This window comes from Acetilactobacillus jinshanensis (assembly GCF_004359375.1).
Taxonomy (GTDB): domain Bacteria; phylum Bacillota; class Bacilli; order Lactobacillales; family Lactobacillaceae; genus Acetilactobacillus; species Acetilactobacillus jinshanensis.
The window spans coordinates 1,499,460-1,557,130 of sequence record NZ_CP034726.1 but is presented as its reverse complement, the minus strand read 5'-3'; the positions used below and the strand labels follow the sequence as shown (position 1 = coordinate 1,557,130).

The window sequence follows — 57,671 nt, the reverse complement described above, 5'->3', positions numbered from 1 at the left end:
TTAAAGATGATCGAGATCCGAAATTAGATTTTGATTATAAATTAAATCTTTAACGCCCGTGTGAACGATTGGAATGTTATTGAATTGAGTCAATTCGCACAGGCTTCACTCTAGACTGTGTGGATTAATTTCATCGCGAAGTTAATGAACCGAAAATTAAACCTCATGGTCTAAAGATCATGAGGCTTTTTTGATACTTTAATAATGCAGAGACACAGAGGGGATATTAATATGAAAAAGAGTTCAAAACGATTTTTCCATATGCCAACCCTAGGCACTCAGATCTTAATTGGTCTGTTTCTAGGGATTGGGATTGGATTTCTGTTGTATCATAACCAGATGGCGATTATGGCGATGCAGAATATTGGGACGATCTTCATTAATCTAATTCAAATGATCGTCTTACCGATCATCGTTTCTTGTTTGACCGTCGGGATTGCCAGTATTGGTAGTATGAAACGGTTAGGACGAATCGGTCTAAAGACCATCATTTATTTTGAAGTCATGACGACCGTTGCCTTAGCCGTTGGTCTATTTGTTGGTAACATTTTCCATCCAGGAACTTTAATCAACATTCATTCCTTACACAGCTTTAACATTTCACAATACGTTTCCGTTGCCCACACCGCTTCTAAAGGTGGCTTCTGGGGATTCGTAATTAACATGATTCCAACTAACATCTTCAAGTCGTTAGCTCAAGGTAACATGTTAGCCGTAATCGTATTCAGTGTATTCTTCGGTTTAGGTGTTACCGCCGTTGGTAAACAAGGTCACATCTTAGTTACGTTCATGAGTTCCGTTGCCAAGGTAATGTTCAAGATCGTTGACTGGATTATGCACATTGCTCCACTAGGTGTTTTTGCCTTAATGGGTGCAACCGTTGCTCAGATGGGACTCAAGTCATTATTACCACTTGGGTACTTCGTTGCTTTAGCCTATGGTGCCATGATCTTCTTCGTTTTAGTTTGCCTAGGTTTAGTTGCTAGAATCTTCAAGTTCAGAATTATGAAGCTGTTAAGAGTAATTAAGGAAGAAGTTGTCTTAGCATTTACCACCGCTAGTTCCGAAGTTGCTTTACCAAAGAACATGCAGCGAATGGTTAAGTTAGGTGTTAAGAAAGCCATCGCTAACTTCGTCATTCCAGTTGGCTATACCTTTAACTTAGATGGTTCTGCTATCTACCAGTCATTGGGTGTTCTGTTCTTAGCACAGGCTTATCACTTGGACCTATCCATTGGTAAGCAGATCGTGATCATGCTGGTATTAATGGTTACTAGTAAAGGTATGGCCGGTGTACCAAGTGCTTCATTCGTTGTTTTACTAACTACCGCTTCAACCATCGGCATTCCGATGTCAGGTTTAGCTTTGATTGCCGGGATTGACCGATTAGTTGATATGGGTCGTACCGCAGTCAACGTGGTTGGTAATTCATTAGCTACCGCCGTTATCGGTAAATCTGAACATGCTTTCGACATGAATCAGGCTCACAGTTATTACCGTGAAGTCGTGGAGGATCCGAAGAAAGCTGAAAAGATTTAATTAAGATTTGAATATAACAAAAGAAAAAGCCGTATCGATTAAATTCGATGCGGCTTTTTAAATATTCCAAGTTACTTTGGGCGGAGTTAAATGAAATAGAAACAAATGAATAGTGTTATATGAATAAGTTCATTTTTAATATTAGCACCCAATCTCGATATTTCAAGTTAATTCGCAAAATAAAAAGGATTTACCATAATTTTTTTGATTATGATAAACCCATAAAGTTAACTTATTATCGAAATAGTTAGTATTGATGTTCGATTTCATAAACTAATTCCGGATCGTCACCAGTTCGCTGATTCCGGTTTAAACCGTTCATCATCTTTATTTCATGATTGGATAACTGGAAATCGTAAAGATCAGCGTTTTCTTTGATCCGTGAAGGTGTTTTGGACTTTGGAATAATGGCGACACCGCGCTGTAAGTGCCAACGTAAAACGATCTGGGCAGTTGATTTGCCATGTGCTTTAGCAATCTTACCGATGGTTGGGTCGTTTAAAACGGCACCACGGCCCATTGGGCTCCAAGCCGGGGTTACGATGTGGGATTGACGATCAAAATCGACCATCGGTTGCTGACTTAAGTAGGGATGGTTTTCAATTTGGTTAACGACCGGCATTTCCTTGGCTTGGGTGTGTAAATATTCTAAATGAGTGCGATGATAATTACTGACCCCAATGGACTTAACTTTGCCGTCAGCCTTAGCCTTTTCTAAAGCTCGCCAGGTGTTAAAGAATTCGGAATGAATTGGCCAGTGGATTAAGACTAGGTTTAAGTAGTCCGTCTGGAGATTAGCTAATGATTCGTCAACGGCTTTTAACGTGGACTGATAGCCCTGTTTTGGTTCCGGGATCTTAGTGGTTAAAAAGTATTGATCACGAGGAACGTTGAGCTTTTGAAGGGCGTTACCTAATTGTTTTTCGTTGTGGTAAAACTGAGCGGTATCAAAAAGACGGTAGCCGCTTTCCCATGCGGTTTTGATGGCACGGTCCATAACGTCTTGTGATACTAACTTATAGGTACCGAAGCCTTCCATGGGCATCTTTTGACCATCAGCTAACGTTACGGTGTCGCGAATGGATTGAATTTTCATGTTTATATCCTCCCTATATTCTTATTATCGAACAATTGATACATTTGAAATTATAATAGATATGCGCAGATTTTTTAAAAGAAGTGTTTATAGCAATGGCCAATTCGCATTTAAATCCCAATCAGGGCTTAACAATTGAACAGGTGATGGACCGAATCAATCATCATCAGGTGAACTATCATCCTAAATCATTGACCCGCAGCGTGGGTGCAATCGTCTGGGGTAATACCTTTACGCTTTTCAATATCGTCAATCTAGCGTTAGGTGCATTGGTCTTTTACACCGGAAGTTATAAGAACCTGTTGTTTCTGATCATTGCAATCGCGAACACCATTATTGGAACCTTTCAGGAAATCCGTTCAAAACACCGAATTGACCAGATGGCGTTGCTTTCACAGGGCCGAATCATGGTATGCCGAAATTCAAAGATTGAACGCTTATTGCCGTCCCAGATCGTAAAGGATGACGTAATCATCTTGCGATTAGGTGATCAGGTCCCAGTCGACGGTAAGATTATTCAGACCCGAGCCTTAGAAGTTAACGAATCCCAGATTACCGGGGAACCGGACACCATTAATAAAGAAGACGGTGATCCGATTGTTTCAGGGAGCGTCGTCATCAGTGGCAGTGCCAGGATGGTTGCCACTAAAGTTGGCAGTAAAGCCTTTGTTAATCAGTTGTCGAATCAAGCTCGGACCAGTCATGAAAAAAGTAGTAAACTGCTTAACATCATTAAGACGATCATTCGAATTTTAACCTATGTGATCGTGCCGTTAGGCATTGCGCTATTTTCATCGAAGATTATTCAGGGTCTTTCAACTAATAAAGCGATTTTAGGAACGGTCGCCGCGATGATTGGGATGATTCCTGAAGGGTTAGTCCTTTTGTCTTCAGTCACCTTAGCCGTATCCGCCATGAAATTAGCTCGGCACCACGTCCTGGTGCGGAGTTTACCGGCCATTGAAACTTTAGCTCGAGCCGATGTTCTGTGCCTTGATAAGACCGGGACCATTACGACCGGTCGGTTAAAGATGCGTCATGTTATACCGTTAGGTAACTACCGAGTTGATGAGATTAAAAAAGCTCTGGGCACCATGATCCACGCCATTGATGATACCGACTCCACGGCGGAGGCCTTAAAACTGCAGTTAAACAGTACCCATGAGATAGCTCAAAAGGTTGTACCGTTTTCGTCAATTCGGAAGTGGAGCGGAGCCGAATTTAAATCCGGTAATTATATCCTGGGCGCTCCGCAATGGATTAGTCAATTATCACCAGAATTGAAAACTAAGATTGAGCACTATGCGCACCAGGGTTATCGAGTTGTTGGCTTTGCTAAAACCACACGACCAATTACAAAAGCTGTTGGCCATGCTCATATGATCGCCTTGATTTTAATTACGGATATTATTCGACCCAACGCCAGACGGATATTTAAGTACTTCGTTAAGCAGGGCGTTCGTCTGAACGTTATTTCAGGGGATGATCCGGTCACGGCATCGAGCGTTGCTTATCAAGCTGGAATTCCCAATTCTGATAAGTTGATTGACATGTCAACGGTTCGTCCCGATCAAGATTACCGTTGGATTGTGAAACATTACCGAGTCTTCGGTCGCGTTAAGCCGGAACAGAAGCAACGGCTAATTAAAGCTTTGCAGGAAGACGGTCATACGGTCGGGATGACCGGTGACGGAGTCAATGATATTTTGGCTTTAAAACAGGCTGACTGTGGAATTGCGATGGCAACCGGCAGTGAAAGTACCAAGAGTATTGCGAACTTCGTTTTGATGCACTCGGACTTTGCAGCCATGGCCAATGTCTTAGGTGAAGGGCGACGAGTTACTAATAACGTGGCTAACGTGGCTTCACTTTATCTAATTAAAACTATGTATTCACTGGCGTTGACGTGTCTATTCATCTTTGCGTCCCGTGACTATCCATTTCAGCCGATTCAATTGACGCCGATCAGTACCTTTATGATTGGGATTCCGACCTTCTTCCTGGCGTTGGAGCCAAATTACGACCGAATTTCCCATCAATTTACCGAAAAGATCGTTAAGGTCGCGGTACCTGCCGCTATCACCATCATTGCGTATATCTTACTTGATGAAATGATCAGTAAGATTTTGACCCTGCCTTATTTTGAAGCATCGTCAATCAACGTCATCTTGACTGGGACGATCTGCTGGTTAGCCCTGATTAAGGTGTCCAAGCCACTAAGCCGATTTAAATTGATGATCATTATTGCGACCGCCATCTTCTTTACCCTAACGTTCCTGGTCTGGGGCCACCTGTTTAACCTTTATGAAATTTACGAGTTCCACGAGCCGTTACTGGTTATCGGAATGGCAATTACTACTTATCCCGCTTTAATTTTGGTACAATCAGTCGTGAAAATGATTTATCGAATCTTCTGGCACTCTTCAAGGAGGAGATAACATGGATCTAACGCCACTCAACAAGACTTACAAAAGAATTTTGGTCGGTGTGGATGATTCTGATGACGCACAGTTAGCTTTCCATTACGCAATTAATTATGCCAAAGAAAATAACGTAACGTTAATTATTGCGTCAATCTGGGAATCCCAGGATTTAAATTCTTATCAAGCCTTAAACCATAATTTTGTTAACGGTAGTAAGGAAGACGTTCTTAACCGCCTTAAGATTTATAAGAAATATGCTGAAAAACAGGGTGTTAAAAACGTTATTACCGTTACGGGTGAAGGTCATCCTGGTAAGCAGATCGTTAAAAAAATTATTCCAGAAACCAAAGCTGATTTATTAATTATCGGTTCATTATCCTACAAAGGTTTCCGTAAACACTTAGGGACCCAAGCCGGTTACATGTCAAAGTTTGCTCCGATTTCTGTAATGGTCGTTCGTTAATAACAAATGATAGTTAAAATAAAATGACGCGATGATACAAAATCGCGTCTTTTTTCGTATTTAAGATAGGAGTTAATTAATCATGAAACCTGATTTTAATGCAATGAAGAAATTTGCAAGACAACGAATGTCACAAGATCGAAGTGGGCACAGCTTTGACCATGTTCAGCGAGTTGTTAACACGACGTGTAAACTTCTGCAGCAAACTCCACAAGCCGATCCGTTAATTACAAAGTCGGCTGCATATTTACACGATACGATCGATGATAAGTTAGTGAATGATCCGGCAAAAGCTCAACAAGATCTGATAAATAAACTGAAGCAATGGTATTATTCAACAGGCCAGATTAATAAGATCATGCTGATTATCACCCATATGTCATTCAGCGACAATCTTCAGCATCATTATCATTTGCCAGTTGAGGGTCAATTGGTTCAGGATGCCGACCGTTTAGACGCCATTGGGGCGATCGGGATCGCTAGGGCGTTCTGTTTTGGTGGTCACGTTGGTGAAAAGATGTATGATCCAAAACTGAAACCCCGGATTCATATGACGAAAGCTAAAGAACGTAATTATACTCAGGGGACCACCATTAATCACTTCTATGAGAAATTACTCAAAATAAAAGACGACCTTAATACTGCTGCAGCAAAGCAGTTGGCTCAAGGTCGTCAAGAAGTTATGATTCGATTTTTACGTGAGTTTAAAAACGAGTGGAACGGAAAAGAATAAGTTAAGGTTTCGATGTTCGAGCGATTGGTGCAAACTTGGCGTGCGTCATCTTAGCAACGTCTTCAGCGTTGACTTCAACGGAACGACCGATTTCACCGGATGAAACTAAGATCTCACCCTGCTTTTTAGCGATATCACTAAAGAAGATCGGGTAGTGATCCCGTTCGTAGATTCCGATGGGAGTGTTGGCACCGTGCTGATAACCACTGGTCTTACGAAGCTTTTTTAATGGGATCATTTCGACTTTCTTGTTACCAGACGCCTTAGCAAGGGCCTTTTCGTTTAGGTACATATCTAACGGGACGACACCGACTAATGGGCCGGTCTTTTTACCGCTTAGGACTAAAGTCTTGTAGACGCGATGTTCATCAAGTCCGGTACCCTTTAGGACCATCTGCTGAACGTCGTTAATCTGTTTAGTTGGGATGACGAACGGCTTGTAGGGGATTTTGTGCGCACCTAACATTTTTTCGACTAGCGTCTTTTTGATGCGATTTTTCTTTTTTGACATTATTGATCACCTTCGATGGATAAATCTCTTTAATTTTATTTTAACATTGATTTTTTATTAAAAAGACTAGACTATTAAAGGTTTGTCCCCCATAATGGGATACGACAATTAAAAGTCGTTACTTCCGACTAATTATCGGGTAATGATTATATTTTTATGTATAGTAATGTATAATACTAGATAGTGGTAATCGTATAGTTATCACGTCAATATTGTATATTAATCCCATTAAAAGGAGTGAACTCAATGGCTGTCAATTACGATTCTAAGCAATACTTAAAGGACAACGAAAAGTACTGGCAAGCTGCTAACTACTTATCCGTTGGTCAACTTTATCTTCGTAATAACCCATTATTAAAGCACCCATTGACCGCTAAAGATGTTAAAGTCCATCCGTTAGGTCACTGGGGTACGATTGTATCTCAAAACTTTATTTACGCGAACTTAAACCGTGTAATCAAGAAGTACAATCTAAACATGTTCTACATCGAAGGTTCAGGTCATGGTGGTCAAGTAATGATCTCCAACTCCTACCTTGATGGCAGTTATTCTGAAATTTATCCAAGCGTATCTGATGATGAAAAAGGTATGGCTAAATTATTCAAGCAATTCTCATTCCCAGGTGGAGTTGCTTCACATGCCGCACCAGAAACACCAGGTTCCATCCATGAAGGTGGAGAATTAGGTTATTCTCTATCCCATGGTGTTGGTGCTATCTTTGATAACCCTGACGTAATCGCCGCTGTTGAAATCGGTGATGGTGAATCTGAAACTGGTCCTTTATGTGCATCATGGTTCTCTGACAAGTTCATTAACCCTGTCACTGATGGTGCCGTATTACCAATCATCAACTTAAACGGATTCAAGATTTCTAACCCAACTATCTTAGCTCGTATGGACGATAAGAGCTTAGCTGAATATTACCATGGCATGGGCTGGGACCCTCACTTCGTTGAAGTTAAAGGTTGGGATCCTAGAGACCACAAGAATGATCCTGATGACCCTAAGAACGTCGATGACGTTTTCGAACAGATGGAAAAGGTCATGGATCACTGTATCGTAGAAATCAAGAACATTCAGAAGTACGCACGTACTAAAGAAACTGCCGACACCGCTAAATTACCTCGTTGGCCAATGATCGTTGTACGTACTCCTAAAGGTTGGACTGGTCCGAAGAAGAACTTCCAAGGTCTTCCGGTCGAAGATTCTTCTCGTGCCCACCAAGTTCCGTTACCGATTTCTGCCGTTGACATGTCTCATGTTGACGTATTAGAAAAATGGTTAAAGTCCTACCATCCAGAAGAATTATTCAACAAGGATGGTTCTGTTAAGGACTCAATCCGTAACATGGCACCTAAAGGTAAGCAACGTATGGCCATGAACCCTATCACCAATGGTGGTATCAATCCAAAGCCATTACGCTTACCTGACTACCGTAAGTTCGCATTACACTTCAAGACACCTGGTTCCATTAAAGGCCAAGACATGGCTAACTGGTCCAAGTGGATCGCTGAAGTAATGAAGTTGAACCCACATAACTTCCGTGGTTGGGGTCCTGATGAATCAGAATCCAACCGTCTGTTCGACGTATTAAAGACGACTAACCGTCAGTTCATGGAACAGATTGATAAGCCTAACGATGCTGATATCGCTCACTCTGGTCGTTTAATTGATTCTCAATTATCCGAACATCAGTGTGAAGGCTGGTTAGAAGGTTACTCCTTAACTGGTCGTCATGGCTTCTTCAACACTTACGAAGCATTCGGCCGTGTTGTTGATTCCATGCTTACTCAGCATTACAAGTGGTTAGAAAAGTCCACGACTGGTAAAGCCGCTGCTTGGCGTCGTCCAATTCCATCTATCAACATCGTTGATACTTCTACCGCATTCCAGCAGAACCATAATGGATTCACTCACCAAGATCCAGGTCTTTTGAACCACTTAGCTGAAAAGAAGTTAGACTACATTAACGAATACTTACCATCCGATACCAATACCTTATTGGCAGTTGGTAACAAAGCATTCCAGCAGTATAACACCATTAACTTATTAGTTACTTCTAAGCAGCCTCGTCCTCAATGGTTCAGCATTGACGAAGCTACTAAGTTAGTTGACAATGGTTTAGGTGTTGTTGACTGGGCTTCTACTGATGGTAATAACGAACCTGATGTTGTTATGGCCGCATCTGGTTGTGAACCTACTCGTGAAACCTTTGCCGCTATCGACATCTTACACAAGAACTTCCCTAGCTTGAAGATTCGTTGTGTCAATGTCGTTGACTTGATCAAGTTATTCAACCCTAAGTACACCAAGAAGGGTATCAGTGACAAAGAATTCGACAGCATCTTCACTAAGAACAAGCCAGTCGTATTCGCATTCCATGGTTATGAATCCTTATTAAAGGACATCTTCTTTGACCGTCACAACAAGAACTTACATGCTCATGGTTACCGTGAAAACGGTGATATTACTACACCATTCGACATGCCTGTCTTGAACAAGATGGATCGTTTCGACTTAGCTAAAGAAGTTGTTCAGGATGTACCATCCTTAGCTGGTAAGTCTGCTGACTTCCAGAGTAAGATGGACAGCATCTTAAATAAGCATTACTACTACATTCGTGACCACGGTACTGATTTACCAGAAGTTGTTAACTGGAAATGGACTCCAGTCAACAATGACAAGTAATCATTAACTGATTTCGAATTTAATCTAAAATTAAAAGGCGCTACATCATTTGATGTAACGCCTTTTCTTTTTGTCTAAATTAATTAAATTTTAAAGTCGTTAGGTAAGGGTGTCGTGACGTGGACAACGTTCATATAGAACGGTTGGATTAGTTTGAGCTGCCACGAATGCAAAAGCATCGGGTCGTATAATTGAGTTTCTGGATTATACAGTGGATCACCGATGATTGGGTGACCAAGAGATGCCATATGAACTCTGATCTGATGGGTCCGTCCGGTCATTAGATTGATTTTGACTAATGAACGATTGCCCTTAGTTTTAATAACGTGATACTTAGTAATGGCTCGTTTAGCGTGAAGGCCGTTGATCTTCCGTTTCCGTTGGTCTTTAGGATCGTAACCAATCGGCTGATTAATAATGCCTGAAGGCTTTTTAAAAATGCCTTGGCACCAAGCTAGATAGGTTCGTTTGATCCGTTTCTCACTGATTAATCTGACTAGAATTGGTACGACTGCCGGATTTTTAGCGATGATTAACGCCCCGGAAGTCTGCTGATCAAGTCGGTGAACGATGTAGGGCTGCTCATGCTTAGGTTGTAAATAAGCGGCGACATGGTTAAGGGTGGTGCCGATCTCACCAGGTTGATTGGGATGCGTTTTATCACCACGTTGTTTATTAACGACTAATAGGTCACGATCTTCGTAGGCGATCTTTACGTTGGCCGCACTATCAGGATCGACGTTTGGAAATGGTTCTCGGAAATCACTAGGTAAAAAAGTGAGATCGACATGGTCACCGGCATTAATCTGGTAGTTCATCGGCAGGTATTTATGATTAACTAAAACCCGCTGGTGTTTACGGAGTCGATAAATTTTATAGCGGGGAATCAATAAGTATTTACTTAGGTAGTGCCTAACTGAACAGGGTGTGATTTCAGCAGGGACTCGTAAATGGTATTGCCACTTCAAAAGTGTCACCTTACTTTAGCTAAAGTCAATTGTGATATAATCTAACTCGACATTAGAAATCAAGTCAGGTGAAAGTATATGCAAATGGACGCTGATCAATTAATTCAGCAGATCGATAACAAGAAATTCGCTACTCAGACCAAGAGTGTCCGTAAAACAACCTTAACTAAGAATTTCAGTAAGGCTGTTCAACCCATGATTAAATTCATGATTCAGAACTTAAATGATCATCAAGCCGCTCAAGCTAATGTAAAGGTTATGAGCACTGAGATGGTGATTAGCTTAGAAGTGAACGTTATTAACTTACCGTACACCAGTATTCGACCGATGAAACGGTTAATTACTAACGACGGTAAGATGATGGCTAACGTTTACGTCATGATTGCTGATCCGGATGTTAACCGTTCCAAATTCCGTTTAGATCAGGTCGCCAGTGTTGACGATTTTATCAAGCATCCGGATGATGACGTTGCGTTTATTAAAAACTGGTTAGCTGATCAGGTTAAAAAGATTAAGGCTAATCAGGAATATGCTAAAAAGCATCCAAAAGCAAAGAAGACTAAAAAGACGACCCGAGCCCGTCGAACTAAGCGCACGTACCGTAAAAAGCGGACACGTCGGACTTATCGTCGCCGGACCAGTCGTCGTAAAAAGTAATTATTTGATTAAATAAACGTGATCATGCATGAGATCGAAACTCTGATGATGACGGTTTAATTTCTTAACCGCATCGTTCTGAATAAAGTGAGCATGCTGCCAGAACTGTTTAGAGTTCGTGGCACCGTTCTTTTCACCGATGACGATCATCGGGATATCACGACCGGATTTACGAACGGCCTGTAATAATTGCCAATCGACCGGTACACCGTCTGGTGACCAGCTCATGATGATGTATTTGATTTTATCCTGATATTTCCGGAAAGCACTGAGGGCGTCTAATTTTTCGACGTTGGTTACCAAATGCTTGCCGGTTTCGTTTTGCTTAGTCCAGGCTAAGCTATCGGTACAATAGACGTGGACGCCATGATCACGTAAGCCTTTGGATACGTAACCATTGCCGGCCATGACTTCTAAGGCCCGATCTTTAGGGCCGATAAAATGAGCTAGGTCAGCGGCGAACGGTGCCGAGATGTAAGCCCACATACCGTATTCGTTTTCTAGATATTCTCGGTAGGATCGGAGCAGTTTATCCAACTTCGGTAAGGCTTCACTATATTTATTCCAGAGTCGGTCACCACGGGTGTTGCCCTTTGGATATAATTTATTGACCCGTTTAAAGATGATGTTTTGAATGTCATCCGGTAACAGAAGGGTTGGTAAATCTTGCGGTAACTGCTTTTTCTGCAGTAAACGATCACTTTCCAAAACGTTATTAATCAAAAATTTAATCGTCATGTAATGACTAAATAAATGATAATAATGCTTCATCTGTTCGATATAAGTTGGCTTATGCTGAATCTTATGCTGACGACGGAGTTTCTTAAATAATTTCCGTTTGTTCATCAATTAATCGTCCTTTATAAAAGGTTAAGCTGCGTTTGCTTCTTTTGATTACGTTTATGGCCATTCGTTTTAGTAACGGGGTGGCTCTTTTCGTATAGGTAACCTCGGATGATTTCGTAGATTTCGTTACGGTCATCGGTACTTAACGGTTTGCCATCAAACTGAAGTGTTTTGTCACCAACGAAGAGGTTGGCTAAATCGATCTTATCGTTATATGAACGTCCCGCGATGTAATCCATGCTGACGTTGAAGTAGCGTGCTAATTTAATAATTTCGGTGTATGGTGGAATTCGAATTCCACGTTCCCAGTTTTCAATTTGAGGACTGGTGTTTAAGTGTTTCTTATCATTATGAAATTTTTTATTAAGGCCCTTAGCGAGTTGACTCAGGGTTAAATGACGACCCTTTCGAAGAGCTCTTAAACGATCTTTGAACACGATATCACTCCTTTAGCCCTATTATACCAACTTTCAGGAGCGTTGAACACTTAGTGTTGTTTGTGATCGAGTAAAGGTGAATGAGATATGAAAAAGAAATATAAATTACTTTCAGCAATTATTTTTTCGTTAGCAGTAATTTTAGGCGCCAGTTTTGTCGGTGCTGGTTATTATTTTTATAACGTTTCGGTGGTGCCAAGTCACAAGAACTTTCTTAAAAATCATCAGACCGATGAAATTAACGGTCAGCGCTGGTTTAAAAAGGTCCATGCGCAGAATTGGCATCAAATGTCCGCGACCCGGAATCTAATGTTAGACGCCAATTACGTTCCGGCAGTTAACCCAACCAGGAAGACGATCGTAATCGCACATGGTTACATGGGCGACAAGAACACGATGTGGACGTACGCTAAGATGTTTCATGACTTAGGCTACAACGTTTTAGTACCAGATGACCGTGGTCAGGGTCAGAGTCAAGGCCACTACATTGGTTACGGCTGGCCCGATCGCTTAGATTACATTAAATGGATTCATAAGATAATTCGGCATTCCGGTCGTCAGGCTAAGATCGTGATGTTCGGTGTCAGCATGGGTGGTGCCACCACCATGATGGTCAGTGGTCAGGATAACGTTCCACCACAGGTCAAAGGATTTATCGAAGATTGTGGTTACGACAGTGTAAACAGTGAACTGCATTATGAAGCTAGTCAACTGTATCACATGCCTGGCTTTATTCAGAATTCCATTATTCCGTACGTTAGCCACCTTACCCAAAAGAAAGACGGCTATAATTTTGTCCAGGCCAGTGCCTTGAATCAGGTCAGAAAGAACCATCGGCCGATGCTATTTATTCACGGTGGCAACGATCAGTTCGTTCCAACACGAATGGTCTATAAATTATACCGAGCTGATAAAGGTCCTAAACAGCTTCTGGTCGTCAAAGGTGCTCCACATGCTTCATCATATCAGACGTCACCGAAACTCTATCAGAGGACGATCGTGGGCTTTCTGAAGCAGTACTTCAAATAGTTGGCCCGTCGATATTTAACATGATTTAGATTATAATGTAAACAGATGAAAGATTAGACGGAGTGATAAGAACATGAAAATGTTAGTTGTTCAACACAATGATGTCGAAGGACCCGGTTACATTGATGACTGGGCTAAAGATCATAATTATGATGTAAAAATCGTTCGCCCAGACAAGGGTGACTCATTAACCGCAATTCGTCCCGACCAGTTAGACTTCTTAGTCATTATGGGCGGTGACCAAAGCGCTAACGATATGGATAAACAGTGGATCATTGATGAACGCCACTTAATTCAGAGAATGCATGCCGAAAAGAAGCCGATCTTAGGTGTATGCCTTGGTGCCCAACAAATTGCTAAAGCCATGGGCGCTTTGATCTTTAAAGGGATGACCGCTGAAATTGGCTGGCTACCAGTTCAAAAGTCTGAACAGAACCCGATCAGTGGTATTCCGGATCAGATGACCGTTTTACACTGGCACCAGGATCAGTTTACGTTACCCATTGACAGTAAACGGCTTTTCAAGACGAAATTAGACCATAACCAGGGCTTTATCATGGGCAACATGATGGGCTTACAGTTCCACTTTGAAGTTACTCCTGATGAAGTTAAACAGTTAACTAAGGCTGATGCTGGTTTTATTAAGGCTAGCGACGCTCCGAATGCTGTTCAACAGACTGCTGACCAGATCAACCAGCATGAATTTCCAAAGGATAACAAGAAAGTTCTGTATAAGTTAATCGATCAGATCGTTAAGTAATTAATTTGAATTTAAATCTTGAAAAGAAAGGAGGGTCACAATGTTTACAGCTGGAATTATCGTTGTCATGGCCGCGTTAGGCTATTCAGGTGGTGTCATGATTAACAGGAAATCTAATCAGCACCGATTATCACAAGCTCATCAACGTGCACACGCCTATCTAAAGGATCAGCAGCACGCGATTGATGGTCATAAACGAGTCATCCTAAAAAAGGATCATTTAGCTAGCCAAAAGCACCTTCAGAATAGTGAAAAAGATTTAGATAACCAGCAGCATGACAATTCAGAATTTGAAGATCGACTGCGTAACCATTCCGATTATTTAGACCGAAATAACGCTCGGTTAGATAAATTATTTGATGCGTTTAAGGATCATCAGCAGAAGTATGATCAGGTGCATGATCATTATCAAGCCACGATTAAACAAGCTAATGATCTAATTACTAAATGTCATAAGAAACTGAATCAGATTAGTCAGATTGATGATTCGACCGCTAAGACAACGGTTCTTAACGCTACTAAATTAGAATTAAAGCGTGAAAAGGATATTATCATCAAATCCAAGACCGAAGACGCCGAAGAGACCGCTGATCAACGGGCCGCTGACATTATTATCGAAGCAATTCAGCGTGGACCGATTGATTTACCACGTAATCATATTGAACGTAGCATCAATGTTCCGGATCCAATTATTAAACGACGGTTATTGGAACATAACGCACAGCACCTTCGTTTAATCGAAAGTGTTACCGGGACCGATCTATTCTTTGATCCTGATGATCCGTTATTACTTCATATTGGGACCAACGATCCAATTCGTCGAGAAACCGCTCGACGAACGTTAAGTAACTTGATTGTGTCCCGCCACATGACGGATATGAACATTGAAGTTCAAGTTCGAAACGCTGAAGATGAAGTTGATAACGCACTTCGTGAAATTGGTGAAAACGTCATTAACGAAATGCATCTGGGTTGGATGCATCCGGATTTAATGAAGATCATCGGTCGTTTAAAGTTCCGAACCAGTTATGGTCAAAACGTCCTGTATCATTGTATGGAAGTTGGTCAGATGGCTGGTGTGATGGCCGCAGAATTGGGCTTAGATACCCAATTAGCTCGTCGTGCTGGTTTATTGCATGATGTTGGTAAATCAATCGATCATGAAGTTACCGGGACTCACGTTGAGTTAGGGGTCAAATTAGCGAAGACCTATCATGAAGATCCAATCGTAATTAACGCGATTGCGGCTCATCATGGTGATGTTCCGCCGACCAATTTGATTTCGCTTTTGGTATCAACTTCTGATGCATTGTCAGGTGCCCGTCCAGGAGCCCGAAGTGAATCGATTGAAGAATATCTGCAGCGATTGAAGAACTTAGAAAACATCGCCAACCAACAAGCTGGCGTTAAAGAGAGCTATGCGATTCAAGCGGGTCGTGAATTACGGATCATTATTGATCCAAAAGCAATGGATGATAAACAGAGTGCTGAATTAACTAAACACGTTCGTGATCGAATTCAGAATGAACTGTCTTACCCAGGTAAGATCAAAATCACGACGATTCGAATGCTTAAGGCCATTCAGTACGTTGGTAACTGGCATCACCATTATCATCATTACCGCGACAGTCGCCGCGCCTAAGTGATCGTTAATTAACTTAAATTGTAAAATGAAAACACCTGGCTAAATTCAATTTAGCTAGGTGTTTTTGTGTATGGTTATAAATACTTATTGGATATTATTAATGGTCTTCATTTCACTAGGGGTGAGTTTGAAGCTGTAAATATCAAAGTTTTCCTTCATGTACTGTGGGTGAACCGTCTTGGCTAAACTAACGATACCACGTTGATATAACCAACGAAGAATGACCTGGCTGTTGGATTTACCATGAGCTTTAGCAATTTTACCTAACGTTGGGTCATGGAAAGCGTTGTGGCGACCTTCAGCAAATGGTGACCAAGCTTCGGGGACGATATTGTGATCTTCTAACCACTTAACTTCATCGTGCTTCTGATCCCACGGGTTGATTTTAATTTGGTTAACGGCTGGTTTAACACCAAACTTTTTAATCAAGTCAACGATCTGTTGACTAGAGAAATTGGAAACCCCGATTGATTTTAATTTACCGGCTTGATGAGCTTCGATCATGGCTCTCCAGGCTTGATCATATTCACCGTGTGGCCAGTGAATTAAGAACATGTTAACGTAGTTTAAGCCAAGGTCCTTTAAGGATTTATCAATGGCATTTTTAGCGTCGTCATACTGGAAATTAGTTTCCCAGATTTTGGTTTCAACGAATAATTTATCACGATCAATCCCAGAAGCCTTAATGCCTTTACCAGTTTGATCTTCGTTGTCATACATTTCGGCCGTATCAATAAAGTTATAGCCGGTCTTAATCGCCTCACGAACGGCGTCGGCGCATTCCTTGGTGTCAGGAACTTGAAAGTCACCAAAACCGTTAGCTGGGATTCGATGACCGTCGTTTAATTTAAGATATTGCATAACTAGGTCCTCCTCAACACTTGTGATTAGTCTAAGCTAAAACTGATTTCAGGATAAGAAAAACGCTTCAAAAAATTGAAACGTCTTTCTAATGAATTAAATGATTATAATTATTTTTTATAAATTACTTTAAAGTTGTGGTTATTGGTTGCGTTAATTACGGGATGCCTCTTGAGGTAATGAGCAATCACCTGGTCCATTACCATATGGCTGGTTTTAACGATTTGACTGCGGTTGAACATAGGATAATGGCCACCACCGACGGCACGATAGGTATTAAGAACGATTTTCAACTTTTGATTGGGTCTGACTGGTTTCCCGTGATAGGTTAACTTAGTGATGCGGTGACCGATTGGTTTAGCAATGTTCATGACGTAGTTAACGCCTTCGTACATGTCGTAACAGTAATTTAGTGGCTTAGGATAGACAAACGGGCGACTGACGGTAAATTTACCGTTCTTATAGGTAAAGTATTTAGCGCTTTGTTCCATAGCTTCCTTTAGGATTTTACCGTTAATAATGGAAAGTGACAAAGTGTTGGGATAAACGTAATTCGTCATGATGTTACGGAGAGTAATTGGATTTTCAAAGCCGTGAGCTTCATTGGTAAATAGGGATGCTGCCGAAATGTCAGCACCCATGGTCGCCATCTGAACGTGCTGGATAAATTCGATGAAATTGCATTTATTGATCCGGGCTTCAGGAGCACTCTTGAATGATAATGAGCCATTAATCGTTGCTAGTGGGCGGTTTAACCAGTGATCAACGGCTTTTTCGGTGGGCTTAATCGCTTGAGTAACCTGCGGATCCGGAGTATAGTCCTTGGTCGGAATTAATTTAACTTGAGAATCAGTGATCTGTCGATTCGCGTTGATGTCCAATGTAACGACACCCACTAATTCACCGCGGTGACCGACCTGAATGGTTGGAACACCAAAGAGATGATCAGCGATGATGCGGTGTTGATGACCGGTTAACAAAGCGTCAATCCCTTTGACGTCTTTAAGCATTTGGTAGCTCTCGTTTTCACCCTTTAGGATCTCAGTTGGGACCCCTTGTTTATTACGTTCAAAGCCACCGTGATAGGCAACGATAACAACGTCCGCTTGTTTACGCATCAAAGGCACGTATTTCTTGGCGGTCGTAACGGCTGAAATAAACTTGAGTCCCTTTAGGTTCTTTGACTTTTCCCATTTCGTGGTTCCCTGGGTTGTTAAGCCCATTACGGCAACCTTGATTGGACCGACCTGTTTAACGATGTAAGGCTTGCCAAAGGGATGGTGGCCTTTGGAATCGACGATGTTCGCACAAAGGAACTGACGATGGGATTCCTTGATGGAATTTAACAGATAGCTTTGACCGTAGTTAAATTCATGATTACCGACGATCCCAAAGTCATAATGAACCTGGTTAAATGCGGCGTCCAATTCGTGCGGGGCCGATTCTTTTTTGATTTTAGCTAAGTAAAAGGATAGTGGCGAACCTTCGAGATAATCACCATCATCGAAGGTCAACGTGTAAGTGTGCTTCTTTTGAAGTGCTTTTAGACATGTGGCGGCTCGTTCGAGGCTGAACGGGGCGTCCATTTGCGAATTAACGTAGTTGGTTGGAACGAGATAGCCATGAACGTCACTGGTTAATAAAAGATTTAGTTTCATGGAATTTATCCTCCGTAATTACTTTTTAACTGTTACCTAAATTATAGTTAATTTTGAAAAAATTGTGAACCATACGCTGGATTGTTACATAATTGTTAAGAATTATCACTCTAGTAAAAAACTGCTAAAAGGGGCTTAAAAGATATGTCATGTATGATATGCTTTACAAGATCACAAATTAACGGACCAATTTTGGTTAGTTAAGATTTTGTGATCTGGTTTTCAAAGGAGTTGATTATATGTTGAATCTTTATGTAGCTCCAAGCAGTGCATCAAGCCGCAAAGCGCGCGGATGGTTGAAAGCTCATAATATCCCGTTCCGTGAACGGAACATTAATTCTAAGCCATTAAATGCCGATGAAGTTAAGCAGATTTTACGTTTAACCGAAAACGGTAGTTCGGATATCATTTCCACCCGTTCAAATATTTACAAGAAGTTAACGAGAAAACTGCACATGAACTTAGAAGACCTATCTCTTTCTCAGCTCATCAGTTTAGTCGTTAAGTATCCTGACTTGATGCGTCGTCCGATCATTTTTGATAACAAGCGGCTTGAAGTTGGTTACAACGAAGAAGAAATTCGTCGCTTCTTACCACATAAAGTTCGGATGGCTGAACTTCATCATCTAGAGGCTCAACTTGATGCTTAAAGCTATATTGCTTGATAATCGCTCCATGAAAATTGAATAATATTGCAAAAGGCCGCTGATATAATCACAGCGGTCTTTTTGTATGCTTTAATTTAGGTAAAAAGAAACCTCACTTAAAAAATGAGGTTTATAAATATTAATTTAATTAATTTCGTTATTTTTCTGAACCGGCAGGATATTCGTTGTTCCATAAGAATTCGGCGATGATCTTATCTAACGACGGATTTTCATGAAGCATTGAGTGTTCAGCGCTCATCGGGTTACTGCTGTATACGTAGTAACGGTATTTACCAACGTGCTTTCGGACTAATTTGCCCATCGGCTTAACGATTTTATTCGGAACTTCACCATCGGTCTTGGAATTATAAATTTCACCGGCGATGTTTAAAATGTGCAAGCCTTTTGGCAGATTCTTGACTAACGGATCGTTCGGTGCGTAGTTAGCACCGATCGTAACTAATTTGACGGGTGTTGGCACCTGTTTAGCGTGCGGATTATGAATCATGTAGTCAAAGGCGATGTTACCACCTGATGAATGACCAATGAAGTTGACTTTCTTGATGTGGTACTTCTTGTACAGGTAGTGCATTGCGTAAATCATCTGGGCAGCCTGACGATGAGGATGAAGATCATCCTGGAAGATCAGCTGGACCATCGGGTTATTCTTAACGATCGGATGATATTGTTTCATGGTTGAAATATGATTCTTTTTAGAAATATAGATTCGAAGTGATTTAGTCGCAACGTTATGCCATGAGTATTGATTAATAAAATCATTGGTTGATGCGGCGTTACCACCAAATCCTGGAATAAAAACCGTTGCGGTGGATTGTTGCTTAACGTGAACAGTATTCAAAACTCGACCACGGAATTGCCACTGAATGAGGACACAAAAGATAATGACTTCAATAACGATGACAATGCCTAGAGCGATTTTCTTGGGGGTAAAATGCATGAATTGACTTCCTTTACTAAAGCGTTAATTCTCTTTTATGATATTATATTAGAGGTAAAAAGAAAAGAGGATCGTTATATTGAATAATAAATTTTACGACATCACCGTAATCGGTGGTGGGCCCGTTGGGATGTTTGCGGCCTTTTATTCAGGCTTGCGAGATGCCAACGTGCAGCTGATTGAAAGTCTTGATCATTTAGGTGGTCAGGTCTCAGCACTTTATCCATACAAAACGATTTTGGATGTCGGTGGTCATCCTGGCATTCAGGGTAAAGATCTAGTTAAATCCTTAAAGAAGCAGATGCATATGATGCACCCAACCATCCGTCTAAACCAGGCCGTTCGGGATATTATCCCGGTTGACGGTGGCTATCAGATCGTTACTGATCAGACCAAGACTTATACGAAAGCTATCGTGATCGCTACCGGTGGTGGTGCCTTTAATCCCCGAAAGTTACGGGCCAAGAATGCTGAAAAATTTAAAAATAAACAGTTATTCTACAGCGTCCATAATTTAGATCAATTTAAGAACAAGACGGTATTAGTTGCCGGTGGTGGTAACTCGGCAATTGATAACGCCTTATTACTTAATAAGGTTGCTAAAAAGGTCTATCTGTTACACCGTCGTGATACTTTCCGTGGCTTTGAACGGATGGTCGATCGCGTTAAACAATCATCAATCGAGTTAATTACGCCGTATTTAATTCGTGAGTTGAATTCCACTGATGACGGTAAGTTATTAGTTACCGCTAAGAAAATGCGAACAGAGAACGATTTTCGTCGAATTAAAGTCGATGACGTGGTAGTTAACTTTGGATTCGTTGCTACTAACCAGGCCATGCGAAAGTGGAGCCTGAAGCTAAAAGGGTTGCTTCGTAAGGTCGATGTTAACCAGCAGATGAAGACTAACGAGAACTTAGTTTATGCCGTCGGTGACGTAGCTAAATATAAGGGTAAGGATACCTTAATCGCCACCGGTTTTGGTGAAGTTCCAATTGCCGTTAATTCAATCATGCGTGCGTTATACCCAAAGCGTCGTTTACCAATTCACAGTACGATGCTTAAACATTGATCATTGTTAAATTTAATCAAGTAAATAAAAACCAGACTGACAATTACATCAGTCTGGTTTTTATTTATCTAAATTTAAAACTAATTGCTTGAGCTATCGGAAGAATCATCACTGGATTCTGGGGCATCGGTCTTGTACATGTCCGTGGTTGAATGGTGATGATGCTTACTGTAAATGCTGCGTGACTTCTTGCCTAACCGACGTTCAATTTGTTTAGCGCGATGAAGCTCATGATTGTAGTCGTAATCATTTGGATTGACGGCTCTGAAGCCCTTTGGGTGATAGAACCGCAGTAGATTCTGTTCGTTGGGTTCATCGGACAATGATAGTTCAAGATCGACTTTCGCCTGAATTCGGGCTAGTTTCTGGGTTAATTTACCGTGGGGATGAATGACTTTGCCAGTCTTGGTGTCATAGATCACACCGTCGATCGAACTGTACTTTGGACTTACCCAGTCACGGTTACGGAACGGTACAATTTGGTCATGTTGCTTAGAGAACAAATCGGTCCCAAATTGAATGTACGGTCGTGAATTAATTCCGATCATGTGCATCAGAGTTGGTAGGACATCAATTTCACCACCGAAGGTATGGTCGATGTGACCGTTCTGAATGCTTGACATGTTGATCATGAACGGAACCCTCTGAACTTTGGAATTATCGTAGTTGTTCCATTTATCAGGACTGACACCTAAGACTCGAGCCAGGTCCGTGTTCTCCGAGTTCGAAATCCCGTAATGATCACCATAAAGGACGATCATGGAGTTCTTCATTAATCCGGAAACTTTCAAATAGTGGTAGAATTCCTGAACCGCTTGATCCAAGTAGTGAGCCGTCTTGAAGTAGTTATTAACGACGTTGTCGTCAGTGTCAGGGCCCTTAAAGTCCGTATCTTCTGAACTTAGCGTGTACGGGAAGTGGTTCGTGACGGTAATGTATTTGACGTAGAACGGCTGCTGCAAGTGCTGCAAATATTTAACGGAATCCTTGAACAGTAGTTTATCCTTTAGTCCGTAACCGGAGGACCGGTCACCAGAAGTGTTAAAGTAACTAGCGTCAAAGAAGTTCTGAACACCCATGTTCTTATAGGTGTTATTTCGGTTCCAGAAACTGGCGACGTTACCATGAAAGACCGCACTGGTGTAGTGTTTCTTTTGGGCTAAGATTGCGGGAGCCGCCTGAAACGTGTTATCACTACCAAGTTGGGCAAATAATGACCCTTGTGGCAAGCCATAGGTACTGGTTTCTAACATATTTTCGGCATCCGAAGTTTTACCTTGACCCACTTGGTGGAAGAAGTTATCGAATGCGTAGGTATGCCGACTGTGATAGAGCTTGTTTAGGAACGGCGTGACTTCACGACCGTTAATTTTTTTATCAATTAAGAATTGCTGGAAACTTTCTAAATGAATAATAATGACGTTCTTGCCACGGGCCAAACCATACATCTTTGGGTTCGGAGCTGCATAGTGATCACGTGTAAAACTAAGAACACCTTTTAATTGTGACTTGGTGGCATTATCCCGCATATCTTTATTGTGCTCGGACTTCACACCATCATATGCGGTAAAGAAGTCTAATCCCATGTACTTTACGATGTATGAACGATCGAAGGTTCTGGTGATTAATTGCGGCCGGGCAGCTTCACCCATTAATAGATTGGTCGCAAAGATTAAGCAGGCGATGGACGTCATCATGAAGCTCTTTTTAAAACCAATCGGGTGATTATCGATCTTGATAACTCGGCACAGCATTAAGACCAGCACGATGATTAAATCTAACCAGTAAAAGACGTCGTGCGGTGACGTTAATGCTAATGAACTGCCGCTTAATCCCTGATCAACTTTTGAATATCCAGTCATGGTGTTAACCGTCATAAAATCAGTAAATTCACGGAAGTAAATGACGTTTAGGTAAAGTAATACCGTGTTTAAGATATCGATGATAAAGATGATCGGGTAAAAGAAACGGGATCGTTTAAAGTACAACGCAATCCCGAACAGTAACATCGTGGTGGCGATCGGGTTGATCAAGGCCACAAAATATTCATAGGCATTAGCGATCCCCAGCTGGAAATCGGTGAAGTATGCGTAAATGGTTTTAGCCCAGAACAGGGTGACTAGAAGCCAAAAAAAGCCCATTCTTGAGCTGACTAATTTAAAAAATTTCTTGACGATCTGCAAAGTTCAGAACTTCCTCGATTAAATGGTTAAATGCAATTCAATCATAACAGAAACCAGGAACGTTATCTTGATTTTCGGCAGTTAATAAATAGATATTTGCATTTTATATAAAAAGAATTATTATATAGTTAATGTATCGCATGTTGTCAATAACCTGTGGAGGGATTATCTATGACAATGACGAATTCTACGATTAACTGCAACTTAACAGTTGAAGCTAATAATGGGAATTCTTTTCGGTTTGGTGCAAAACAGTTACACCGGATCTTGAATTCCCTAACCCATAATGCCGAAGTAATTAATCGGGCGGGCGTCTTAATTTTGACCCAGCTAATGTCCTATCGGTTAATTAAATTATATGATCTTAAATGCCTTATTTATCGAACGTTAAAACAACTTAGTTACAAACAGATTGCCCACCGCTATTACGAAGAACAGTTAGCCTGATCTTTTGAGTGGGCTTTTTATTTTATTCTGATTTGATTTAAAGGTGATGAAATAAGTGAGTAAGAAATTTAATTTATACATTGTCCGCCACGGACAGACGTATTTTAACATTTTTAACAAACTTCAGGGTTGGGCCAACTCTCCGTTGACTAAGAACGGAATTGCCGGTGCCAAAGTTACTGGTAAGAAGTTAGCTAACACTAAGTTCGTTGCTGCATATTGCAGTGACACGACCCGTGCTGAAGTTACGTTAAACATTATTTTACACGAAAACAAAGTTTCTCATAACGTTAAACCCATTAGTTCAATGTTATTCCGTGAAGAATTCTACGGCTACTACGAAGGTGGAGATGTTAATAACACCTGGTATCTAGCCGGAGCTCCGCATGGCTTACCGACTTTTAAGGATATCGTTAAGAAATATTCGATCGGTAAAGCTAAGGATTACTTAAAAGAAGCTGATCCATTCCATATGGCTGAAAACAACGCTGATTACTGGCGACGTTGGGACAAGGCTTTCCAGTTAATCCGCAGTAACCCAAAGATTCACGATGGGGATAACGTTCTGTTAATCAGTCATGGTAACAGTGTTCTAAGCATGGTCGAACGTTTTGGTAACGGTAAATATGATGTCACCAAGCGTCCTGCAAACGGTAGCTTAACCAAATTATTGGTTTCCGATCACGGAGCTAAAGTTACCGGTTATAACATCAAATAATTAACCGAATTTAATAAGACACGAAAAAAGCTCACGATTTATAAATCGTGAGCTTTTTATTTGGATTAATTTTAAAAATTATTTAGCGATGATTAGAAAGATTAGTATTTGTAACTACGAACAACTTTAGCACAGCCAACTAAGTGCCACCATGGTGCGATTACCTTTTCGATAACAACGCCACGTAACTGAGCATCGATCATATTACCATTACCGATGTACATACCAACATGACTGATAGCAGATGGAGCAGCACCGAAGAAGACTAAATTACCAGGCTTGATGTTGGCGTATGAAACTGGTTTTTCATAAGTATACTGATCACCAGCAAGTCTTGGTAAGTTAATGTGTTTAGCGTTCTTATAGACGTACTTAGTGAATCCTGAGCAGTCAAATACTGTCGGACCATTGCCACCCCATACGTATGGATCACCTAACTTAGATGTTGCTACTTTGTATAGCTTAGTGTTGGTGAATTTAGCGGCAAGGTAACTGTCTTTACTGTTATATGTATTGCCTTTGTAAGAATAAGTTTGGTTTGAAGCTTGATCCTGGTTTTGATCATTAGCTTCAGAATTAGAAGTTGCAGCAAGCTTAACCGTCTTAGCGGTTTTCCGTGGCTTTACTGCGTAATGGAAATGACGAGCGTAATGTTTAACGGCAACGTGTTGCTTATAAACAACCGGCTTCTTTAAAGAATTCTGAGCATTATTATAATGATGAGTAAAATGATAGATTGGGTAAGTCTTTGGTTCTTTATAATTCTTAACTTCTGTCGTTTGTTGAGCAGAACTTTGATTTTGAGAACCGTTAACTTGATTAGCGGATACGGCTGCAGAACCAGCAACCATTAAAAGACCAAATGTTAAAGCACTAGTACAAACTTTCGCTAAATATTTCATAAATCAATCATCTTTCCAATTTCTTATAAAATACTCGATACCTATAAGAACTACATTGAATATAGTAGGGGAATTATGTTACAGGACTGTTACACAGCAATTTCAAGTCAATTACAAAGCCCCAGGATGTGTAACTTTTGGTAATAAAAAGAAACGACGCCAAAATTTTAGTGTCGTTTGTTAAGTATTTAGGTGTCCTATTCCATTAAATTCGACTGTGTGGTAACGTTTTTAGATACTTACCCAGCGCACTAGCCAATAATGGTAGTGTCCAGTTAAAGATAATGGTTGTTATAATAACAATTAAGCTAATTTGAGCAAATTGATACGACATGCCAAAGAATAGCGATAGGGGTGTCAACGTAACGATGATTAAAATTGTCGTTACGTTTTGCCCCAAGCTGGTAAACGTTTCGTGTAACCATTCCGTTAAATCTACCGATCGATGTCGGTAAGAAAGACTGAGTGGTACCAATTCGATGATCGCTACGCCAATTAGAGTGGTCATAACGGGTAACAGAATTTGCCAATTGAACTGGGCTTGGTTAGTGGTGTAACGCACGATTAGTTCGGTAATCTGAAATCCAGCTAATGAACTGATTCCAAAACTAATTAACCAGAAGAGTGGGTTGAAGATTGAGCGACTGATTAAACTAAGGCCCAGTAAAACGATGCTCGTAATAATTACTAATGAAATAAATAAGCCTAGTTTAGCGTTCTTATGGATAGTGGCCTGTTCAACTGGAACGCCACTGAAGGCAACTTTAGCGTGACTTAATGGGGTACCTTGCAATGTCGTATGGGTCTCAGAGATTAGATGTCGGATTCGTGACTGGTTGTAACGGGTACTAGGAGCTTGATCAAAGATCACCTGTAATTTAGTGATTCGTTCGTCTTGGCTCGTAAAGTTAATTAACGATTGTTGAAAATCGGTGTCTTCAATTTGGCCGGGCGTAATGAAGTATTGATGGGATGCTGATGATCTTTGCAGACTGCTCAGGTAACCGTAAATATCGTTTAACTGACCATTAACTTTTTTAATCTGACTCTGGGTTGACGAGATCTGCTTATTGACGGCTTTAATCTGGTGTTGGTAGGTTTTGACGTCATTATTAATGGTATTGATGTTACCAAGTTCAGTATCGAGTTGATCCAATTTACTATTCAGATCTTGAAGTTGAGAATTGTAACTACTGAGCTGACTATTAATAGTAGCTTTTTGCTTACCAGTAGCTGAATTTAATTGATTGTTAAGGTTAATCCTCGGGATTTGACCTCTAACGTTCGATAACTTATTTAAACCATTTCGGATTTTCTGCAACTGATGATGACTGAGCTTCTTATGGTTACGACCTAGACTTTTATCCGCTCGATATAATTTATTTTGGTTTTGGTTTAAATTACTGTTAATAACGTTAAGTTGATGATTGACGTAATACTTATTGATGGGCATACCACTAGGTTGAGTTACGGAGTAAACCGCGTTAACACCTGGCATGGACTGAAGTTTATTGGTTAAATCATCAACCGGTCGTAACGTTGGTTCCCGGTTAAATTTTTGTGGACTTCGTAAATAGATCGTTACCGGAGTGGATTTACCAGCTGTAAAGTGAGCGTTTAACTCATTGCTTCCTTTATATGCTTGGTTATTAGTTGGGACGTTATTGGATTGTTGATAATTAAAGTTGTTCCGATATGAATAGGCAAATGGCACGATAAAGTAAATTACGGCGATGATACCAATTAATGGTTGCCAGAGTGATAATCGGGTTAACCGGTTCCACAGTTTATGACCATTGGGTTGGTTGTAATGATGACTTGGCCATAAAATATCTGAACCTAGCCAAGCAATGAACGTTGGAATTAATGTTATTTCGGCTAAAGTTAACACGGCAAAAGTGATGCCTAAATTAGCGCTTAACCTTACGTTAGCTTCAGGAATCATAATGGCGGCACCAAAAGCAACGGTTAGGATTAAGCCACTAAGTTCAATCGGTCGTTTTATATATCTTAAGCCTTGTTGGACGGCGTTATTGGCATCACGATGATTAGGCAGTTCATTAATAATGGCTTGGCAAATTAGATACGTCATAATGGTACCTACCGTTATGATCACCAATAAAATGGCAAGTGGCGTGAATTCGTTGAAACCGGTCCACTTAGCTAGGTTACCGGCTAAACTTAATGAAATTAAATCCGTAATTAATAGGGTAATTAATGAAATAATCGGGACAATTAATGATTTAAAGATAAAGCCGATCGTCATGCTAGATAGAACTAAACCAATCACGGTAATCATTGCTGTGAGGTGAACGGTATGATGCACGCTGGCTGCTTTCAATAATTGTGGACTGGTAACGGAAGAACGAAGTGTTGGAACGTACATCTGACCTTTAATTTCATTGGCCCAAATGTTGGCATTGGCACCTTGATTAGGATTCCCAACACTAAGTTGAATTAATTCAGTTGAATTGTCATGGGATTTTAATTCATCACTACCGTTTCGATCGGTATTAAGATCGGTAATCTTTTGAATTCCGTATTCAGAGGCATGTTTTTGTAGATGACGAACCCGTTGGTCAATCTGTTTTTGCTGATGATCGGTAATTTTACCGTTTCGTTCGTTATAAACTACGTCGGCAGTTGTTGTGTGACCAAGTCGTCGTCCCCAACCACGTTGGAGTCGATTTGAATTGATTAACTGTTCAGATTGGGAAATCTGGGATGGCTCCCGCAATTGTTCGTTAAGATCAGTCGTTAAGTTAGAAATACTCGGTAATTTGACGATTGCGATAAAAATTAAAATTAACCAAAAAATAATGATGATTAAACGATTTGGCTTGGTGGATTTAAACATTAATATGCCCCTCTGCGAGAATTAACAGCATATTAAATTTTACCATATATAGTTGATGTTATTGGACTAGAAAATACGTAAATTATTTAGTAGTATAATGAAATTGCAAAATTGATTATAAAAATATAGGGGTAAATTACGTTGAAAAAAGTAAATCGTGTAAATAATCATCGAGGCAAAGTCATTTTTTGGCTAGTCGCAATCGTCTTAGTTATTATTATTGGCTTTGGAATTCGTGGTGTAAAAGATCATTTTGATCACGTTACGCAAATCCGTCAGGAACAAAATGATCCTCAATTACAACAGCAGCGTCATGATAAGCAATTTATGCGGACGATCGCAGTTCCGGCCATCAAAACCTATCGAAAGAATTATCAGATCTTACCCAGCATTGTAATTGCCCAGGCAATTGTTGAATCGAACTGGGGCACGTCGAAGTTATATAAAACCGCTAATAACCCGTTTGGAATTAAGGGCTCATACCATGGTAGGTCCGTAACGTACGAAACGGCTGAATACGAAAAGGGTAAGAAAGTTACCATTAAAGCCGCTTTCCGTAAGTATCCTAGCTTGGGTGCCGCGATTTTAGATCATGATCACGCTCTTAGTAAGGGCTTCATTCATCGGCGTCACGTCATGAGTTACATTACCGATGCTAAACTCTTACAAAAGAACCATTACGCAACCGATCCAAACTACGCTAAAAAGTTAATTAACGTTATTAAGCAATATCATTTAAACCGCTATGATTTAGAAGCTTTAAACGGTAAGTCAACGTATTAAAAAACATATTAAAAGGTAAATAATCTCTATATTTTGAAGGGAACGGTTTTTTGATCCATATTTTATCAAACCTATATGGAGGCTTCTTCAGTCTTCATAACTGGGCTACGGTTTTTGATTCCACTGGTGATTGGGTTCTGATCTTTTCCTTGATCATCATGGAATGTCTGTTAAGTGTTGATAATGCGGTGGTATTAGCCGCTCAGACCCAGGTTCTGCCGACTAAGAAAATGCGTAAGGATTCCCTATTTTACGGGATTTGGGGTGCATACCTGTTTCGGTTCCTGGTTATTGGGATTGGAACATACATGATCCACTTCTGGCCAATTAAAATCATCGGAAGTGCATACTTACTGTATCTGGTTTATAAATTCTTTAAACCAGGTGCTAAAAAGCAACGAAAATTAAAGAAACAGAAATCCCGGGCTGGTGAAAGTCAACGGGGGTTGTTCTGGCGAACCGTTGGTGAAATTGAACTGATGGACATTATGTTCTCAGTTGATTCGATTCTAGCTGGGTTAGCGCTATCCAGTAACCCGGTAATCGTCTTGTTAGGTGGTTGCATCGGGATTGCGATCATGCGTGGTGTAGCTGAAATCATCATGGTCTTAATGGATAAGATCCCAGAACTTCAGCCAATGGCCTACGTGTTGATTGCCATTATCGCAATTAAATTATTTGCTTCGATTCCAGCCATTAATTTTCAGGTGCCACCGCTTTGGTTTGGTTTGATCGTGTTAACCTGTATTGTCGTGACGATAATTATTCATATCATTCGTCAACGAAGAGCATCATAGAGATAGGAATGACGTTTTGATGGCAACCGTAATTACTAAAGACAATTTAAAATCAGAAACGAATAACCCGTTAACTGTGATCGATTTTTGGGCCCCTTGGTGTGGTCCTTGTAAAATGATGAAACCGATCATGGATCAATTAGAGAATGAATTTAAAGGCCAAATTCATTTTGGGTCATTAGATGTATCGCATCAGCAAAAATTAGCTGAAAAGTATACCGTGATGAGTATTCCAAGTTTAGTGATCTTTGAACACGGTAAGGCTCATGAAAAGGTGACCGGGTATTATCCCAAGGCGCCATTAGCTAAATTTCTGAAACAGAAACTCGCTGAGATTAATAAATAATAATTTAATATTAATTAAATTTGAAAGACGTTTGATTATTCAAACGTCTTTTTTTAATATTCTATTAACATCTCATTAACGTGGCTGTAAACGAATGGTAACGCTAGTCCTTTATACTACACGGTGGAATGAATAGATTTTGAATATGGATAAGGAAATTGAAAATGTTTAAGTCAAAGCAATTAATAATCTTTGTAGCCACTGGAGCATTGCTGACGCTAGGCGGTGTCAGTGCAACCAGTTATAGCCATGGTAATGTCATGGTTAATGCGGCAAGTGTTCAACAGCAAACACAGTACCAAATTCAGTCTGCCAGTCGCCGTCGATTAAGGGTGGTTAAGCATGATGCCCGTCTGTGGCAGCATCCGTACAATCCCGGTGTAAAGTCTGTTGGGAACGTTGATAGTCTAGCGGGCACTAATAAAGTCGTCCACCTTAATTTAGAGGCTAAAGTTGATGGGAAAGTTAGATATTATCAGATTGGTCGTCAAGGTCGAACGTTAGGCTGGATCGATGCAAAGGATTTAGCGATTCCTAAAGTATATATGCTACCGTACCGCTACGTTAGTCAATTTTGGCCATCACATGCTGATGACGCCTGTGAAGCTGCCTCGTTAATGATGGCTTTAAGTGTGAAGGGTAAAGGAATGCACACTCCGTTACGAAACGTCGTTAAACGAATTCCACGAAGCACTAATCCTCAAGATGGTTATACTAAAGATCCGTTTAAATTAGGGACTGGAGCTTCAATTTATCCACGTGCTCTAGCCAAAGTTTCTCGTCAGCAGTTTCACATTCGTGCTAAAGACATTACTGGAGCTTCAAAGAAAGAACTGATCCATGATGTTACTCATGGTAACCCGGTCGTTTTTGCGGGATCGTATAAAATGCGAGATACTCAGTCCGACCATAGTTTAGTCTTACTGGGATATCGTCGTGGCTATTTCTATTTTGCGGACCCGTTTAGTAAACGTTATGGCAACGTTATTGACGGTTGGGTCAGCACCAGTCAGTTTATGAAGATCTTTACCGCTAAGAAACGTGGCGCTCGAGCTTTATTAGTATATTGATTATGAGTCGATAATTAATATATTATATTAGGTAAGGAAAACGAGGGGTGTTTCACGTGAAACTTAAAACAACGTTACTTATTATAATAAGCTGTTTAGTTTTAAGCTTCGTGAATCTACAAACTCCAGTAAGGTCGAGTTCTTCCAACGAAATTCGAACCGTTAAGATAACTAGGCTTCATCACGCTAAATTAAAAATGATTAGACAAAAGGGGTGGTCCGTGTATAACCGTCCCTTTAGTTTACACTCCAAAGCGGTTTTAAACACTCGACAATTACATGGTCAATTAGTTAAGCCAACGACAAAGGCCACTCATGATCATCAAATTTACTATCGAATTATTCATCGGAGTCGAGTTTACGGTTGGGTTAACGCTCGTTGTTTAGCAACGCCTCGTCAGTATATTCTGCCGTATCAATATTATAGTCAGCTTTATCCGCTGTGGGCACCGGAAGCTTGCGAGGCAACTAGTTTAAAGATTGGTCTAAGTGCTAAGGGCCTAGCGAATGATGTGGGCTTGATGTACATTGTTGATCACATGCCGGAAAGTTCTAATTCTAATAAGGGCTTTAGCGGTAATCCGTATAAGGATAATTCTGGCTTTTATTATTGGTGGAATTTAATTAAGCACGGCTTTAACAGTATTTTTAGTCAAACGATTTATCCAAAGCCCCTTGCAAAATACGCTCGGCACTATGATCCAGATGCCCGTAACATTACCGATGCCAAGAAAGCTAAACTAATTCAAGAGGTTAAACATGGTAATCCCGTCGTTTTTGTGGGCTCATTTCAGATGATTGACACCAACAGTTCGTATCACATCTTAACGTTAGTTGGTTACAAAAAGGGCCACTTTTTGGTGGCTGATCCATACCGATATTTAGGTCAACGTCACCGAATCTTTTGGGTAAAAACGACTCGTTTCATGAAGATCTTTGATAATCAGTTACGTGGTCGGCGAGCTGTGGCGTTATAACGCCAGATTTGAGTAAAATCAACTTAAAAATAATTCCATAACCGGTTAACGTGTTTCTAAATCTTTTGTACAATGTAAATAACACAATTTTGAAAAGAACTAAATTAACGAAAGAAGTTTTTTCTGAATATGAAAAGCAATTGGCTAAAGTTAGTGGCCGTTATAGTTATTTTATTAGCTGTTATCGTTGGTTATCGACATGAGAAGAACGTTGCTAATTATAATCGGACCCGAGTAACTGCGGTATCATCGGTTCGCCACCGGAGTCCCAATAAGATTCAGGGACAACCAAAAAATCTTACTAAGCATTACCGCATCCTTTTGAGTAATTCTAAGACCCAGCGAGTAACTAGCCTTGAAAACATCTACCGAAATCCTAATCACACAAAACAGACTCAGATTGGAAATACCAAGACTCTACTTCAAAACCCGAAAAACTTTACCAATTTAGTTCAGGTGGATCAAAAGGCAGTTGCTAAAAATAAACCGACCTTTGATCACATTATGCGTCAAGGTAAGCCGATTGGCTGGGTAAACGCGAATGCCGTTCACTCGACTTCAACATACGTGTTACCGTACGTCTACATTAGCCAGTTCTGGCCATCAGCTGCAGAAGACGCGTGTGAAGAAGCTTCGTTAAAGACCGCCATGAGTACGCAGAATAAGGCTATGAACGTTCCGTTACAGCAGATCGTTAAGCAAACTCCGCGGAGCAAGAACCCGAATGTTGGTTACACCAAGAATCCTTATAAATACGGTAGTCACGCAACAATTTACCCCGATGCAATGGTAAGGATCGCTCGGAAGTATGGTGCTCAGGCTAAGGATATTTCCGGTGCTACCAAGTCACAGTTTATTCAGGAAGTTACCCATGGCCATGCCGTAGTCTTTGAAGGTCCATACATGCTAAAGAAGCCTGGCTCTGATCATGATTTAGTCATCTTAGGTTACCGAAAAGGTCAGTTCTTCGTTGCCGATCCGTTTGCCCGTCATCATAAGAGTCCAAAGACTCGTTGGGCATCGACTAGTTTATTGATGCGGTTATATAACAAGAAGTTCCGTCATCAGCGCGCATTAGTTGTTGAATAAAATAATCATCATTAAATGAAAAGGTCATTTTTATAAAAAGTGGCCTTTTTATAATGGAAATGTAACAATTATAGGTATTCTGTCTTGTTATAATAAAATTGTTACTTTTTATAAGCAAAATAAAATATACATAAATGGAGACGATGTACGGTATGAAGATTAGTAAGTATCTATCGTCAGCCTTATTATGCTCAGTTGCTTTATTTGGGCTAACGACGTTGTCAGTAAGTGCGAATGGCAGTAATGAAAATCCATCTGGACAAGGTAATTCGTATGCGGTTACTAGGGAAGTACCTCAAAATAATAATGATCAGATTAACTATGCTGATCAAAAAGGTGCCCATCGAATTTATCAACCTAAATACGGTTTTATTAAGGATTTAAATAATGGCCATAGTCATTATCTTAAAGGTTGGTATAACAAGAACGTTAAGTATAGTCAGAAAGCCACGACTCAAAATGGGACCTATGTGAAAACGCCTCATGGCTGGTTAAATACGGATGCGTTTAATCAATTTGTAATTACTCACGGACCACTTAATTATAAGATGCAGGTAATTCATAACGCCAAATTATATAATCAACCTGCCCATACGACCGGTGTCCAAGTCCTTGCGACTACTCAACAGTTAGGTTTATACCATCACTGGATTAAAGTTAACGCCCATGCCGATACTAATTTGATCAAAGGTTATTATCGTTTTAATTATAATAATCAACAGTACTGGATTCCTGGCCAGGACGTCATGTTTAATTTAAAGGCGTTACGTGGACATAACCGAGCCGTTGAACGGGTTATCGCTACCGGTGAAAAACTGATTAACCATTCACCATATGATTACAACACGACCCGTCGTCATTATGATTGTTCAGCCTTTATTCATCATATCTTAGCTGCCAATGGTCACAGCATTAGTTCATCGATTTATTACCAAGCTCAAACCGGTCGTCACGTTAACTTCCACCATATGAAACGTGGTGACATCTTCTTCATCCAAGCTAGAGGACAAGGCTATTTAGCTCACGTCGCCATGTACCTAGGTGACGGTTTATTTATGCACGATTCACCAAGTAGTGATAACGGCGGTGTCGACGTATCCAGTCTTCATGACAAGGTATGGAACTGTAATAATAAATATCGGGCTGTAAAGCCTAACGGTATCGCTCGCCGAGTCATTTAAAAAGTAAATTTAGATTAGTAAGAAGACCATTTTTTGTAACGAAAAATGGTCTTTTTTGTCTTTTTAATGTTTCAAGGATGTTACGAATGTTACATTTTTAACGTTTTTCTTAATTTACGTGATAAGTACGTGTAAAGGTTCTCCCTTAGAATTGAAAATGTTAGGCGTAATCAAACGGAATTTGATTAATTTTCGTATTTAATTTTGATGTAAACACGCCGTTAATTTACTAGGAGGAACCACATATCAATACTAGAAGCAAGAGTTTGAGAGTCGTCTTAATTTCTATTGTATCGTTTATAATTACCATTGCTTTATTTGCAATGATCGCAATGTCCGTGTCTAGAGCTAACGCTACTAGTCAGATTATCGTTCACACGGGAGATACCATTAGCTCCATCGCCCATAAATACCACGTTTCGGAAACTAGTTTGATGGCTAAGAACCACTTAACTGGTGGAGCTACTTTACGGAACGGTCAGCTCATTACCTTACCTGGTGATGACGCTGATTCCAGTTCTCAGGAATCGTCAGGTAATCAAGATACCCAGGATACAGTAAGTTCTAATGATAGTCAGAAGTTACCTAAGGATGAACAATCCGCTAAAGACTGGATTGCTTATCATGAATCCCGTGGTGAATATACCGCTAATAACGGTCACTACTATGGTAAATTTCAATTAGATCCTAGTTTGTTACATGGTGATTTATCACCATCTAACCAGGAAAAAACTGCGGACCGTTATGTTCATAACCGTTATGGGGATTGGATCAAAGCTAAGCAGTTTTGGGAAGCCCATAACTGGTACTAATCGTTAATAATTAAAGAAAATTAAAGGCTGTCAATTTAATTGACGGCTTTTTTATTTAGCTAAATTACAGGATTGATTATTCGATTGATACCAAATGAACGTCACGTGTCCCTGGAATTGCGCGGATCAACGTTAAAATGTGGTGCATGGTTCCCGTCATGGAACTTAAGTCGAGTGAGATCACGACGCTGGCGACATTATGGATTGGGATGTTTTGGTTAATGGTCAAGATACTGGCGTTGGTTTGGGAAATGTGTGACAGGACTTTCGATAGGATTCCCCGTTGGTTCTGCAGCATTAACGATATTACGGCTTTTCGGTGGCGCCAGCGGTTATTAGATGTAAAGACATAGTCTTTGTATTTATAATACGTTCCACGACTGATGCCAACGATTTTTACGGCCTGGCTAATTTGTTTGACTCGACCGCTTTTGACTAGGTCTCGAGCTCGAATTACCTTACCAAAGGTACTTGGCAAGATCGAACTGTCCACGATGAAATACTTTTTCAAAAGAAACGACCTCGTTTTGTTTTGATCTAAATTAAGTATTGCACAAATTTAAGTAAAATAAAAAGGCGATCATTAATCGCCTTTTTATAATTCTTATATTAATGATCAATTGTTGTATAAGTCTGAGTACTTATAGACGAAGTTCATTAGATCGTTATCTTCACCGAATTCACCGCTATCGTCTAGAAGAACGGTAATTAAACGATCTTTACCAGGTTTCTGGCCGGTTCCAACCAAGCACAGACCAGCTCGAGGTGTGTAACCCGTCTTTAGGCCATCAACGTATAGATTTGGCCGATTCCAGTATTGACCTGGAAGGTTTCGGTTGGCATTATGAAGGTTCTGTCCATCTTCCGTATAATTATTAATCTTAGTGTATTTAAGGATGGATGGGTAATCCTTCAGTAAGTAGTAAGCAATGATTGCTAAACTTTTGGCGGATACCATGTTACCGGAGTAGTAGCCGCCTTTGACCCAGTAACCATATGGTGCTAAGTCATCATTTTCTAGACCAGAGGCAGAGGTAAAGGTTGCTCTTAAGTGCCATTTCCGAGCTTGACGGTTCATCATCTTAATGAAGTTGCGGTTAGTACCGCCGACTAATTCACCAAGGCGTATGGCCGCATTATCATCAGAGGCAATGATCGTGGCCTTGAATAAGTCACCAACACTGTATCGCTTGTGAGCTTTGAAACGAAAGGCATCAAAGGCTGGGTTCCGGCCCATCGCAATTAACGGTCTAGAAATGTGTAACTTATGGTACCAAGCATGCGGATGTTTAGCTAATTTCTGTTCAGCTAAATAGAGCGTCATTAACTTGGCGGTTGAAGCAACTAACCGTTTCTGATTAGGGTGCTTAGCCCAGACGATCTGACCAGTTCGGGCATCCATGGCAACACCAGCTTTACCCTTAGGTAAACTGTAGTGATGCCCGTGAATCAAATGATAGGTACCAACCAACGAATTACTTTGATTTTGCTGGCCCTGATTTTGGTCATTGTTATTCTGATTGGTGCTATTATCCTGAGTATTATTCTGTTGATTATTTTGAGTATTAACGGACTTGGTATTATGTCTTGATACTCTTGGTAATCGACGATTCTTAATTATCCGTGGCTGCTTACGATTATTCTGGACTTTAACGGGCTTGACTTGCCGTTGTTGTGTCACACGAGTTTGATGTACCTGCTGTTGTCTCATTGGTCGAGCTTGGCGTGTTGTTTGCGTTCTGTACACACGGCTAGCGTGAGTTGGCTTTTGACTAGTAACGGCAACCATGCCCAAGGAAGCCATTAGTGTCAACGCTAATTTAGTAACTTTTTTCATATAATATTCATCCTTATAATGAAATAATTAATTTTTATTATGTTTCTAATTTCTAATATTTATTTACCACTATTAACGTTATCACGCTTTAGGAAGGTTGACAGTTAAGCTTCCGTTACAAGTTCTTTAAACGCTTGTAAAATAAAATGACCACTTCAAAATTGAAGTGGCCATTCAGCTAGTAATTTAGATTATTTGATTAGTTAGTAGAAATAATCTTGTAAAAATGCGTTAACGTGATTTTTATAATTTTGCGGATTGATCCAAAAACTTTCAGCATGGCTGGCAAATGGTACGACCCAAAGTTCTTTTGGCGCATGCGTAGCGTGATAATTACGGTAGCCCATGTAGGTCGGGACGTAATGGTCCTGAGCACCGTGAATAAAGAAGATTGGTCGGACGTTCTTGGATAACTGGTGAGTCGTTGAAGCATCGGTAATATAATAACCGAGGCGGTGACGAGTAATGGTACTAATCATCGGGTCGAACGGGTATTTTGGTAAATGGTACCAGTGACCTAAAATGTAATCTAATTCGTCACGGACACTCGAATACCCGCAGTCATCGATGATGGCCTTGACCTGTTTCGGTAATTTATCACCACTGAGCATTGCCACGATGGCACCACCCATGCTGACACCAAATAGCAGGATCTTTGAATCCGAGCCGTTGTGTTCGATAACTTCTTGGATCCAGTGCTGGTAATCAATCTGATCGAGCCAGCCAAAACTGATGTATTTACCGGCGCTTTGACCATGGCCACGGTCATCAGGCATTAAAATATTGAAGCCCAGTTCGTAGAACATCTTGGCGTAGTTAGCCATGGTTTCACGATTACCACCGAAGCCATGAGCGATAATGACGGTCCGCTTAGTGGCTTTAGCGTTAGGGATGTACGTTGCGATCATTCGTTCATGAGTTTTCTTTTCGTGGACGTACCAGGTTTGTTTAGGAATCTCGTGATACCAGTCAATGTAACGATAGTATTCACGAGCGTAACGTAACATTCGTTTGGACGGTGCCGGATATTTAGCACGTCGGTGGGTTGCCGTGTGAAAGATTTTTTCACTGATTAAAAAGCTGCCAACACCAATGGCAAGCGGAATGCTCCATAGCCATGACTTTTTCATGATCAAATGCTCCTTATCGTGGATCGATTAGATATAATCTCCGTAACTTAACGATTTTACGGTCGTTTAAACGTAGGTATTTATGTTCAAACCGGTACCAGGTACTGTATTTCTTCTGAACTTCATCCATTGCAGAATCAAAGTAGTCACTGGAAACGGTATACAGGGATTTAACGTTATCCATGAAATTGTCGTTAACGTTATATTTACGGTACTTATCCTGCTTAAGTTTAACGTAGGGGACCATTTCTTTTTCGGAGATCAGGTAATCCTGCTTAACGGTCTTTATATCAACACCTAACGTTAATAATAACATGGCAACACCCATGCCGGTTCGGTCTTTGCCTTGCGAACAATGAAGTAAGACAGCGCCTTTTTTACCAAACTTAAGGAAGAACTTGAATAATCGACGGTAATAGTGACGAGAATGATGACTATCGATCATGTGCCGATACATGAGCATCATGTGTCGATGACTCAAGGTTGGATCGTTAGAGAATCTAACCTTAAGATCCGTAATTTTAGGTGGGCGCTTGTTGCCGTGGATCGGGTTAAAGTAATATTTAACGCCATGGGGAACCCGATCGGGGTTACGATTGACTTCACCTTCTGATCGTAGGTCAACGTCACAGACAACGCCGTATTCTTTTAAGTATCGCTGTTCATTTAAATCTAAATGTGCCAAATTACCGGCTCGAACGACACGGTGCCATTTGGTAATTCGACCATCATAGGTGGGGTAACCACCGACATCTCGATAATTGAATCCATGTTTAATATTTAACAGACGATGATTTGCCATTAAAAACATTCACTTCTTCTTACGAAAATCCATAATTATATTTTAGATTAAATTTAAAAGAGACGGTATGCTATAAAGCAACTATTATAAATTTTTGCCACTTTTTCCTATAATAAAAGTAACACAATCATAGTTAAAGATCTAAAGGAGATTTTAAAATGATCGATTTTCACGGTGTAAAGATTCCCGCAATTGGAATGGGGACCTGGCATATGGGTAGTGATCCCGGTTTATATGATCAGCAGAAAGCAACTCTGCAGTATGGCTTACATCATGGTGCCACGGTAATTGACACGGCTGAACAGTACGGTAGCGGTGATTCAGAAAAGATCGTTGGTGATGCCATGAAAGGCTTTCCACGCCAGAAGATTTTTCTAATCTCTAAATTTTTACCGTACCACGCCACTAAACATGCCATGGCTGATGCTTTAGATCGTAGTCTTGAACGGTTAGGAACCGATTATTTAGACCTATATTTATATCACTGGCCAGGTGGCACTCCATTAGCTGAAGTCGTTAATAATATGGAAGCCATGAAAAAATCGGGTAAAATCCGTCACTGGGGCGTTTCTAACTTTGATCTCAGTGATATGAAAGAACTGTTAAGCGTTCCTGGTGGTCATGACGTTATGGCTAACGAAGATTTATATAACATTGGATCCCGTGGCCTAGATTATGAAGTCTTACCCTGGCAACGCAAACACGGAATCCCATTGATTGCTTATGCACCGGTTGATCAAGCGGATACCCGTGGAAACGGGATTATTAAGAACACAACTTTAGAAAAAGTTGCTTCTGAACATCATGCCAACGCATTTCAAATTATGTTAGCCTGGGTCGTTCGTGACGATCATACTCTAGCAATTCCACAAACCGATAGTCAAAAACACATGCAGGAAAATATTGATGCAGCCAAAATCAAATTGACTGACGATGACTTAAAGGCTTTAGATAAAGCATTTCCTAAGCCAACCCATAAGCAACTGTTAGACATTATTTAAATAATTAGTAATTCTATTAAGTAAGATTAAACGATCCTAGGGACAAATTTTTCCAGGATCGTTTTAATTTTGGTGACTATTTGTATTTAATTAATTAATGATTAAGATTAGATATATCATTTAAATAATTTTCGAGGGGAACTTTAGATGAATAAAAAAGCGTGTGAGCTATGTTTATTTATTGGTAGCTTATTGATGGTTGGTGACATTGATCTAAATACACCGGCAAGTGCTAAAATCAATCACAGTTATAAACCGCGTGTCAAACGGGTTGCTAATCAACACCAAATCAATCAGCACCGCTTAAATCAGCGTCGGTATCAACAGATGCAGAAAACGCATTTAGCTAACGTACGTAAGATCCATCATTATCAACGGGTTCATCAGCACCATCATATTCAGATTGAAAAGCGTAAGATTCGCCAGATTAAACGTCAAAAGGCTGCTAAGCGTCATCAAAATAGTTCCGTCGTTAAAAACCGAAATTACCATTTTGACGAAAATTATCGTAAAGATATCAGGACTGCTCAGCCGCAGAAATCATATCATGAAGTGGCTGGGAATGATCGGATAACGTTCAATCATCCCGTATATTTACGTTACATTAAGTACACCGGCCGTCGTAATAATCACGGTTATGAACATGGTGATCCCCAAAGTATCTCGATTTTGCCGAATGGCCATCTATACGTCTTGTTCAACGTTGGTCATCGAGATAGTTCGATTAACCGAATTATTGAATACAACGCCAAGAACGGCAAGTTGATTAAGGTTGGCCGTCGCTTTCACGGTGGTCATGGTCAAGGCTTGAGCTATGATTATCGAACCCACCAGTTATGGGAATGCATGAATCATTACCGAAACCATGGTTATCCGCGTGGCATTATCCCAAAAGTTTTGATCCTATCTAAAATTGATCAAAAGAAATTAAAGCCCACTGGTCATTGGTTAAAGATCCGGACTAGATACAAGTTAGGCGAAAACGTGGCTTATGATAAATCTGGTGATTACTGGAACGTTTCAAGAAATTATTATAAAAATAAACGAATCCCGATTGACAGTCTACAGATTTATCGTGGCCAGGGTCGAAAATTAAAGATGGTCAAAGATATTCTCCACAGCCCAAGCGCATGCATTCAGAATTTAACGTATAATCCTGATACGAACCGTCTCTATGTGGTTGGCAACGGTGTAATTATGAGCTTTCCAATTAATAACCTTAATCATTTAACTAATCATAATATTAAGGTCGCGGTCATGAATCATCATTCTGAATTTGAAGGTCTGGCTTTTTGGAACCATCGCGCTTATTTGTTGGTTCATCCGGATTTGATTTTACGTAGTAATAAGAATTTCTAATAAATAAAAAGAGTGCTAATCTTGCGCAATTATAAAAACGTAAGATTAACACTCTTTTTGGTATGGATAATGTTTGGATTACTTCATAATCTTATAATTATCGACATCTTGCATGTTAAATTTTTTGGCACCTTTTTTGGTGTTTAATGATAAGACACCATCGTTTAAGCCGGTAACTTGGCCTACATATAAAGCATTCTTACTTTGGATGCGGACGGTCTGGTTCTTTTTCTGGGTTGCTAATAAGTTTTTGCCCATATCTTGAATGGTCATCGCAATTGCCTCCTTATCGTTATGTCTATTCTTATGATAATTCATATTCAGATAAAAATGTAGTAGAATAAGTCGTGTTATACTTATATCGTAACGAGGAGGGATAAGCTATGAAGATGACTGAACGTCAATTAATTCAGGAAATCTTGAACACCGTCGACGTTACTTACAGTTTCGAAGATGTCGATGAAGATAACAAACAATATACTCTGTTAATTACCCGTCAGAATAACGATCGTCGTGATTTAGACACTGTTAACAAAGAAATAAAGCATTACTTCAAGGACGCCGACTTCTCTTATAAAGAAGATTTACATCCTGATGATAATAAGAATATCGATGCTAGAGTAGTAATTGCTCGTCAGCACTAATTTCTGAATTTAAATTTACGGGGCTTAATTAATAAAATTAGGCCTTTTAATTTTACCTTGAGAAAATAAAAGCGTTCTGAATATATTTATTCAGAGCGCTTTTTTCGTAGTATTAGTAATTTTTAAGGTTTAATGTATTTATTCTTGATCAATAATTGTTTTGAGTGTTCGTCGGTTGGTACAAAGCCTTTATTGCTTAGATGTCGAAAGTACATCATGTTGTAGATAAAGGCCCAGAAGATCCGGGTGTACCAAAGGAATTGCTAGGTAACGACCACGACGGACTGGTGGATGGAAACCGCGATGCCCATTGCTAAAATGGCATCTAGGGCAACCATACAGAAGAAGTTGTACCAGTCATTACGAAAGATTGATGGCCAGATATTAAAAAATAGAGTGGTGAATGAAAAACCAACTTTACCAATTTTCACTTGACCGGTCTTCGGATTTTTCACGGTTGCGTAGTTTTCAGGTAACGGAAACATACCGTTAGTAAATTTAATTTTCGTAAATAACACCGCTTTCTTATCAAATACGACTTAATTCTAAAGTAATGCAGTCTAATTCACAAATTATGCCTAAGACTAAAGCTGGCGACGACTTCACAACGGGCCGTTTGTGGCATCATATCAATCGGTTGAAGCCAGTTGACCCGGTACTTTTCGGTTAACGGCTTTAAATCTCGAGCTAAAGTAGCGGGATTACAGGAAACGTAAACGAATTTCTTCGGGTGAGCAGCTAAAATAGCGTCGATTAACGGTTTAGCTAAACCAACCCGCGGCGGATCCACAATTAAAGCATCGGGGTTCCAACCGGCTTTAATCCACTTGGGGATTAAATCTTCAGCAGCCCCAACGTAGTAATGCGCATTTTGAATGTGATTCAGTTTAGCGTTAGCGTTCGCATCTTCGACGGCTTCAGGGATGGTGTCCATCCCACGAAGTTCCTTAACCTGATGAGCCAACGGTAATCCCATCGTCCCAACACCGGAGTAGGCATCAATCAAATGATCACCATGCTTTAAATTCAAAGCGTGTTTCACAACTTCGTAAAGTTGAGGAATCATGTAACTATTTAACTGTAAAAAGGCACGAGCCGATAATTTAAAGGCAAGGCCACCCATTTTTTCAGTGATTGACGTCTTACCAGCTAACGGAATCGTTCGGTCGCCCCAGATCATTGAGGTATCACCAGGATTAACGTTCTGCATAACGCTGGTAACTTCTGATAGATGGACAATAATGGCCTGAAGTAACTGTGATTTCTTAATTAATTTTGATGTATTGGTAATAAATACGACCTGAACGTCACGGGTATGTAAAGCCGCTCTAACGACTAACGTCTTGATGATTCCTGAATTATTGTCAGTATCATAGATTGGGTAATCCATATCCTGTAAGATCTTGACGAGACCACGAACGACCTTCATCGTGACGGGGTATTGTTCAGAACAGGTCTTTAAGTCGACCAAGTGATGACTGCGGGTTTGGTATAAACCAGCAATTATTTTACCGTTAACTTTTCGAACTGGGAACTGAAGCTTGTTACGGTACCCATAGGGTGTTTTCATCCCCATTGTTTTATGAACGCTGTACTGACGAAAGCCACGTGGACGATACTGATTAAGTGACTGCTTAACTAATGCTTTTTTGAACTGAAGTTGAGTAGAATACTTCATGTTTTCTAATTCGAAACCACCGACTTGATTAGCGTAAGCGTCAACGGGCTTAACACGAAGTGGACTCTTTTTGGTAATCTTAACGGCTCGGGCACGAATGTAATTCGGGTAAACTCTGGTAACCGTTGCAATTACTTTTTCGTTAGGCAAAGCCCCGGCGATAAACGCTAGTTTACGGTTAAAGTAACCAACGCTTTCACCGTTCACACCCATGCGGTCGAAACCGTTTCGGGTGGTAGTTTTAAATTGAGTGCCAACTGTAATTTCTGGCATTAAATAACTTCCTTTTGATTGTTCATAATAAAAAATTCGATCAAATTGTGAATCGACTAATAAACATTGTATCATCATTTGACTAGTGCCCGCGATGGTTGCGATATCTTAAAAATGGCCATCACAATCTTAATTTAGTCGCTTTACAACCCCTAAAAGTTGTTATACAATTCAAATTGTAAGTGCTTGCAATCCAACTACAAGCGAGACTCGCAGAAAAATTTGAATTAACTAAAAAGATCTAAAAATGTTTATGAAAGAGTGATATTTATGAGTAAGACGTTAGCCATATTAATTGGCCTTGGCCCATTTATTGGTTGGGGTCTGTTTCCGACGATTGCTTCTAAATTTGGTGGTAAACCGACCAACCAAATTTTAGGAGCCACGATGGGGACCTTCATCTTTGCGGTTATCTTTACGATGATCGGCCGGATGATGGGCTTCATTACGATCCCAGGCGGAATGGCATTCTTCCTATGTATGCTTTCCGGCTTTGGCTGGGGCTTTGGTCAAACGTTCCTATTCCAGTCATTCACTCACGTTGGTTCATCAATTGCCATGCCAATTAGTACGGCGCTTCAATTAATCGTTACCGCATTGTGGGGCGTGATTGCTTTAGGCAACTGGCCCGGTTGGAGTCATAAGTTGATCGGGATGCTTTGCTTATTAGTAATCATCCTGGGTGCCACCATGACTTCATGGAAAGAACATAAGACCGCCCAAGGTAGCAAACAGTTAAGAGCTGCTTTGATCTGTGTCTTCATTGCCGTAATCGGTCAGTGGTTATACTCAGCCGCTCCGCAGGCTGCGAACGTTACGAACGGTGCTAATGCATTCTTCCCGCAAGCTATCGGGATGGTGTTAACGGCCATCGTTTACGCACTCTTTCAAGTTAAGAAACATAATTTCTTTAAGGATAAGGTTTCTTATGTTCAGATTATCGCCGGTTTCTTCTTTGCCTTCGGTACGTTAACGTACTTGGTATCCGCTAACAAGAGCGTTAACGGGTTAGCAACGGCCTTTGTCTTATTGCAAGCATCCGTTGTCTTGGCAACGTTGACCGGGATTTACTTCTTACATCAGCACAAGACTAGTAAAGAAATGACCATTACGGTCATCGGCTTAGTTTTGATCGTGGGTGCCACGACCGTAACGGCATTCCTGTAATCGTTAGTTAATTATTAAAAAATAATAAAGCCGCATCTTTTTAAAAGATGCGGCTTTTTGTTATGTATCTAGAGGGAATTATTCCATCCCATATAGTTCGTTGATCCGGTAATTATTAACCCGCTGGAATAGGTGTAATGCAGCACCTAAAATTGTCGATCCAGCGTCCTTCATCTTGATATCACGCCAGTCATTACCGACAACGTCGTGGGATGAATAGTATGCTAAGTAATCTGATCCACAGTTATAAATGTGAATACTATCGATCATAAAGACCTGACCATGACTTTCTAAATCACGGTGAAGGTATAAGAAGTCATCGTGGATCCCATAGGTATTAATTCCAATCCCATGGTCCTTTAAGCCATCGATGATTTTTTTAAGTTGGTCCTTAGTTAAATCTTGAATCTTTGTCATGACAATCAGCTCCTCATTAAATCATGACAGTTTATAAAAACCGTAAGCTGTCAATATCCATAAAACAGTGTGTTGATTTTACACAAAAATAAAAGCTTCACCAATATTATACGTTCGGTGAAGCTTAAGGTTTAGTTATTATCAAATAATAAATTAATTAAATTGATGGTTAATGGTAAATTGTTTTGGCGAGACGTGCGACTTGGTAATCAACGGTGAAACCGGTCCAATGCTTAATAGCGTTAGATCATGCATGGCTCGCGTGGAAATGGTGTATAGCGTTCCCAACAGGCGCTTCTGATTGTAGTTATCTTTAGAAACGTTCCACGCAATTACGGAGTCAAATTCAAGGCCCTTTGCCAAATAAATCGGCATGATCAAAACACCCTGCGGGAGCGAACGATCGGAATCAGACATCAACGTCTTTTTAACGTTAATGTTTAGGTTAGTGTAGATTTTCTTGGCTTCTGCTAAGTGCTTAGTTAAGATCGCAACGGTATTGTTCTTTTTTAACTGCTGCCGAATGATTTGTTTAGTGGCCTTAATGGCTGAAGTCCAGTTATAACGAATTACGATCCGTGGCAGATCACCTGAACGGTTGAACGGCTGAATTTGATTGCCATCAGGCAATAGTGATTTAGCAAAGTTCGTGATTGGATAAGTTGATCGGTAGGATCGATTCAGTTTGATTAAACGGGGATGCTGAGCGGTTAGCGCGTTGTTTAACTGCTTTAACAATTCTTGTGGTGCCTGAACGTCCTTAAATAAAGCCTGTTCACTATCACCAATTAAGTTGAGCTTGGCGTTTGGAAAAGCGTGCTTCATGTACACTAATTGAGCAATCGAATAATCCTGCATTTCATCGACGAACAGGTACTTGATGTCATGATTAAGACCTTCACCAGTGATTAAATCTCGTAAGTAAAGCAACGGTGTAGCGTTATCCAAAGTTAAACGGTGAAGTTCTAACTGATGACTAAATTCCTTGATGGATTTTTCCCAGGCGGCTTTAGAGATGTCATTAGGTAATTTAACTTGCTTTAAGAAGTCCTGGTACTGAATATAAGGATCAAAGAATTCGTTGTTAAAGATTGCGTTATAGACTCGAGCCAAATGGTTCTTGGCGATTCGGTAGGCAATGTAGTGGCGTTGTCCTGACATCGACTGAATATCTTTAGCATGGGTCGTAGTAAAGAATTCGTTATATTGATCACTAGTTAAATTATCGACCCGTTTTTGAATCGGTTTGGTGTCCGCTTCGGCATCAATTCGGTTCTTCAGCATGGTGATTAAATCATTTTTAACGTTTAAGAACCGATCGGCGGGCTTAACGGCGGCCGGCTGACTTTCGTACAAAAGTTTAATGGTTTCCTTACCAAAGAAGATCCGGCCGTTGTACAGAATCTGAGAAAAGGCAAACTGATCGGCCTTTAAACTTCGGCAATAACGTTTAACAGCCTTCATAAAGGCAGCACTGTTCTTAAATTTACGGATCTTTAGTTGTTCAGTGCTTAAGGTGTGACTGCTTTCGTAACGTTCGAAAATGGTCTGGACCCGGAGGCCTTCAAAACGTTTTGACAGGAAGTCAGCTAACGTGACCTGACGCATGTTGTGTTCACCTAAGCTTGGCAGGACATCTGAGATGTAATGACTAAAGAGTCGGTTTGGTGAAAATAACAGGATCTGACTGACGTTAAGTGATTTCCGATCGTGGTAGAGTAAGAAAGCAATTCGCTGAAGAATAGCGGATGTTTTACCGGATCCGGCAACACCCTGAACCACTAAGAGATCACTCTTGGTATCTCGAATGATGTCGTTTTGATCACGCTGAATCGTGGCGACGATGTTATGCATGACGTGATCGTTCTTTTGGCCAAGGACGTGCTGAAGCATTTCGTCACCCACGATTTCGTTGGTGTCGAACATGTTTCGGATTTTGCCGTCTTTGATCAAAAACTGCCGCTTCTTTTTAAGATCGGTAACCTGACGGCCGGCAGGTGTCTTGTACGCAACTTTGCCTAACGTTCCGTTATAGTACACACTGGCAATTGGAGCTCGCCAGTCGAACACCAGAAAGTGATCGTGAGCGTCCACACACGATGCGGTTCCGATATAGAGCTTTAAGGCGTGCTTTTCACCAGGAAATTTCAGATCAATTCGACCGAAGTATGGCGAGCCCTTAAGTTGTTCCAATTTATATAGGTGATTGTAGACGACTTTTTCGACTCGCATTTCTTCACTGGCCATCCAGCGTTGTTCTTCTAATTCGGCCATGGTTTCGTTACGGTCATCAACTTCAAAATAGTTAACGGAGGTATCGTTACCGTAGTTCTGTAGAACTTGTTTGGTTGAGTTATGAGCCTTTTGATATTCGTTTTGGACTGATTTGATCTGACGATTGATCTCACGCAGAACGAAATTCACGTGTTGTTGTTCTCGATGGTATTCGTCTGAATTCAAATCAATACCTCCTTGCGTTCGTTAAATTCAAATTTATATTGATAGTCTGTTGAAATATTCTAAATACGGAAGCGTCGGTTGTCAACGAACGTCTACTTTGACAAAATTTTGAAGATTATATAGAATTAAGTTAAATTAAGTAGTCGAGTCACAATTGACAGAGAGGCCTGGAGCTGAAAACGGTCGGATGAAACGAAATGGATTAACGGGTAATTCCCTTATCGTTATTAAAGTGGCGGATGACCGCAATATAGGTGGTACCGCGCGTAAAGCGTCCTATTGTTATTCAAATAAATAGGGCGCTTTTTCAGACTCAAATATTAATGAAAGGATCTTAAATGATGGCTAAACAGGTAATTTTAACTGGTGATCGACCAACGGGTCGTTTGCACATCGGTCATTACGTTGGTTCATTAAAGAACCGGGTTAAGTTACAGAACACTGGCAAGTATAATTGTTACTTCTTGATCGCGGATACTCAGGCTTTAACTGATAACGCCCGTGATCCAAAGAAGATCCAGGATAGTTTAATTCAAGTTGCTTTGGATTACTTGGCCGTTGGGATTGATCCTAAGAAGTCGACGATCGTGGTTCAGTCTCAGATTCCGGCATTAGCCCAGTTGACCATGTATTACATGGACTTGGTAACCATTGATCGAGTGGGTCGTAACCCAACCGTTAAAACCGAAATTCGTCAGCATAAGTATGGTCGAAGCGTTCCTGCCGGTTTCTTTATGTATCCAGTTAGCCAAGCTGCCGACATTACGGCTTTTAAAGCTAACTTAGTTCCAGCCGGTGCCGATCAGGAACCAATGATTGAACAGACTCGTGAAATCGTCCACACCTTTAACCGAATTTACGGCAAAAAGATCTTGGTTTCACCAAAGGGTTACTTCCCACCGAAAGGCAAAGGTCGTTTACCAGGTTTAGACGGTAAGGAAAAGATGAGTAAATCCTTACATAATTGTATCTACTTATCAGATGATCCTGATACGATCACCAAGAAAGTTATGTCAATGTACACTGATCCGACCCACGTTCACGTTAGCGATCCGGGTCATGTTAAAGGCAATACGGTCTTTACCTATTTAGATGCCTTTGATAAGGATACCGCAACGGTTGACAAGTTGAAGCAGGAATACAGTCACGGCGGTTTAGGTGACGTTAAGATCAAGCGTTACCTTAATAGTGTTTTACAAGCTGTCTTGAAGCCAATCCGTGAACGTCGTGAACACTTTGCTAAAAATAAAGGTGCCGTCTACGACATGTTAAAGAAAGGCTCTGAAAAGGCCAACGTGGTTGCTAACCACACTTTAAAGCAGGTTGAAGACGCAATCGGAATTAACTATTTTGACAAGTAGATTTTTCAAAGGAACGATATAATGAAAAATCTAGTAATTATTGATTTAGGGTCGAATTCAATTCGAATGGCCATTAATAAACGTCAGCCTAACGGTAGTTTCAAAGAAATTAAACGACTTCGAAACCCCGTTCGACTCTCACATGACATGGGGCCTAAAAAAATTCTTCAGCCTACGGTTATGAGGCACGCGATTCAGGCGTTAACACAATTCCATACTATTTATTCTAAATTTGATGATTATAAAGTGATTGGGATTGCGACGGCTGCAGTTCGTCAGGCCCAGAACCAAAAAACGTTTTTGAAGATGGTTTACGATGCCATTGGCATTCACGTTAAAGTTCTGTCGGGGACCGAAGAAGCTGAATGTGATTATCTCGGTGTTAAAGATCAGATCAAAGCACCGCGTTACGTCATCATGGATGTCGGTGGTGGAAGCATCGAGATTATCTATGTTGACCATCAATCACATCATTTAATTAGCTTACCCGTTGGTGCCGTAAGTATTACAGAACGTTATCATTTAATCGATAACGTTAGTGGCGCTAACTTATTTGGTGCCCAGGAATATTTCCATAATTGGCTTAAACGAGTCAGTTGGTTACGATTTGTCCACCACGTACCGTTAATTTTATTAGGTGGTGCGCACCGAGCTCTAGCCAGAATGAACCTTGAAAGGGATAGCCAGCCCGCAAGTGCGTTGGGTGGCTACAGCCTTAGTCGTAAACAGATCTTTAAAGAATATCGTCATTTATTGGCAATGAATTTATCCCAGCGCAAACACGTTGACGGTTTGGAAACTAACCGAGCCAGCGTGATTATCGGTGGGTTATTACCATTGACGATGATGATGAACCACTTAGACATTGATGACGTCCACTTTTCCAACTGTGGAGTTCGTCAAGGTCTTATTAAGCACGCAATTAATGATTAATTAAATTCAATAGAAATAGCAGGTGAAAATATGAGTGATTTTAAACCGAATGCCCAGACCCAGAGTTTACTTAACGTGGTAAACCGGTTCTTCCCAGGTAAAGTTTCAGTTCAATTTATCGGCCATCAAAAGAGTGGCTTTGTTCGCCATGACCAGTCCCAAGCTGTTCAGGATGGTAGCAACATCATGATTCAGATCAATGACATGAGTGCCCCAAATTACACGGCATCACACGAACTACTCCATTTATTAATGGTTCTTCGTGGTTTTCCGCAGGTCTTCTTCTCCTTAACGACTGGCAATCAGAAGTTAGATGTCCAGTTAAAGGCTATGGGAATGGAACTGTATGACATCATTGCCCACTTTGTCGTGGTCAATGAACAACGGAAGCACCACTTAATTACAACTGACATCGAAAAGATGTACTTAAAGGGTGTTTATTCTTCGATCAAGCCCGAACCAAAGGGTAAGATTGATAACGAAATGGAAGTTCGTCTGGCAACTCTATTGGATGCAATCGTCTTTTACGGCAATTTGTATCCAGTTGTTCGACCACGTTTAATGAAGGATTTTCCGGTTTCCTTAAAGGCTGCAGAACATTTATATAAAGTCGTTACTGAAAAGCCGACCGATTCACCATTCGGGATGCGCAGAAACGTTGTTAAGCTCTTTAAGGCCTATGATGCCCAGTTAAAGAAGTGGGGATTACCACCGTTACAAAATACCGCGTACACAACGTTGACTAGCGTCTTCTCGATTCGTCAGTTGAATTTACAGGTTCATCAGTTGTTCAACATCTATCATTCTGAATTAAACGATGCTGAAACTAACCGCCGTGCTTACGTTGGCTTTAGTAAGACGGATGGCCAGAACTCATTTGTAATTCCTGAACCAAAAGGGAAACAGAAGCCGGAACTATTTATCCAGCAGTTATACGGAAAGACGGTCAAGGACTTATTCAAAGCCTTAAAGATGCCGTTCATCGTCCGTTAAGTTAATTTGTCGTTCATAAGGTCGTGATTCAACGTGATTAGTTTGAGTCTGACCACCTGGAGTGATCACCCGTTATTTACGAATCACCCGAAGGATTTTAACAGTAAAGCTACGTTGACTCAGTATGCATCTTATTTACCCGCGGTTGAAGTCGACATGCCGTTTTACCGAATTCCACCGGTTTCAACTGTCGAAAATTGGCAGCGTCAGGTTCCAGCTCAGTTTCAGTTCATTTTAAAGGCCAATCGGTTGATGACTAAGCATGATTATTATCACCCGGCAACACCCGATGAACGAAATATGGCGTTTAAACGGTTTCAGAAATGTGTTGAACCGTTAATTAAGAAACATCAATTAAAGACGGTTCTCTTTCAGTTCCCGCCGTATTTCCAACGGAATTCAAAGAATGCGAATTACCTAAAGGAAATTCGGAAACGCTTACCGAAACTACCGATTACCGTGGAATTTAGGAATCCGAGCTGGTACCGAGACCGCAAGATCGAAACGTGGGTCGCGGAATTACTAGCTCGACTCGGAATGACCGAAGCGATCGTTGATGAACCTAATAACGTGAATAACGGGGTGCCGTTTTTACCGGTAATCACTAATCACCATCTGATTGTTTTACGACTGCATGGCCGGAATAGTTACGGCTGGTTTCACCAGGGCAAAAATTGGCGAAGAACCAGGACGCTGTATCGTTATAGCCCTCAGGAGTTGAAGGACCTTGCTAAATTGGTTAAACAATTATCAAAGGACGCCCATGAGGTCTGCGTAATCTTTAACAATAATTCTGCTAAAGATGCCGCACCTAACGCGATGCAACTGAAACATCTGCTTCATCTGCATTTCAAGCACCTAGCGCCTCGACAGCCTCGGCAAATGAACCTCTTTTAGATTGAATATGCTATAATCGTTGTAACTGATAAGATACTCGTTGAGGGATGATTCATATGAGTAAACCAACATTTTATATTACGACCCCGATTTATTATCCGTCGGGTCGTTTACATATCGGTAATTCTTACACCACGATCGCCTGTGACGCATTAGCTCGTTACAAACGAGCTCGTGGCTATGATGTTTTCTTTCTGACCGGTACTGATGAACATGGTCAGAAGATCGAACAAAAAGCTGAAAAAAAGCATATGAAACCGCAAGCTTACGTTGATAAGATGGCGGCATATATTAAGAACCTTTGGAAGAAATTGGACATTTCAAATAATAAGTTTATTCGAACCACTGATGACTACCACGTCAAAGCCGTTCAGAAGATCTTCCAGAAGTTACAGGATCAGGGTGATATCTACCTTGGTGAATATAAAGGCTGGTACTCGGTATCCGATGAAGAATACTTTACTGATACCCAGTTAGCCGAAGTTTACCGTGATAAAAACGGTAAGATCATCGGTGGTAAAGCACCGAGTGGTCATGAAGTTCAGTTGGTTCACGAACCTTGCTATTTCTTTAAGATGAGCAAGTACGCCGGCTGGCTTCTTAAGTACTATAAAGAACATCCCGACTTTATCGAACCTCATTCTCGAATGAACGAAATGGTTAATAACTTCATCAAGCCGGGCTTACAGGACTTAGCCGTATCACGAACCTCATTCCACTGGGGCGTTCCGGTTAAATCTAATCCAAAGCACGTGGTCTACGTCTGGATCGATGCCCTGTCCAACTATATTACTGCATTGGGCTACGGCAGTAAGGATGATCATTTATTCAAGAAGTTCTGGCCTGCTGATATCCACATGGTTGGTAAAGAAATCGTTCGTTTTCATGCCATTTACTGGCCAATTATCTTACATGCTTTAGGTTTAGCATTACCAAAGCACATCATCGGCCATGGCTGGTTATTGATGAAGAACAGCAAGATGTCCAAGTCATTAGGTAACGTCATCTACCCAGAAGACTTGATTAATCGTTACGGCTTAGATGCCACCCGTTACTACTTATTGGACGCCGTGCCGTTCGGTAATGATGGTAGCTTCTCACCGGAAGACTTCGTTGATCGTGTTAACTATGATTTAGCTAATGATTTAGGTAACTTATTGAACCGAACTATTTCCATGATTAACAAGTACGAAGGTGGCATTGTTCCTAAGTACCAAGCTGGTGTTACTAAATACGACGCTGAATTAGAAAAGGTTGCTCAAGATTCAGTTAAGGCTTATCAGAAAGACATGGATAACTACGGTCGTTTCCAAGACGCCATCGCTGACGTTTGGACCTTAGTTCGCCACACTAATAAGTACATTGATGAAACCCAGCCATGGAAATTGGCTAAATCAGACGATGATAAGGCTCAATTAGATGCCGTAATGGCTCACTTAGCCGCTAGTTTACGTTTAATCGCTTTATTGATTAGTCCGTTTATGACTCAAGCACCAAAGCGAATCTTTAAGCAGTTAGGCCTTAAGTGGCAAACGGTTGACTTGAACGATCCTAAGTTATCGGACTTACCAGCTAACAGTCACGTCATCAAGAAGGGTGTTCCGATCTTCCCACGTCTAGATAAGAAGACCGAAGTTAAATACATCCAATCTTGTATGACCAAATCTGATAAGCAGAAGGGTCGTAAGGCTCAGGCTGCTGCAGCCAAGAAAGAAGAAGCTGCTAATAAAGATAAGTTCAGCCCAGAAAACACTAAGCTGAATTTAACTAAGAAACAGGTTCGTTTCGATAAATTCGAAAAGATCGAATTAAAGGTTGCTGAAATCAAGGCCGTTTCAAAGCTAAAGGGTGCCGATAAATTACTGAAGTTTACTTTAGATGCCGGTGACCATGGCTATCGTCAGATCCTGTCAGGGATTGCTAAGTGGTATCCAGATCCAAGTAAACTGGTCGGTAAGAAAGCAATTATCGTATCCAACCTGAAACCACGGAAGATGCGTGGTGCCATCAGTCAGGGTATGCTGTTATCAGTTCAGCATCCGGATGGCAAGGTTGAACTAGTTACCGTTCCTAATCATTTAGAAAATGGTTTGATCTTACAATAAATTTAATCGTTGGGCCACTGATCATCGGCTGAATGATCAATGGCCCTTTATGTTTTAAACATCAGGAGGAATACAATGCGACTTTTCGACTCGCATACTCATTTAAATGACACGCCGTTCCAGGGTCACGTTAAGCACTACATTGAACACGCTCATAAGTTGGGTGTTCAGAAAATGTGCATTGCGGGATCTAACGAACAGATGAACGACAGTGCTTTAAAGATCGCTCATCAATATCCAGGCGTTTACGCCATTATCGGCTGGCATCCCGAAGAACTAAAGAACTATAACGCTGACCAGGAAGCTAAGTTAAAACGTCAGCTTCATGATCCAGCCGTTGTCGGGGTTGGTGAGATTGGCCTTGATTATTACGAAAACCAGACTAAGCACGCTCTCCAGAAAAAGGTCTTTGCTAAACAGATCGAATTTGCGAAAGCCATGCATTTACCGGTTCAGATTCATACCCGTCGTGCGTTTCAAGATACTTATGACATCTTGAAGGCTGAACACGTTGAACAGATTGGTGGTGTCATCCATAGCTTCGACGGTAATCCGTACTGGGTTAAGAAATTCTTAAGCCTTGGAATGGATGTTTCATATAGTGGGATTGCCAGTTTTACAAGTGCTCACGACGTTCACGATGCCGTTAAGATGACACCGTTGAGCCGGATGTTGGTTGAAACCGATGCCCCGTGTTTGGCACCGATGCCATACCGTGGCCATCAGAACGAACCGGCTAACGTGCTGTATACTGTTGAAGCCGTTGCCCGGTTAAAAGACACGACTCCTGATAAGATTGCTGAACCGACGTACGAAAACGCATGTCGCTTATTTGGGATCGAGTATTGATTAACTATGAAAAAGATTAAAGAAGTCATTGTTGTTGAGGGTAAAGATGATACCGCCCAAATCCATAAGGCCGTGAATGCCGACACGATTGAAACCCGTGGCTCGGCTGTATCATTGCATACGCTTCAGCTGATTAAGAAATTGGCTAAGGAACGTGGCATCATCATCTTTACCGATCCAGACTTTTCAGGTGAACGAATTCGCAGGATCGTTTCCCGTGCCGTAACTAACGCTAAACACGCTTTTATTCCACGTGATAAGGCGGTACCGAAACATAGTACCGGATCATTAGGTGTTGAACATGCTGCCCCAGAAGTAATTCGGGAAGCTTTGGCTAAAGCTTATCCCGCACGAGTTAATGAGAAGCCGAAGTTAAAAGAAAGCCAATTAGTGAAGCTAGGCCTGATCGGTGGTCCTGATTCACGAGTTCGTCGGACTAAGTTATGTAAGATTTTGAACATCGGCTACGTTAACGGTAAACAGTTATCAAAACGGCTCCAGATGTTTGGGATCACCGAAAAACAACTTAATGACGCAATGAAGCAGATGAAAACGGAGGATCAGAATGAATAACATTCCCGCAATCGCCACGCCGTCTAGAACCAGTGGCATTTTAAATCGACATCACTTAAAAGCTAAACATAGTTTAGGCCAGAACTTCTTAATTGACCTTAACGTCTTACGTGAGATTATGGACGCTGCTAACTTAACGGCTGATGACGACGTGATCGAAATTGGTCCCGGGATCGGTGGCTTGACTGAACAGTTAGCTCAGCGTGCTCATAAGGTGATTGCGTTTGAAATCGATTCGCATTTGATTCCAATCCTGCACGAAACGTTGAGTCAGTACCATAACGTTAAGATCATTAATCAGGATATTTTAAAGGCTAACTTACCGAAGATTATTAAAAACGACTTCGATAGTTCTCGCAAAGTAAAGATCGTCGCTAACTTGCCGTATTACATTACAACGCCGATCATCGTGGAATTGATGAAGAGTAACGCTCGCTTTAGTTCGATCGCCGTAACGATGCAGAAGGAAGTTGCCGAACGGGTATCCGCTAAACCGGGTAGCAAGACCTTTGGTGCAATTTCAGTTTTGATTCAATATCTGAATAACGTTAAGATCACGAATTTAATTCCAAAGACTGCGTTTTATCCAAGTCCTAAGGTGACGTCAGCGATCGTTCGTTTAACTCGTCGCCACGACGTTAAGACGAAAGTGTTCGAGGATGATGCCTTTGCCGGCTTCGTCAGGGGATGCTTTGCCCATCGCCGGAAGACTTTCCAGAACAACCTGAAGAGTCTGTTTGGTAAAGACGCTCGTCCAGTCATTAAGAAAGTCTTGACTCAGGAAAAGGTCAACCCGATGTTACGTCCCGAAAAGTTATCGGTTGAGACTTACGTAAAATTAGCCAACGCGTTTCATCAGGTGGGCCTGTTATAGTCAATAGATCACGTTGAGACGCTTTTTATGCTAAAATTAATTTAGCTATTTGAACTTCGTAAAGATTGAAGTGGAGTGATTAAGAATGCCAAAGAAAACCCGCAATACAATTATCCTGGCTGCCGGAAAAGGTACCAGGATGAAATCAAAATTGTATAAGGTTTTGCATCACGTCTGCGGTAGAACCATGGTGAACCATGTTTTGACCCAGGTCGAAAAGACAAAGATGGACAATATCGTTACGATTGTCGGCTATGGTTCAAACGCCGTTAAAAATGAATTAGGTAATCGAACTAAGTACGCTGTTCAAAAGAAACAACTTGGAACTGGGGATGCCGTTTTACAGGCTGAACCGATCCTTAAGAATTTAGATGGTGACACCATGGTGGTTAGTGGTGATACCCCGCTTTTTAAAGCCAGTACCTTTGAAAAGTTATTTAATTACCATGATGATACTCACGCTGACGTTACAATCATGACGTCCAAAGCACCAGACCCAACTGGTTACGGTCGAATCGTTCGTAACGATCTTGGTATCGTTGAAAAGATCGTTGAACAGAAGGACGCTACCAAGGCTGAACAGGCAATCCACGAAATCAATACTGGAGTTTACGTTTTTAATAACCGGAAGTTATTTAAGGCTCTGCATCAGATTACTAATAATAATGCTCAGCATGAATATTATTTGACCGACGTCATCCAGGTCTTAAAGCAGGCCGGCGATAATATCGAAGCTTACCAGATGGATGACTTTTATCAGTCACTAGGTGTTAACGATCGTCCAGCATTAGCACTTGCCAACCAGGTCATGTATAAGCGAATCAATAATTACTTTATGAACCATGGTGTTTCGATCCTTGATCCAAGTCATACCTACATTGACGTGGACGTCAAGATTGGTCCGGACACCCTGATTGAACCAGGTGTTCGCATTCATAGCGGAACCGTCATCGGTAAGCATTGTGTGATCGGTGCTAATTCAGAAATTTTTAACTGTAAGTTACATGACCACGTTCACGTAATTTCATCATACTTACAGGATTCTGAAATGGATGAATATTCCAACATCGGTCCTTACAGTCACTTACGTCCAAAGGCTAAGATTGGTCCGCATGTTCACCTGGGTAACTTCGTTGAAGTTAAAGCCGCAACGATTGGTGCCGGA

54 protein-coding genes (1 of these 54 only partly in view) are annotated in these 57,671 nt (G+C 40.8%); 34 read left to right on the top strand and 20 right to left on the bottom strand.

All coding sequences use genetic code 11. The features are described from left to right. The first annotated feature begins 231 nt into the window (after window positions 1–231). On the top strand, window positions 232–1,539 hold the full coding sequence (locus tag ELX58_RS07505; protein ID WP_133442486.1) for a dicarboxylate/amino acid:cation symporter: 1,308 nt from the start codon (window positions 232–234) through the stop codon (window positions 1,537–1,539). A gap of 247 nt (window positions 1,540–1,786) precedes the next feature. Here ELX58_RS07505 and ELX58_RS07500 read toward each other — a convergent pair whose 3' ends face one another. Next, on the bottom strand, window positions 1,787–2,635 hold the full coding sequence (locus ELX58_RS07500) for an aldo/keto reductase (RefSeq protein WP_133442485.1): 849 nt from the start codon (window positions 2,633–2,635) through the stop codon (window positions 1,787–1,789). A 95-nt stretch (window positions 2,636–2,730) separates the two neighbouring features. On the opposite strand from ELX58_RS07500, the gene ELX58_RS07495 reads away from it, so the two are divergent. From ELX58_RS07495 to ELX58_RS07485, 3 genes are all read left to right on the top strand, one after another. Then, window positions 2,731–5,073, top strand: coding sequence for an HAD-IC family P-type ATPase (locus ELX58_RS07495; protein ID WP_133442484.1), 2,343 nt, complete (start codon window positions 2,731–2,733; stop codon window positions 5,071–5,073). Between the two features lies 1 nt (window position 5,074). After that, window positions 5,075–5,521: a universal stress protein gene (locus tag ELX58_RS07490; RefSeq protein WP_133442483.1), complete on the top strand. Its 447-nt coding sequence runs from the start codon at window positions 5,075–5,077 to the stop codon at window positions 5,519–5,521. A gap of 82 nt (window positions 5,522–5,603) precedes the next feature. After that, window positions 5,604–6,254, top strand: a complete 651-nt coding sequence (locus ELX58_RS07485) for an HD domain-containing protein (RefSeq protein ID WP_133442482.1) — start codon at window positions 5,604–5,606, stop codon at window positions 6,252–6,254. Between the two features lies 1 nt (window position 6,255). Here ELX58_RS07485 and ELX58_RS07480 read toward each other — a convergent pair whose 3' ends face one another. Beyond that, window positions 6,256–6,765 (bottom strand): aminoacyl-tRNA deacylase, encoded by a 510-nt coding sequence (locus ELX58_RS07480; RefSeq protein WP_133442481.1) that lies wholly within the window; start codon window positions 6,763–6,765, stop codon window positions 6,256–6,258. A 246-nt stretch (window positions 6,766–7,011) separates the two neighbouring features. Between ELX58_RS07480 and ELX58_RS07475 the strand changes: the two genes are divergently transcribed. Next, complete coding sequence (locus ELX58_RS07475; RefSeq protein WP_133442480.1) at window positions 7,012–9,453, top strand: phosphoketolase family protein; 2,442 nt, start codon at window positions 7,012–7,014, stop codon at window positions 9,451–9,453. 83 nt (window positions 9,454–9,536) lie between these two features. On the opposite strand, the gene ELX58_RS07470 is transcribed toward ELX58_RS07475, so the two are convergent. Then, complete coding sequence (locus ELX58_RS07470) at window positions 9,537–10,421, bottom strand: RluA family pseudouridine synthase (RefSeq protein WP_133442479.1); 885 nt, start codon at window positions 10,419–10,421, stop codon at window positions 9,537–9,539. Window positions 10,422–10,499: 78 nt separating this feature from the next. Here ELX58_RS07470 and ELX58_RS07465 point away from each other — a divergent pair, with 78 nt between their 5' ends. Next, window positions 10,500–11,078 (top strand): hypothetical protein, encoded by a 579-nt coding sequence (locus ELX58_RS07465; RefSeq protein ID WP_133442478.1) that lies wholly within the window; start codon window positions 10,500–10,502, stop codon window positions 11,076–11,078. Here the strand turns inward: ELX58_RS07465 and ELX58_RS07460 are convergent, their stop codons facing one another. Continuing rightward, a complete protein-coding gene (locus tag ELX58_RS07460; RefSeq protein ID WP_133442477.1) occupies window positions 11,079–11,924 on the bottom strand; it encodes a class I SAM-dependent methyltransferase in 846 nt (281 codons plus the stop codon). A gap of 14 nt (window positions 11,925–11,938) precedes the next feature. Further along, complete coding sequence (locus tag ELX58_RS07455; RefSeq protein WP_133442476.1) at window positions 11,939–12,361, bottom strand: helix-turn-helix domain-containing protein; 423 nt, start codon at window positions 12,359–12,361, stop codon at window positions 11,939–11,941. An 87-nt stretch (window positions 12,362–12,448) separates the two neighbouring features. On the opposite strand from ELX58_RS07455, the gene ELX58_RS07450 reads away from it, so the two are divergent. From ELX58_RS07450 to rny, 3 genes are all read left to right on the top strand, one after another. Beyond that, window positions 12,449–13,390: an alpha/beta hydrolase gene (locus tag ELX58_RS07450; RefSeq protein WP_133442475.1), complete on the top strand. Its 942-nt coding sequence runs from the start codon at window positions 12,449–12,451 to the stop codon at window positions 13,388–13,390. A gap of 73 nt (window positions 13,391–13,463) precedes the next feature. Continuing rightward, window positions 13,464–14,150 carry a type 1 glutamine amidotransferase gene (locus ELX58_RS07445; protein ID WP_133442474.1) on the top strand — a complete coding sequence of 229 codons (687 nt, stop codon included), beginning with the start codon at window positions 13,464–13,466 and terminating at the stop codon, window positions 14,148–14,150. 40 nt (window positions 14,151–14,190) lie between these two features. Then, a complete protein-coding gene (rny, locus tag ELX58_RS07440) occupies window positions 14,191–15,792 on the top strand; it encodes a ribonuclease Y (protein WP_133442473.1) in 1,602 nt (533 codons plus the stop codon). An 87-nt stretch (window positions 15,793–15,879) separates the two neighbouring features. On the opposite strand, the gene ELX58_RS07435 is transcribed toward rny, so the two are convergent. Continuing rightward, a complete protein-coding gene (locus ELX58_RS07435) occupies window positions 15,880–16,656 on the bottom strand; it encodes an aldo/keto reductase (protein ID WP_133442472.1) in 777 nt (258 codons plus the stop codon). A 110-nt stretch (window positions 16,657–16,766) separates the two neighbouring features. Next, window positions 16,767–18,314 (bottom strand): bifunctional metallophosphatase/5'-nucleotidase, encoded by a 1,548-nt coding sequence (locus ELX58_RS07430; protein ID WP_133442471.1) that lies wholly within the window; start codon window positions 18,312–18,314, stop codon window positions 16,767–16,769. 239 nt (window positions 18,315–18,553) lie between these two features. Here ELX58_RS07430 and spx point away from each other — a divergent pair, with 239 nt between their 5' ends. Further along, entirely contained in the window at window positions 18,554–18,964 is a 411-nt protein-coding gene (spx, locus tag ELX58_RS07425; protein WP_133442470.1) for a transcriptional regulator Spx, read from the top strand. 154 nt (window positions 18,965–19,118) lie between these two features. Here spx and ELX58_RS07420 read toward each other — a convergent pair whose 3' ends face one another. Continuing rightward, window positions 19,119–19,919: an alpha/beta hydrolase gene (locus ELX58_RS07420; protein WP_133442469.1), complete on the bottom strand. Its 801-nt coding sequence runs from the start codon at window positions 19,917–19,919 to the stop codon at window positions 19,119–19,121. A 130-nt stretch (window positions 19,920–20,049) separates the two neighbouring features. Here ELX58_RS07420 and ELX58_RS07415 point away from each other — a divergent pair, with 130 nt between their 5' ends. Further along, complete coding sequence (locus tag ELX58_RS07415; protein WP_133442606.1) at window positions 20,050–20,991, top strand: NAD(P)/FAD-dependent oxidoreductase; 942 nt, start codon at window positions 20,050–20,052, stop codon at window positions 20,989–20,991. A gap of 80 nt (window positions 20,992–21,071) precedes the next feature. Here the strand turns inward: ELX58_RS07415 and ELX58_RS07410 are convergent, their stop codons facing one another. Next, window positions 21,072–23,174 (bottom strand): LTA synthase family protein, encoded by a 2,103-nt coding sequence (locus tag ELX58_RS07410; protein ID WP_418620902.1) that lies wholly within the window; start codon window positions 23,172–23,174, stop codon window positions 21,072–21,074. Window positions 23,175–23,345: 171 nt separating this feature from the next. Between ELX58_RS07410 and ELX58_RS07405 the strand changes: the two genes are divergently transcribed. Together ELX58_RS07405 and ELX58_RS07400 are read left to right on the top strand one after the other, a co-directional pair. Continuing rightward, the gene (locus ELX58_RS07405; RefSeq protein WP_133442468.1) at window positions 23,346–23,621 is read left to right on the top strand and encodes a hypothetical protein; all 276 of its coding nucleotides are present in this window, start codon (window positions 23,346–23,348) and stop codon (window positions 23,619–23,621) included. Between the two features lie 55 nt (window positions 23,622–23,676). Next, a complete protein-coding gene (locus tag ELX58_RS07400) occupies window positions 23,677–24,339 on the top strand; it encodes a histidine phosphatase family protein (protein WP_133442467.1) in 663 nt (220 codons plus the stop codon). A gap of 101 nt (window positions 24,340–24,440) precedes the next feature. Here ELX58_RS07400 and ELX58_RS07395 read toward each other — a convergent pair whose 3' ends face one another. Then, entirely contained in the window at window positions 24,441–25,241 is an 801-nt protein-coding gene (locus ELX58_RS07395; RefSeq protein WP_236747675.1) for a C40 family peptidase, read from the bottom strand. Between the two features lie 205 nt (window positions 25,242–25,446). After that, window positions 25,447–28,098 carry an MMPL family transporter gene (locus tag ELX58_RS07390; protein ID WP_133442466.1) on the bottom strand — a complete coding sequence of 884 codons (2,652 nt, stop codon included), beginning with the start codon at window positions 28,096–28,098 and terminating at the stop codon, window positions 25,447–25,449. A 141-nt stretch (window positions 28,099–28,239) separates the two neighbouring features. On the opposite strand from ELX58_RS07390, the gene ELX58_RS07385 reads away from it, so the two are divergent. The 8 genes from ELX58_RS07385 (at window position 28,240) to ELX58_RS07350 (ending at window position 35,153) form a co-directional block, all read left to right on the top strand. Next, window positions 28,240–28,881 (top strand): glycoside hydrolase family 73 protein, encoded by a 642-nt coding sequence (locus ELX58_RS07385; protein WP_174919259.1) that lies wholly within the window; start codon window positions 28,240–28,242, stop codon window positions 28,879–28,881. 50 nt (window positions 28,882–28,931) lie between these two features. Then, complete coding sequence (locus ELX58_RS07380; protein WP_133442465.1) at window positions 28,932–29,678, top strand: DUF475 domain-containing protein; 747 nt, start codon at window positions 28,932–28,934, stop codon at window positions 29,676–29,678. Window positions 29,679–29,697: 19 nt separating this feature from the next. Continuing rightward, window positions 29,698–30,024 carry a thioredoxin gene (trxA, locus tag ELX58_RS07375; protein ID WP_133442464.1) on the top strand — a complete coding sequence of 109 codons (327 nt, stop codon included), beginning with the start codon at window positions 29,698–29,700 and terminating at the stop codon, window positions 30,022–30,024. Window positions 30,025–30,188: 164 nt separating this feature from the next. Beyond that, window positions 30,189–31,094: a C39 family peptidase gene (locus tag ELX58_RS07370; protein WP_133442463.1), complete on the top strand. Its 906-nt coding sequence runs from the start codon at window positions 30,189–30,191 to the stop codon at window positions 31,092–31,094. A 221-nt stretch (window positions 31,095–31,315) separates the two neighbouring features. After that, window positions 31,316–32,071 carry a C39 family peptidase gene (locus tag ELX58_RS07365; RefSeq protein ID WP_162614679.1) on the top strand — a complete coding sequence of 252 codons (756 nt, stop codon included), beginning with the start codon at window positions 31,316–31,318 and terminating at the stop codon, window positions 32,069–32,071. 129 nt (window positions 32,072–32,200) lie between these two features. Then, window positions 32,201–33,160: a C39 family peptidase gene (locus ELX58_RS07360; RefSeq protein WP_133442461.1), complete on the top strand. Its 960-nt coding sequence runs from the start codon at window positions 32,201–32,203 to the stop codon at window positions 33,158–33,160. Between the two features lie 152 nt (window positions 33,161–33,312). After that, window positions 33,313–34,341, top strand: a complete 1,029-nt coding sequence (locus ELX58_RS07355; protein WP_162614678.1) for a C40 family peptidase — start codon at window positions 33,313–33,315, stop codon at window positions 34,339–34,341. 266 nt (window positions 34,342–34,607) lie between these two features. After that, complete coding sequence (locus ELX58_RS07350) at window positions 34,608–35,153, top strand: LysM peptidoglycan-binding domain-containing protein (RefSeq protein WP_133442459.1); 546 nt, start codon at window positions 34,608–34,610, stop codon at window positions 35,151–35,153. Between the two features lie 76 nt (window positions 35,154–35,229). Here the strand turns inward: ELX58_RS07350 and ELX58_RS07345 are convergent, their stop codons facing one another. The 4 genes from ELX58_RS07345 to ELX58_RS07330 all read right to left on the bottom strand — a co-directional run bounded on the left by ELX58_RS07345 (window position 35,230) and on the right by ELX58_RS07330 (window position 38,922). Further along, a complete protein-coding gene (locus tag ELX58_RS07345; protein ID WP_133442458.1) occupies window positions 35,230–35,664 on the bottom strand; it encodes an ACT domain-containing protein in 435 nt (144 codons plus the stop codon). Between the two features lie 105 nt (window positions 35,665–35,769). Beyond that, window positions 35,770–36,990: a D-alanyl-D-alanine carboxypeptidase family protein gene (locus ELX58_RS07340; RefSeq protein ID WP_133442457.1), complete on the bottom strand. Its 1,221-nt coding sequence runs from the start codon at window positions 36,988–36,990 to the stop codon at window positions 35,770–35,772. Window positions 36,991–37,193: 203 nt separating this feature from the next. Beyond that, window positions 37,194–38,120, bottom strand: a complete 927-nt coding sequence (locus tag ELX58_RS07335; protein WP_133442456.1) for an alpha/beta hydrolase — start codon at window positions 38,118–38,120, stop codon at window positions 37,194–37,196. 13 nt (window positions 38,121–38,133) lie between these two features. Further along, window positions 38,134–38,922, bottom strand: a complete 789-nt coding sequence (locus ELX58_RS07330; RefSeq protein ID WP_162614677.1) for a tyrosine-protein phosphatase — start codon at window positions 38,920–38,922, stop codon at window positions 38,134–38,136. A 158-nt stretch (window positions 38,923–39,080) separates the two neighbouring features. On the opposite strand from ELX58_RS07330, the gene ELX58_RS07325 reads away from it, so the two are divergent. Both ELX58_RS07325 and ELX58_RS07320 read left to right on the top strand, forming a co-directional pair. Next, complete coding sequence (locus ELX58_RS07325) at window positions 39,081–39,923, top strand: aldo/keto reductase (RefSeq protein WP_133442454.1); 843 nt, start codon at window positions 39,081–39,083, stop codon at window positions 39,921–39,923. A 147-nt stretch (window positions 39,924–40,070) separates the two neighbouring features. Continuing rightward, window positions 40,071–41,282: a hypothetical protein gene (locus tag ELX58_RS07320; RefSeq protein ID WP_133442453.1), complete on the top strand. Its 1,212-nt coding sequence runs from the start codon at window positions 40,071–40,073 to the stop codon at window positions 41,280–41,282. A 78-nt stretch (window positions 41,283–41,360) separates the two neighbouring features. Here the strand turns inward: ELX58_RS07320 and ELX58_RS07315 are convergent, their stop codons facing one another. Continuing rightward, window positions 41,361–41,555, bottom strand: a complete 195-nt coding sequence (locus ELX58_RS07315; protein WP_133442452.1) for a hypothetical protein — start codon at window positions 41,553–41,555, stop codon at window positions 41,361–41,363. 116 nt (window positions 41,556–41,671) lie between these two features. Between ELX58_RS07315 and ELX58_RS07310 the strand changes: the two genes are divergently transcribed. Beyond that, window positions 41,672–41,926, top strand: a complete 255-nt coding sequence (locus ELX58_RS07310; protein ID WP_133442602.1) for a hypothetical protein — start codon at window positions 41,672–41,674, stop codon at window positions 41,924–41,926. A 263-nt stretch (window positions 41,927–42,189) separates the two neighbouring features. On the opposite strand, the gene ELX58_RS07305 is transcribed toward ELX58_RS07310, so the two are convergent. Both ELX58_RS07305 and rlmD read right to left on the bottom strand, forming a co-directional pair. Beyond that, window positions 42,190–42,444 carry a hypothetical protein gene (locus ELX58_RS07305; RefSeq protein ID WP_133442451.1) on the bottom strand — a complete coding sequence of 85 codons (255 nt, stop codon included), beginning with the start codon at window positions 42,442–42,444 and terminating at the stop codon, window positions 42,190–42,192. 47 nt (window positions 42,445–42,491) lie between these two features. Next, the gene (rlmD, locus tag ELX58_RS07300) at window positions 42,492–43,877 is read right to left on the bottom strand and encodes a 23S rRNA (uracil(1939)-C(5))-methyltransferase RlmD (RefSeq protein WP_133442450.1); all 1,386 of its coding nucleotides are present in this window, start codon (window positions 43,875–43,877) and stop codon (window positions 42,492–42,494) included. Between the two features lie 270 nt (window positions 43,878–44,147). On the opposite strand from rlmD, the gene rbsU reads away from it, so the two are divergent. Next, window positions 44,148–45,044 (top strand): ribose/proton symporter RbsU, encoded by an 897-nt coding sequence (gene rbsU / locus ELX58_RS07295; RefSeq protein WP_133442449.1) that lies wholly within the window; start codon window positions 44,148–44,150, stop codon window positions 45,042–45,044. Window positions 45,045–45,122: 78 nt separating this feature from the next. Here the strand turns inward: rbsU and ELX58_RS07290 are convergent, their stop codons facing one another. Continuing rightward, entirely contained in the window at window positions 45,123–45,461 is a 339-nt protein-coding gene (locus ELX58_RS07290; RefSeq protein ID WP_133442448.1) for a hypothetical protein, read from the bottom strand. A 153-nt stretch (window positions 45,462–45,614) separates the two neighbouring features. Continuing rightward, window positions 45,615–47,927, bottom strand: coding sequence for an RNA polymerase recycling motor HelD (gene helD, locus ELX58_RS07285; RefSeq protein WP_418621002.1), 2,313 nt, complete (start codon window positions 47,925–47,927; stop codon window positions 45,615–45,617). A 335-nt stretch (window positions 47,928–48,262) separates the two neighbouring features. Here helD and trpS point away from each other — a divergent pair, with 335 nt between their 5' ends. The 9 genes from trpS to glmU all read left to right on the top strand — a co-directional run. Further along, complete coding sequence (gene trpS, locus ELX58_RS07280; RefSeq protein WP_133442601.1) at window positions 48,263–49,282, top strand: tryptophan--tRNA ligase; 1,020 nt, start codon at window positions 48,263–48,265, stop codon at window positions 49,280–49,282. 21 nt (window positions 49,283–49,303) lie between these two features. Next, on the top strand, window positions 49,304–50,215 hold the full coding sequence (locus ELX58_RS07275; RefSeq protein ID WP_133442446.1) for a Ppx/GppA phosphatase family protein: 912 nt from the start codon (window positions 49,304–49,306) through the stop codon (window positions 50,213–50,215). Between the two features lie 30 nt (window positions 50,216–50,245). Next, window positions 50,246–51,208: an IpaB/EvcA family protein gene (locus ELX58_RS07270; RefSeq protein WP_133442445.1), complete on the top strand. Its 963-nt coding sequence runs from the start codon at window positions 50,246–50,248 to the stop codon at window positions 51,206–51,208. A gap of 33 nt (window positions 51,209–51,241) precedes the next feature. After that, window positions 51,242–52,105, top strand: a complete 864-nt coding sequence (locus tag ELX58_RS07265) for a DUF72 domain-containing protein (RefSeq protein ID WP_133442444.1) — start codon at window positions 51,242–51,244, stop codon at window positions 52,103–52,105. 50 nt (window positions 52,106–52,155) lie between these two features. Then, window positions 52,156–54,210 carry a methionine--tRNA ligase gene (gene metG, locus ELX58_RS07260; RefSeq protein ID WP_133442600.1) on the top strand — a complete coding sequence of 685 codons (2,055 nt, stop codon included), beginning with the start codon at window positions 52,156–52,158 and terminating at the stop codon, window positions 54,208–54,210. A 75-nt stretch (window positions 54,211–54,285) separates the two neighbouring features. Then, window positions 54,286–55,059 (top strand): TatD family hydrolase, encoded by a 774-nt coding sequence (locus ELX58_RS07255; protein WP_133442443.1) that lies wholly within the window; start codon window positions 54,286–54,288, stop codon window positions 55,057–55,059. 6 nt (window positions 55,060–55,065) lie between these two features. Next, a complete protein-coding gene (gene rnmV / locus ELX58_RS07250) occupies window positions 55,066–55,632 on the top strand; it encodes a ribonuclease M5 (protein ID WP_133442442.1) in 567 nt (188 codons plus the stop codon). Continuing rightward, window positions 55,625–56,506, top strand: a complete 882-nt coding sequence (rsmA, locus tag ELX58_RS07245) for a 16S rRNA (adenine(1518)-N(6)/adenine(1519)-N(6))-dimethyltransferase RsmA (RefSeq protein WP_133442441.1) — start codon at window positions 55,625–55,627, stop codon at window positions 56,504–56,506. Before rnmV ends, rsmA begins: the two co-directional genes overlap by 8 nt. Before the next feature lie 85 nt (window positions 56,507–56,591). Beyond that, window positions 56,592–57,671 carry the 5' portion of a bifunctional UDP-N-acetylglucosamine diphosphorylase/glucosamine-1-phosphate N-acetyltransferase GlmU gene (glmU, locus tag ELX58_RS07240; protein WP_133442440.1) on the top strand. Its footprint extends 300 nt past the window's final position, so 1,080 of the gene's 1,380 nt are visible here — the first part of the coding sequence; it begins with the start codon at window positions 56,592–56,594; its stop codon lies beyond the right edge, outside the window.

What these genes read in the sequence shown, in the direction of transcription:
- ELX58_RS07505 (WP_133442486.1), top strand. Translation starts at nt 232, where the DNA reads ATGAAAAAGAGTTCAAAACGATTTTTCCATATGCCAACCCTAGGCACT.
- ELX58_RS07500 (WP_133442485.1), bottom strand. Translation starts at nt 2,635, where the DNA reads ATGAAAATTCAATCCATTCGCGACACCGTAACGTTAGCTGATGGTCAA.
- ELX58_RS07495 (WP_133442484.1), top strand. Translation starts at nt 2,731, where the DNA reads ATGGCCAATTCGCATTTAAATCCCAATCAGGGCTTAACAATTGAACAG.
- ELX58_RS07490 (WP_133442483.1), top strand. Translation starts at nt 5,075, where the DNA reads ATGGATCTAACGCCACTCAACAAGACTTACAAAAGAATTTTGGTCGGT.
- ELX58_RS07485 (WP_133442482.1), top strand. Translation starts at nt 5,604, where the DNA reads ATGAAACCTGATTTTAATGCAATGAAGAAATTTGCAAGACAACGAATG.
- ELX58_RS07480 (WP_133442481.1), bottom strand. Translation starts at nt 6,765, where the DNA reads ATGTCAAAAAAGAAAAATCGCATCAAAAAGACGCTAGTCGAAAAAATG.
- ELX58_RS07475 (WP_133442480.1), top strand. Translation starts at nt 7,012, where the DNA reads ATGGCTGTCAATTACGATTCTAAGCAATACTTAAAGGACAACGAAAAG.
- ELX58_RS07465 (WP_133442478.1), top strand. Translation starts at nt 10,500, where the DNA reads ATGCAAATGGACGCTGATCAATTAATTCAGCAGATCGATAACAAGAAA.
- ELX58_RS07460 (WP_133442477.1), bottom strand. Translation starts at nt 11,924, where the DNA reads ATGAACAAACGGAAATTATTTAAGAAACTCCGTCGTCAGCATAAGATT.
- ELX58_RS07450 (WP_133442475.1), top strand. Translation starts at nt 12,449, where the DNA reads ATGAAAAAGAAATATAAATTACTTTCAGCAATTATTTTTTCGTTAGCA.
- ELX58_RS07445 (WP_133442474.1), top strand. Translation starts at nt 13,464, where the DNA reads ATGAAAATGTTAGTTGTTCAACACAATGATGTCGAAGGACCCGGTTAC.
- rny (WP_133442473.1), top strand. Translation starts at nt 14,191, where the DNA reads ATGTTTACAGCTGGAATTATCGTTGTCATGGCCGCGTTAGGCTATTCA.
- ELX58_RS07435 (WP_133442472.1), bottom strand. Translation starts at nt 16,656, where the DNA reads ATGCAATATCTTAAATTAAACGACGGTCATCGAATCCCAGCTAACGGT.
- ELX58_RS07430 (WP_133442471.1), bottom strand. Translation starts at nt 18,314, where the DNA reads ATGAAACTAAATCTTTTATTAACCAGTGACGTTCATGGCTATCTCGTT.
- spx (WP_133442470.1), top strand. Translation starts at nt 18,554, where the DNA reads ATGTTGAATCTTTATGTAGCTCCAAGCAGTGCATCAAGCCGCAAAGCG.
- ELX58_RS07420 (WP_133442469.1), bottom strand. Translation starts at nt 19,919, where the DNA reads ATGCATTTTACCCCCAAGAAAATCGCTCTAGGCATTGTCATCGTTATT.
- ELX58_RS07415 (WP_133442606.1), top strand. Translation starts at nt 20,050, where the DNA reads ATGTTTGCGGCCTTTTATTCAGGCTTGCGAGATGCCAACGTGCAGCTG.
- ELX58_RS07405 (WP_133442468.1), top strand. Translation starts at nt 23,346, where the DNA reads ATGACAATGACGAATTCTACGATTAACTGCAACTTAACAGTTGAAGCT.
- ELX58_RS07395 (WP_236747675.1), bottom strand. Translation starts at nt 25,241, where the DNA reads ATGAAATATTTAGCGAAAGTTTGTACTAGTGCTTTAACATTTGGTCTT.
- ELX58_RS07390 (WP_133442466.1), bottom strand. Translation starts at nt 28,098, where the DNA reads ATGTTTAAATCCACCAAGCCAAATCGTTTAATCATCATTATTTTTTGG.
- trxA (WP_133442464.1), top strand. Translation starts at nt 29,698, where the DNA reads ATGGCAACCGTAATTACTAAAGACAATTTAAAATCAGAAACGAATAAC.
- ELX58_RS07370 (WP_133442463.1), top strand. Translation starts at nt 30,189, where the DNA reads ATGTTTAAGTCAAAGCAATTAATAATCTTTGTAGCCACTGGAGCATTG.
- ELX58_RS07360 (WP_133442461.1), top strand. Translation starts at nt 32,201, where the DNA reads ATGAAAAGCAATTGGCTAAAGTTAGTGGCCGTTATAGTTATTTTATTA.
- ELX58_RS07355 (WP_162614678.1), top strand. Translation starts at nt 33,313, where the DNA reads ATGAAGATTAGTAAGTATCTATCGTCAGCCTTATTATGCTCAGTTGCT.
- ELX58_RS07340 (WP_133442457.1), bottom strand. Translation starts at nt 36,990, where the DNA reads ATGAAAAAAGTTACTAAATTAGCGTTGACACTAATGGCTTCCTTGGGC.
- ELX58_RS07335 (WP_133442456.1), bottom strand. Translation starts at nt 38,120, where the DNA reads ATGAAAAAGTCATGGCTATGGAGCATTCCGCTTGCCATTGGTGTTGGC.
- ELX58_RS07330 (WP_162614677.1), bottom strand. Translation starts at nt 38,922, where the DNA reads ATGGCAAATCATCGTCTGTTAAATATTAAACATGGATTCAATTATCGA.
- ELX58_RS07325 (WP_133442454.1), top strand. Translation starts at nt 39,081, where the DNA reads ATGATCGATTTTCACGGTGTAAAGATTCCCGCAATTGGAATGGGGACC.
- ELX58_RS07320 (WP_133442453.1), top strand. Translation starts at nt 40,071, where the DNA reads ATGAATAAAAAAGCGTGTGAGCTATGTTTATTTATTGGTAGCTTATTG.
- ELX58_RS07315 (WP_133442452.1), bottom strand. Translation starts at nt 41,555, where the DNA reads ATGACCATTCAAGATATGGGCAAAAACTTATTAGCAACCCAGAAAAAG.
- ELX58_RS07310 (WP_133442602.1), top strand. Translation starts at nt 41,672, where the DNA reads ATGACTGAACGTCAATTAATTCAGGAAATCTTGAACACCGTCGACGTT.
- rlmD (WP_133442450.1), bottom strand. Translation starts at nt 43,877, where the DNA reads ATGCCAGAAATTACAGTTGGCACTCAATTTAAAACTACCACCCGAAAC.
- rbsU (WP_133442449.1), top strand. Translation starts at nt 44,148, where the DNA reads ATGAGTAAGACGTTAGCCATATTAATTGGCCTTGGCCCATTTATTGGT.
- ELX58_RS07290 (WP_133442448.1), bottom strand. Translation starts at nt 45,461, where the DNA reads ATGACAAAGATTCAAGATTTAACTAAGGACCAACTTAAAAAAATCATC.
- trpS (WP_133442601.1), top strand. Translation starts at nt 48,263, where the DNA reads ATGGCTAAACAGGTAATTTTAACTGGTGATCGACCAACGGGTCGTTTG.
- ELX58_RS07275 (WP_133442446.1), top strand. Translation starts at nt 49,304, where the DNA reads ATGAAAAATCTAGTAATTATTGATTTAGGGTCGAATTCAATTCGAATG.
- ELX58_RS07270 (WP_133442445.1), top strand. Translation starts at nt 50,246, where the DNA reads ATGAGTGATTTTAAACCGAATGCCCAGACCCAGAGTTTACTTAACGTG.
- ELX58_RS07255 (WP_133442443.1), top strand. Translation starts at nt 54,286, where the DNA reads ATGCGACTTTTCGACTCGCATACTCATTTAAATGACACGCCGTTCCAG.
- rnmV (WP_133442442.1), top strand. Translation starts at nt 55,066, where the DNA reads ATGAAAAAGATTAAAGAAGTCATTGTTGTTGAGGGTAAAGATGATACC.
- rsmA (WP_133442441.1), top strand. Translation starts at nt 55,625, where the DNA reads ATGAATAACATTCCCGCAATCGCCACGCCGTCTAGAACCAGTGGCATT.